Genomic DNA, 45,392 nt, shown 5'->3' with positions numbered 1-45,392 from the left:
AAAGCTAGTGCGAGAGGGGAAACACGCCGTTAAGCCATCCTTGGCGGCTTCGCAGCAGCGTCCCTGCTGCGGAGAGTTTTTGATGGGGCTTCACTCCCTCCTTAATCGGCATAATAGGAAAGTTGGGAGGAGGGAAGAAAACAGGCCGTGTACGCATCCCTGCGGCATCTGTAAAACTCTAGTGTGAGGGAGGAATACACCGATGGCTGCCCAATAGCTTTAACTTTCGCAGTCAGAAATAGTAATGGTAGGTTGTTCACCTTGGTTTGGGTGACGGTAGGTTAACTTACAAACGTCGCTTGCGTTTATTTCGGCATTCGATAGCCGACTGGTGGCGCTTTCTAGGGTAGCGATAACCTCAGGTGCCGAGCCTGTATGTTTGAAATCGTCTTCAGTGAAGTCAGCGACCAATTTTAAGTTGATTTGGGTGGCGTAAGGATAGCCGTGGCGAACGCGAATACCAGAATTTAACGTGGTATCGGCACTGTCTGTGGCACCTTCGATAAGCGCCTTGGCATAAACAACGTTCGCGCTTGACGTTAGTGCAGCTCTTAGCCCCTCAAGAGCACCTTGCTGAGCATCTTTCTGTAAGTTTAAAAACTTCGGTGCGGCAGTTACTGCTAGTATACCTAGCAGTACAATTACAATAATAAGCTCTATTAATGTAAAACCAGTCTGGGCTCTCTTAACAACTGTAGTCATGCGCAAATCAAATTTCTGTTACAACGTCTTAGTATAATACAGCTGAAATGCGCTTCAGTATCAATTACGGTTTATCTGAGTATTAAACGTTACGCGTGTTGAGTGACCATGCCCCCTTTGTCACATGATCCTTGCTGTTAGTCACAGACCACTTTGCAAGCCAAAAAATATACACAAGTATAGACATGTCAGTATTAATTCTGACCAATACATTGATAATGTGTATTGTAAACTGGACGTTAGGGCTAACAGATTTCTGTTGGCCCATTTTTTTGCCCAATTACCTGAAGCTACCTGATAAAAAAGCAGCTTTTTAGAAGTAAGCTCCACCCATCTACAGTTGTTTTACGATGTAGCCCTTCGCTTTAAGCAGTTCAAGAACGTTGCCTTCACCAACAAGGTGACCTGCGCCAACTAATACAAACTCACTGTCGTCGTCGCCAAACATGGCTTCAATTTGTGGTAACCAATTTTGGTTGCGCTTGGTAAATACATCATCAAACGAAGAAGGAGACTCACGTTTAAATGTATCGATAACCAGTGTTTCTATTGTCTCGCTATCGCCCTCGCGCCACGCGGATATTGTGCCCTGCATTATTTCTTTGAATTCGGGCAATGTGGTAAGCGTTTCAGAGATAAAGCGCTCTTCTTCACCAACCCCCATGTTTGCAAGCATGTTAAGCTGAAAGTCGATGGTTTCTAGGTATTCCCTTGGTTTATTGTCGCGCTTCGCTAGCTGTGTGAAATAAGCATCTACCCCTTCACCAGCCATATTTACGCGTTGTGCTTCCATTGTTATCAGCATTGTAGCCACCAAACCAGGCTTGAAGCGCGCAAGCTGCTCTGCGTTAGCCCCAAACATTCCAAGGTATTGGTTAAGCGCATTGAAGGTTTCTTCAGACAACTTGTCTTTTAAATTACTTTCACCGGTGTAGGCCATTGCTTCAATCATTCTTTGTTGGGCAGCAATGTCTGTTGGGTCAGGTAATTCTGCTTCTAATACAATGGTGTCGCTCTTTTCATAGGTGTCGGTAAAAGCAGCGGGTAATGGAAATTCAGAAATGGGGAGAATGTGAATGGTACCGCCAACATACACGGTATCACTGTCTTTCGAGACTTCCCAAACCGATGTAGTAGATGCGTCTTGTGCAGCACTAATGGTACTTACTGCAGATAAACCTACCGCAAGAAAAAAGCGGCGTAACGAAAACGTAGTCATAAAATATTTCCCTATAAATGTTTATTAAAAGTGCCTTGAATTCCATTTGTTACACCCGGCATTTTGAATTGTCTTTTATGCCTAATAACTTGGGTATATTGTGAAAATCATAGCAAACTCACGTTAGTATCACGCCTGATCTAAATACTAGTTTTTCGACATTTCACAAATTTAAAATGTCGGTAAAAGCGTGAAAGCCTTACCAAGTAAGCTGCAAAATAAATTTACTACACAGTGCGGTTTGGTCACAGTAAAAATACTGAAAAATTCACGACTTTAAGTGAAAATAGTGTAGCGTATTAGGCTATTCGACAGTCATTAATTAGTAGGTACAGTATGCGCTTACGCTTTGTATTGTTGTGGTTAAGTTTCATTTCTACCGCCGTTTGGGCGACAGAGGCTGATATGACAGAACGCCAAATTCCAGTTCCACTTGCTGTTAGCGATGAACTAAAACGCGCTATTATTCAGTTTGGTATTCCAACGGTGCAACAAGCGTTAGACGGTACACCAACCGACAAAGAGACGTGGCTAGCGCTAATTCACTCTGTAAACACAGAACAAAAGAAAAAAGTGAAGAAAATGCGTAAGCAGTACAACGTTAATGTTGAAATGATGAACATTAATGGAATAACGGTGCGCAAAATAGTGCCGGCCGCTTTGTCAGATAAGTTTAAGAGTAAGATTTATTTAGATGTGCACGGTGGTGCCTATGTGTTTTTTGCGGGTCTCCCTAGTATTGAAGAGGGCATTTTAATTGCGCATCGTTTAGGTATAGAGGTTATTAGTGTCGATTATCAGATGCCACCTCATGCTCCTTCACCAGCGGCGTTAAACGACGTATTTTCCGTATATACGGCGTTGCTCGAAACACATGGTGCTCACAATATGTTCGTTGGCGGCACGTCCGCAGGTGGCGGTTTAGTACTTGGGCTTATGCAGCGTTTGGTGCATGAAAACATCGCCACGCCAGTGGCCATCTATGCGGGTACGCCTTGGGCCGACCTTACAAAAACGGGAGACAGTTTGTATATCAACGAAGGTGTTGACCGAATACTTATTACTTACGACGGCGTGTTAAAAGCGGCAGCTAACTTGTATGCCAATAAAGTCGCTTTAAATCACTCTTCTGTATCACCCCTTTACGGAAACTTTGAAGGGTTCCCACCTACATTTTTACTTAGCGGTACAAGGGATTTGTTTTTAAGCGATACGGTACGCGTTAACCGCAAACTACGCGAGGTTGGTGTACAAACTCAGTTAGAGGTGTTCGAAGGGCTATCGCATGCGGAATATCTAGTGGCGTATGAAACACCTGAATCTGCATCAGCCTATGCAGAACTCGCCTCTTTTTTCTCAAAATGGTGAAACTGCGTACTCGTTCTCTCCTAGTTAAACTCCACTCAACTCTAGACTTTAGACTTTAGTCTAATGCGTTATTTCAACAAGGCTCAACATGTTTAAATACGCGCCTAGAAAAACTTAAGTTAAGTTTTCATATACCTGAGTTTTTATTCACCTTAGCGACGTTAGTTAAGCACTCGTTGTGATCGGTGTTTAATGCTGGTGTCTATAAGCCTTGCGTAATAATTGAAATTGCCTCCCTCATGCAAATACTAAAAACTGCGCAAGTTATTGAGGTATTGAGCTTTTGCAGGTATGACCTTTACGCGCTATAAACTGGTGTAGTGTTTAAAGAAAATACAAAAATAGGATAACAGTATGCAATCAATTGCCATTGTAATACTGGGCATTGTTGGAATGATGCTTGGTTGGTTTGTGTATTCGAAGTTCATCGCAAACCGTATATTTAAATTAGATGATAGCTTTGCAACACCGGCGCACACTCAACGAGACGGTGTTGATTTTGTCCCTACCAACAAAGTGGTTTTGTGGGGACACCATTTCACGTCAGTTGCCGGTGCTGCGCCTATTGTAGGGCCTGCTATTGCGGTTTATTGGGGGTGGGTCCCTGCCGTACTTTGGGTGATATTTGGTACCATTTTATTTGCAGGCGTTCATGATATGGGCGCCCTGTGGGCTAGTGCTCGACACAAAGGTAAATCGATGGGAGCACTGTCTGAGAACGTCATTGGAAAACGATCGCGCTCGCTGTTTATGATTGTGGTGTTCTTAGTGTTGCTTATGGTCAATGCGGTGTTCGGCGTTGTAATAGCTAACTCGTTTGTATCCCAGCCAAATGCTGTATTCCCTGCTTGGACCGCCATCGCCGTAGCGCTTGTTATCGGCCAATTATTAAAACGTAATTTTAGCCTAATCCCCCTTTGCATTGTGGGTATATTTGTATTGTATGCTTCCGTGTATGCGGGTAGCTATATTCCACTTAGCTTGCCTGAAACCATGTTTGGTTTAGCCGATAAAGCGAACTGGATAATTATACTGTTTGTGTATGCCGCTATTGCTTCACTACTTCCTGTGTGGATGTTGTTGCAGCCTCGCGATTTCATTAACGGAATGCAGCTGTTGGTTGGCTTATTTTTGCTATACGGTGCAGTATTTTTTGCACTGCCCGACATTACAGCGCCTGCCTTTAACACACAAACCGCGGTTGATACGCCTAGCCTGATTCCACTGTTGTTTGTGACCATTGCATGTGGTGCGGTATCTGGTTTCCACGGTATCGTGTCATCGGGCACAAGCTCTAAGCAACTAGATAAAGAAACGGATGCCCGTTTTGTTGGTTACTTAGGCGCCATTGGCGAAGGCTCGCTTGCGCTTATAACTATTGTTGCAGTAAGCGGTGTTGCTTTTGCAGCGTCACCAGAAGAGTGGCATGAAGTGTATAGCCACTTGGGTGCAGGAAGTGTTGGTGCGTTTATTACCGGTGGCGCAAACTTGATTGCACAAGGCTGGGGGCTGCCTGTCGACTTCGCATCTACTATTCTTGCGGTTATGGTAGTGTTGTTCGCAGGTACTACCATGGACTCAGGTGTGCGTTTACAGCGTTACATAATTCAAGAATGGGGCGATATATACTCGCTGAACATGCTAAAAAATGGTGTTGTCGCAACGCTTGTAGCAGTGGGCTGCTGTTTGTTGCTTGCCTTTGGCGCTGGTGGTTCTTCAGGCAGTGGCGGTATGATCATTTGGCCTCTGTTTGGCTCTACAAACCAGATTCTGGCAAGCCTTACCTTACTTGTAATTTCTGTCATGCTCATCAAACTTGGTCGTCCTGCCAGATACACGCTTATTCCTATGGTGTTTGTGCTTGTAATGGCCTTTTTTGCAGGGGTGATCAAGCTAAAAGAATACTACCTAGAAGCGAATTACTTGCTGGTATTTTTAGATGCGGTGGTGTTGATAGTGTCAGTATTGGTGATGCTAGAAGCCATTTCGGTAGTGTCGAAATTAAAGAAAGAGAAAGCAGGTGCTACCGAATAATGAGGCTTTTCATGGTTGACCTCGTTATTTGAAACCCTATATCGAGACAGTCAGCGTTTAGGCCAGTACATCTGTACTGGCCTTTTTTGTATCTTTCGGCTACCACCTCTCGAAGCTAAATTCGCTTCGTTTAAGCTCATATTTTACGCGGATTTTTTCAAAATGAAGTAATTCTGTTAGTATATTCTAGGTATTGAGCTTTATTAGTTCACCGCTTTTATCCATGGGCCGTTTGCCAAAAGGCTAAGCGCCCCTAAACGAGGTTATATGACGGATATCCTTTTACTTGGCCAAAACTTTCTTGCGCTCTTTATTGAGTCTGCGCCATGGTTACTACTAGGTTTGTTAGTAGCGGGCGTTATGCATGAGCTTGTGCCGGTATCGTTTCTTGAAAAGCACATGGGAAACGAGTCTTTTTCGTCAATCAGTAAAGCGGCTATTATTGGCGCTCCATTACCACTGTGCTCATGCGGTGTTATTCCCGCTGCATTGGGTTTACGTCGCAGTGGTGCATCGAAGCCTTCTACCATTTCGTTTTTAGTGTCTACGCCTGAAACTGGGGTAGACAGTGTCTCTGTGTCATACGCATTACTCGGCCCTTTGTTTGCAATAGTAAGACCAATCGCTGCCATTGTAAGCGCGATTTATGCTGGTGCCATGGTAAGGTGGTTCGCTGGTGAAAATAACAGCACACCGAATTCTGAACATGTACATACTAGCTGCTGTAGCAGCACGTCACAGGAAGCAGTAGAGCCCAAAGCAGCAGAGCGAGAGAAGACGAAAGAAGAACACTCTCATAATGCGCACTCATCGTGCTGCGATAAAGAGGCTACTTTGACTCGTGATGATAGTCATCATGCTGAACCTCCCTCGAAAGCACGTCGTGTTGTAAGCTATGCTAGTGGCAAGTTACTAGAAGATATTGTGGTATGGCTATTAATTGGCCTAGCCCTAGCCGCGGCGATAAAAACATGGGTGCCTACCGACTTTTTAACGCAATGGGGCGACGGAATTGTTGCTATGCTGGTTATGGCTGTTATCGGTATTCCTATGTACATTTGCGCCACCGCCTCTACGCCATTAGCCGTGGGGTTTCTGGCGGCTGGTTTGTCGCCAGGTGCAGTATTAGTGTTTCTAATGGCAGGCCCAGCGACGAATGTCTCTACTATGGGAATGATTCGCCAAGAAATGGGCGGAAAAACGTTAGGCTTGTATTTATTTAGCGTAATTACAGCAAGTGTTGGTTTTGGTTACCTGCTTAACTATATAATCGCCCAATTCTCATTAGAAAGTTTAATAAAAACAGAAAGTCATATGCACCAGCACGGCGCTAATGTTCAAATTATTTACGGCGTATGTGCCCTTATTTTAGCTGCGCTTATAGTTCGGCTGGGTGTTGCAAAATGGCGTGAGCGTCGTCATCAGCCGCATTCGCATTCAGCGTGTTGCAGTTAGTAACAATTAATATAACACTTCGCTTGTATCTCGCGGCACGTTACTCATAATAGACCTTCGCCAAAACACAAATCACCTTGCGGTAATGGAAACATTCGCTTGGTTAACATTGCAATTGATTGCTTGGAACACACATGCTTTTACTCATCATTTATGTCTTTATCGCACTGGGCTTTTCGTTTTTGTGCTCTATTGCAGAGGCAGTTATTTTAAGCGTGTCGTCGGCGTACATTTCAGTGTTAGAGAAAGAAAAAAAGCCAAGTGGCGCGCTGCTACGTGCGCAAACCGACAACATCAACACGCCGCTATCGGCTATTTTAACGCTTAACACCATTGCCCACACTATGGGCGCTGCCGGTGCAGGTGCGCAAGCCGCCTCGGTATTTGGTGAAGCATATTTAGGCGTTATTTCGGCTGTACTGACGCTGCTAATCTTGGTTTTTTCTGAAATTATACCTAAAACGCTTGGTGCAACTTATTGGCGCTCGCTGGCGCCAGCAACAGCTTACTTTTTGAAATACCTTTCACTTATTCTTAAGCCTTTTGTGAAAATGTCTGAGCTACTTACACGCGGCTTTAAAGAAGACAGTCCGTTAAGGGGGCTTAGCCGTAGCGAACTACACGCGATGGCAGAGTTGTCGGGGCAGGAAGGTCAATTAGCTAATCATGAAGCGGCATTCTTACAAAGCTTGCTTAGCTTGCACGAACTCAAGGTGAAAGATGCGATAACACACCGCACGGCGCTTTTCTCTGTGGCCGAGTCGATGACCGTAGAAGCCTTTTTCCATAAACATGCCAGCATCGAATTTTCACGTATTCCCGTTTACGAAGATAATGATTCAGAAAACATCACGGGGTTTGTGATGCGCTCTGATTTGCTGGTGGCGCAAGCACGAGGGAATACAGACAAACCGCTTTCCGAATATGCAAAAGACATGATTACGGTACTCAACACCATGCCGCTGTCGGTAACCTTTGAGCACTTTATCAATAAGCATGTACACATGTTGCTGGTTGTTGACGAATACGGCGGTCTAGAAGGCGTATTAACGTTAGAAGATTTGCTAGAGCGCTTACTAGGTGTGGATATTGTTGATGAGAAAGACACAACGGTAAGTATGCGAAGACTTGCTAAAATGATGATGAAGCGAAAAGAGCAAATGATGGTGAAAAATGTACCCGATGCTTCGCTTGAAAATTCGTCTAAAAAGTCTTAGCGTTTGCACATACATTGTTCGCTATTTCGTATCGGGCTAGCTAGAAAAGTGCACCTGTATATTCGCAGAAACGTTCGATACCAGCTTTTCATGAAGGACTGAAAGAATGAAAAACTCACGGATTGAAACATCTCAAATATTTCTTAGTACTAAACGCGCTTCTACCTTGTTTTCGCCATCTCGTGTTGCTATTGCCACTGCAGCGTGCGCCGTGCTGTTAAGCTCGGGGACAATGGCACAGGAGTTAAGCGTGCCGTGCGATGAAACGGAAGAAAAAGCGTTAGCAACGGCCAAAAAAGATGAAGTAAAACGTATTACAGCGTTTACCCCTGCCGTTACCATTGAACGAGTGAATCCGCGTTACCCTAAGATGGCTGCAAGACGCGGAAGAGAAGGCTGGGTACGCGTAAGCTACGTTATAGATGAGCAGGGCAACGTAAAAGACCCGGTTATTGACGATTACTTTGGCAGCAGTGCTTTTAAACGCAGCGCACTTAGTGCGGTAGAACAATGGAAATTTGAACCTGCCATGAAAGATGGCAAACCCACTCAGCAATGCCATCAGCTTGTGCAAATGGACTTTAAAATGGGCGGGCAAACTGGAGCTCGTAGAAAGTTCATTATTGCGTATAAAGAAGCAGACGAAATCTTTCGCTCTGGCGATATTGAAGCTGCTGATCAGGCAGTAAAAGCTCTACATGCTTGGGACTCGCTAAACAGATATGAAAACACTTGGTTGCTGAGTTTAGATGCTCAAATAGCCAATGCATTACAAGATGAAAAGCGCGAAGCAAAAAGTCTAAGCCGCGTATTATCAAGCAACGGCAGCAAACAGCACAACGACATGGTATTCAGTGAAGACTATATCGCAAACGTTTATCAACGCATGATTGTGTTAGATGCACAGCGCGGGCAATATGCCGATGCATTAGCATCGTTCGAGTCGCTTAAGGGCATGGAAGAGCAACAAGCGCGCGTAGATGAAATTATGCCTGTTGTAGCTCAAATTAAAGAGCATATAGCATCTGATCAACACCTTCAGCTAACCGCAGAGCTAAACCAGCGCGGTGCCTGGTTCCATACATTAGTACGCAACAAGTTTGCCTTCAATAATATTCAAGGCGACCTAGATACTGTAGAAGTGCGCTGCGAAACCCATCGCGAGAAATTTACCGTAGCCGAAGACCACATATGGTCAATCCCAGAAAGTTGGGGACAGTGTCGAGTGCTGGTAAAAGGCGACGATGCCGCCACCTTCGATCTGATTGAGGTTGCTGAAAGCTAATGTAAGGCAAATTCAACTTTCTAAAAAGTCGCTGTAAGCGCTAGCTGGAAAAGGTGTTCGGTAAAACGTTCGTTGTTTTGAAAAAAGCGAAGGTTTTGCTGGGTACCTGAGTTTACTTGCCATTCACCGGTTATCGAGAAGTTGTCGTTTATTTTACGCCCTGCGCTTAAGGTGAAAGCGCGCCCTCTGCTGCCATTTGGGTCATACATAAAGTCATCGTTATCGTTCACTTGATACCAGTCTGCACGAGCAGCGATGGTATAAGGTGCCATGTCATAGGCAGCGGCTATATATGCACTGTTAAAGTCGTTATCAACGATGTTTTCACCCATAAGAGTGTCGCCAACTAACAACTGCGAAAACACGGTTAATTCAGTGTTGTATTTGTAGCGAAGGGTGACCGAGTGAAAGCGGGTGTGCCACGCATAAATACGGTCCGGATCTAAAATATTAGGGTCTGCGTTATTGTCGTAGTAGTAGTATTTCAACTCGGCACTGCGCTTGTAGGCTAGATGAGCACCAACGTAGTAACCAAAGCGACCGTCTATCTCTCTGAATGGGTCGGTCCATGCTGGGGCGTTTAGGCCTTCTTCGCTTACAATACCCGGCGTTGGTAAAAAGTTTACTCTGTCGTCGTAAAGTGATTGTCTATCATGCAGCGCAAAACCACGCCACGAAAGTAGGGTGCCCGTACTATCGTTGCCCTTAAATAGGCTGCCCAATATTTTCCACGACCAATTACTTCTTACTTGCCGTCCATTTTGACGCAAGCTTACTTCCACACCACCGGTTCGTAGTTCTTCTCCAATCCAACTGTTAATGGCTGAATTCGTTAAGAAGTGAGGAGAGAGCCACCCCATATCGGTGTTTTCAGCAGAAATAGCAGGATAGAACGCACCAATTTTTACTTCAGGTTTAATGGTTGAAGCGGTAAGCGGCCTATATTTTAGATAGGCTTGGGAAAAACCAAAACGCTTTTTACCATCACTGTAGCCGTTTATGACGGCAGCTGCAGACCAGCTATCAGACAGTCGCTGCTCGGTAGAAAGCACCGCTTGAGAGAGGTGAAAGCCATCGCCGTCGAAACGCTGATGACTGCGCCCCATCTGCTGAAAACTGTCACTGTTTTCTTGGGCAGTAAATGAAGTGCGAATTAGCACTTCAGTATTTGCATAGGCGTTGTAAGAAGCCGCGGTCAGTACCGTTGCCAGCAGCAGGTTAGCTATTTGATATGTGCGTTTCAGCTTAGCCTTATTCATCAATAGTCGCCAAAACCTGAATCAAAACCATCGTCACTTGTTATGACTGCATTTATCTGCCACGACACGGCGGTATTGTCGTTAACGGTTATTGTCTTGTCTGGGAAAACGTCATCACCGTTTGCCTCTGGGTGCCAGAACCGCAACTTGTAGTCGCCTTTTGGCAGTTTTAATGAGGCAGTGCCACTTTCTTCGGTTTTCACGAAGAAAGGAGAGTCTGACACTATGATGTAGCCCAACATCCAATCGTGAATGTTACAGCCAATATCCACGATTCCTGGCGCATCAAACGTAAGAGGCTCGGCGGTAAATTCTTTATATAGTTTAAGTTCGAACTGCTTTGTGGGAGAAAACGAATATACGTGGTGAAACAGGTTATCTGCATTTGGAAAGGTTATATCAGTTCCCGTATTCACTACTAAAACATGTGGCACGAATTGCTTGTCAATTTGGTTCATTACAGCCGGCGGCTGGTGAGGAAGCATGTTGGCTTCAACATCGAATAACGGCTCGAAAATAAATACGCCATTGCTGACTAAATTAGCGTTGCTGTCGGTTAGCGCAATATCAAATTTGTAGGTAGGTGCACTATCGTTTGCCAATAGCCCAGAAGAGAAAAACAATGAAGCAGCAATTAAAAAGGTTTTCATAGTACCAACACAGTTAACGTCTTAAACGCGAACTTTGTTCCTTTACATGATAGGCGTTACGTTTAAGACTACCTTAGATTACTAATAAAGACCTTATCATTCGCGCAATAATTTCATTGCAAAACAATACTAGGTTTAGTTTACCGGCACCAATAATTGCTGTAGACGGGAAGCTATTGTATTGCCTATACGTTGGTAAATTTTCTAATAAGGTTATGATACACGTGATGCAGTTTATCAAGCTGCTCTCGTGATGCTGTGTCACTGCTCAGTAAAGATTGAATAACTTGGTCTAATTGATAGAGCGTTTCACGAATTTGCTGGTCACCAACCATGCTTTGCATCCATGTAATAGCAGCAATACGCTCGCCTTTGGTAACAGGCGTCACCTTATGTAGGCTTGATGATGGATACAATATGGCACTACCAGCATCACATTTTATGCATTGCTCACCAAAGCCTGTTTGTATTACCAATTCACCGCCTTCGTATTCTTCTTTTTCGGATAGGAAGACAGTCATGGACATGTCGCTACGAAGAACATCGGGTGTATTTGGAATACGCATGATTGCCGCATCAACGTGATAGCCATAGGTCTGTGACTGACTGTACCGGTTAAAACAGGGTGGGAAAATACGTTGGGGTAACGCGGCAGAAACGACCTGCGGATGTGCCCCTAGTTTACTTAATAACGCGTTAGCGAGCTGCTGAACGCGTTTATCATTGGCATCTGCTTGACCGTTATTCTTGACACTAGCAGCCATACCCATCGCAGTTTCTTTACCATCACTAAACGGTACGTCGGCAAGGTGACGACGAAACTCTGCAACTTCATGTGGTGTTAGCAAATCAGGAATAACGATCATTTTTCAGCACTTCTCTTTTGTGTTTATGAGCAATTAAAATTCGTAGCTAAGCGTACCAGTGATGTTGCGACCATCACCAATATACATAAATGAGCCAGAACGATATGCTGCAGTCCAGTATTCTTTATCAAACAGGTTACCTACGTTTACGCGGAAGGTGAGGGCGTCTGAGTAATAATAGTTAGCAAATAAATTCACAACGTCATAATCTGGAACGACTATAGAGTATTCATTTGTATCGGTATTAAAACCTGCTGCCGTGTCGGGTTGTCCGCCAAACATTTCAGATTGATAACTATAATCACCACCGAAGGCAAACTTTTCGTTAGGCTGATAACGCATTTGAATGTAAAAACTTTCATCTGCAAAGTTACTCAATGCCAACCCTAAATTACTGTCGTTATATGACTTTAAGACTTCTGAATCCATAAAGGCTGCTGAAGCCTGAATACTAAATTTGTCCGTTATATCGCCACTTAGACCAAACTCAATACCTTCAACGCGGTTTTCACCTGTGTTCAACGTGCCAAGGGTTGAATATGAATCGCCAACACTTTCATGAACATCGCTTTTAGTGATTCGGAAAATGGCTGCATTGGCTACAAGTTTCTCGTTAAACAACGACCACTTTGTTCCAATTTCAATATTTTCTACCTGCTCTGGGTCAGCCTGTGCTGCTTGTTCTGGTGTTCCACACAAACCGCCATAACCACAGTTGGCACCTAAGTCTGACTCACCGCCATTAATATTAGTGGCTGTGCTGTATGATGCATAAAGGTTGCCGTGTTCTGATAACGAGTAAACAAGACCCAAATGGCCGTTGTACAGGTCGTCTTCAAAGGCAAAAAGCTGCTCTCCACCACGCCCCGATGTTGCATTGGTATAGTCATAGCTATCTGCGCGTAGACCAAAGAACATATCAAGCTTTTCAGTAAGCGCGAATGTGTCCATTACGTACCAAGAGTACGTTTCGATATCATATTGTGCATCGACGTTACCGCGCGTAAACGTTCTTCCCATCAACGCTCCTATGTTGTCTACTGCATTACCCTCAGCATCTAAAATACAGTAGCTTGAAGAAACACCGCGTCGTCCTCCAACAAGACAATTTGTTGGGTTGTTGTTCTCAACACTAAATACGCCGTTGTCTACAGACTCATCTGTATATTCAAAACCGAATACTAGACGGTGGTCTAACCCTAAAAATGCTGTATCCCAAAACAGGTTAAACTGCGATGTAACGTACTCTACATCTTGCCAACCTTGATGCGTGCTAAGTGATAGTGTGTAAGCACCAGGTGCAATTGGGTCTGTGGCATCTCGGTTTGTTCCACGCATGCCTGTAGTAATATATTCGTTTTCGGTTTTTCCTACGCGCGTGGCGTTATAAAAACGAAGGTTATCACTGATGTCATACTCGGTACGAAGCGTAAATGTGATCACTTCTGAGTTAAGGAAATCCTCATCTTGTGCGTACACAGGAATATCTTTAAGTGGATATCCTGCGTCTCTGTCGTAGTAGCTGCCCAAATCAGGTTTATCTTCAGCATTAAGGTAATAGATATCACCAGTAAATGATAAACGGTCAGTTGGCTGGTTTACGTATGATAATTGAACACCTTCGCGGTCTCGCTCAATGCCTTCACGGCCAGGTTTGTCTTCTGAAGAATAAAGGCCGTTTAAACGAACTGCACTTGTTTCAGTAAGGGTTTTATTTAAGTCAACAGTAAAGCGATTGTGTTCGTCGGTACCTATTGCTGCGTCAACGCGTCCAAAATTATAGGCTGTAGATGCCTTCTTCGTAATTGAGTTAACCGCACCGCCTGAAGATCCTCGCCCAGCAAAAGTTGAGCTTGGCCCTTTGGTTATTTCCACACGCTCGGTTGCAAAACTTTCACGTGTTGTCATTCCAGGATCTCGTAGTCCATCCACAAACACGTCGCTGCGTGCTTCATGACCACGAATAATGTATCGATCACCAAAAGCATTACCATTCTCGCCCGTTCCAAGGGTAACGCCTGCTTGTGCTTGCAGAATATCTTCAAGATCAGTTCTGCCACTTTCTTGAATTTGATCTTGAGTAAGAACAGTAATGGTTTGTGGTGTATCAACAAGGTCGGCTAAACGTCTTGGGTCGCCGGATTTGTCGTAGCGATAAATTGACTGCTGAACGCCATGAATACGAATAAGTTCAATAGCGTCATCAGAAGGCGCAGCGCACTCAGCTGATGTCTTATCATTGCAAACGTCGGTGTTATCTTGCGCTAAAACCGCGGTGTGACCAAAAGCAAGCGCAGCAGCAATAGTGTGTGCGCCCATACTTAACTTTTTGTTGTTCATTGTTTTTCCCCAGTGTGTGAGGGCGGGGAGTGTATAGAAAAAAGAAAGTTGTGTAAATATAAATGATAACAATTATCATTTATACTGTTTATTTGGATAAGCCTCCGAGAGTTGTGATTATATTTTTATGCAAGTGGAACAGACGCTGTAACAATCACGCCTGTTTTATCTTCGCGATCGTTAAGGCTTAGCGAACCTTTGTGAAACATCATAATGATATTGGCTATGTAAAGCCCCAAACCTAGGTGTGGTGACTGTGCTGCATTTTGAACGTCGTTCTCTTTTCTCACTGAGACCATCGACTGTAAAAGTTGTTCTTTCATGCCTTGCGGTAAAAGCGGGCCAGGATTACTGACACTGAGTATTGCTCGTTTATCCCTCTTTGAGAGCGTAACGTTAATTTCATCTTCTTCGCTGCTGAAATCGACGGCGTTTGAAATAATCTTATCGAAAAACTGTGCAATTAATTCTGGCGAGCCATCTATCATCAGTTGCTCTTCGCTAGTAGTTAGTACCCACTTGCGGTTTGTATACGTGTGCTTGTAACCTTCAATGCAACCCGTAATCACCTTCACAACATTAAAGGTTTCTAAATCTTCTTGTGCAATAGCCTGCTCTAATCGGGTTGCTTCACTCATGCTATTGAGTATGGTGCTAAGCCTATTTACGCCCGATTGCGCACGCGTGACGAAGACATCTTGCTGCTGCTTTTCGCTGACGTGTCCAAGCATATCTAATGATGATTTCACGACCGCAATGGGCGTGCGCAGTTCGTGTGATAAACGCGAAGCCATGTTTTCAAGGTACGAGTTGTATTGTTGAAGACGAGAGAGGACATCAGAAAATGAGCGCGATAAATCGCCTATCTCATCTCGTTGGTTTGATACAGGCAAGGTGCCCACTATTTTCCCGTTATCGTCGATAACCGCTTCGGTGCTGTCGCGAAGCTGCCTGATTCTGCTTGAGATACGACTAGCGAAAAGTAAAAGTCCAAGGGTACCAAGCAACATAACCGCTAATATGACATGAAATAGTTGCTCTAGCGCCCGGTTACGAAGGGTACGAATACCGTTTGTGGTTTGCTCTATTACCACGGCTCCCATTACGTTTCCGTCAATAAAAATGGGATATGCAGCCGACAGAATAATGGCTTTGTTGTCGGGCGACAGACGCCAAAGCGAGTCGGGCTGACCATTTAATGCGGTGCCTAAGTCTTGGCCGACCAAGGCGTAGGCATCGTCAAGCTCGTCGATGAAATCTGCAGGTGGGCGAGTAAGAATTTGATAATAAACCGGCAGTAGCCACTCGTTTTCCACCCATTGCCAGGCCGCGCTTCGCTCGGTTTGTGGCGCCGTTACTTCAATACCTGTTGCCGACTGTATATCACCAGCGCGGGCCAGCACCCGCTTATGTTTATCAACCACCCATACGCGCGAGTCTGCGTATTTAAGCCCTGCAAGAATGCGCTCAATTTCAGGTGATGGGGTGATTACCGTCCCCAGCTTTTCTAAATCTTTGGTGTTCGCGGTACCAAGAGCGTATTGTTTGTCACGTGTTTCTGCGTTATCTACATCAACAAGAGTAAAAGCTAAACCTCCGGTGGTCATAGAAAGCGGAAAGCGCAGTTCAATGTTATAGCCGTTTGCGGTCTCTTGCCAACGCCCTTGAATAGATAGCGCGTTTTCAACAGCGCGTGTGGTATCTGTACTACTAGCCAGTTTATAGGCGTTTACCCAGCCACTTTCATAAGGAGCAACCACATAGCGAGCCAACGTACCCTCTGGGGTTTCCATTCCTATAAGTAAGTGATCGCCACTCTCTACACTTAAGCTATTTGGTTGGCGCCACAGTAAAGCGTCGTCAGACACCTCAAACATGGCATAAAGGAACTGGCCGTAGCGTCCAACCATGTGCTTGAACGACAAGCTTACGGGCTCGCCCTGATTACCGCTGTAATACTCAATAACTTCAGCGCTTCCATATTCGCTTACCAGCTCATTTACTTGCTGCCAGTCGTTAAGCTCGCCGTCTAATCGAATTGGGTAGTGAATGGGCGGCGCATACAGGTCGGTACCCGGGCGTACATCTTGCAAATAGGCAGATTGACTGTCGAATAGCGCAGGTCGCTCGTGAAGTGCTGTAGCCACGGCTCGAGCGGTGCCAATCATGGTTTGCTCTTGCCCATTTCGAAGGTACTGTTCAAGCTCCCATACATAGTTGTAGCCTAGGTAAGGAATGGTGAACAAAAACAGCGATAGTACAACAAGCTGTAGGCGTATAGAGAAACGAAGTCGCATAGCTAATACGTGATTTCTATGTTACGGCTGCCAGCGATAACCCATACCGTATACGGTATCGATATGCTCAAAATTGGCATCTAACTGCACAAATTTTTTGCGCATGCGTTTAATGTGCGACGTGATAGTGGTGTCATCTACCACCATTCTAGATTCATCCATTAACTGCTGCCGGCTTTTAACATGCCCAGGGCGTTTAATAAGTGCGTGCAGCATCCAAAATTCGGTCACGGTAAGCAGTACAGGCTGATTTTGCCAACGTACGGTCATTCTTGAAACGTCCACTTTTAAATCGCCCACTTTTAATTCGTCTTTTTGCTCAGTAGGTGCGGCCAACAGGTCTGTTCTTCTGAACAAAGCGGCGATACGAGCAAGCAGGTGAGCCATGCTGATATCTTTTGTTAAATAGTCGTCGGCCCCCATTCGTAAACCACTTATGGTATCAACATCGTTGTCGCGAGCCGTAAAAAATATAATAGGTAGCGTTTGTGACAAACTGCGCAACTGCTGGCAAAGCATAAACCCACCTTCAATTTCATCTTTTAAGCCAATATCAATAATGGCAAGGTCGGGCAGAGTGTGGGTAAACGCTTCTGCCGCAGAGGGTCTATCATCGTATGCATTCACGCTGTAGCCCTGTGCCTGAAGGGCCATAATGTAGTTCTCGCGAATGGCTGCATCATCTTCAACTAAGGCGATGGTTTTTGGCATGCTGTGGTTCCGTCGTTCTTCAAACAGGGTGTGACAATGTGCACACTATACCTTTGAAAAGCCACCTTTGCTTAAGTTCGACATAAAATCCTCAAGAGTGCCTCATTTGCGCCATATTTCTCCAAAACCATCACAACATTTCCTCAAAGTATCGCACTTTCTGCCACTTATCGGCGGTTAAATAGCGTCATACCAAATGACTTACAGCAACACAATTTATCAACAAACTACCCTTTGCGTTGTGCGTCCCCCCAACGGCGCACAACGCTTTTTTTAAGAGGATTTATTTATGACACTACATTACTCCCTGCATCGCACTTTTAATGCTTTCACATACACCGCTATAACAGGATTAATGGCGCTTTCACTGAACGTGTCTGCCAGTACATCAAATCAGTACAACACACACCAAGTGCAACAAAACGAAGAGTCGAAAGCTGCTGCTATTGGTCTTAGCAGTGGTGTTGTAGTGGGCGCCATTGTGGCCGGCCCTGTCGGTGCAGCGATAGCCGGTATTGTTGGTGCACTGTTGGGAGAAAATACAGCTCAAGAAAATGCGCTACAAAATAACCGTGAAGCATTAAGTAAAGCGAACGATGAAAATACTGCTTTACTTGCTGCTAACCAGAGTATGCAAGAGCAGCTTATGATAACGAAAGTGGCCTACAGCGAAGAACTAGTGCAAGCACCTGCGCCAACACTTAAAAGCAGTATTCAGTTTAAATCTGGCTCTGTGGTGGTAGAGCCTGCGTATCAAGAGCAGTTATCACTTATCGCTAGTGCGCTTAAGGGTAATGAAAAACTGAGCATTCGTTTAACCGGTCAAGCCGATCAGCGCGGTGATACCCAGTTTAACGAAGCGCTTTCAATGCAGCGTGCACTAAGTGTTAAGAAAGAATTAACCCAGCGTGGTGTATCGGAAACGCAAATAATGACGGTAGCTGTCGGCGAGTCGCAAAGTAAACAAACCGAACATGAAGGTATTTTCTTTGATAGAAAAGTAGAAATGGAAATTGCCGAGCGAGCGCCGGTACTTATGAGTAACAGCGCGAACTATTGATTGTTACGGTATTGACCGAGCTTAATTAAGCTCGGTTTCATTACTTAACGTGTTTACCGCCAGTCCATCCACCTTGAGCAAGTACGTCGTCACCTAGTGCCTTGGGTGACGACTCAATTTCGGTGGCCATTGAGTCGTTCCAGCGATTTAAAAAGCCATACAAACTTACCGCACCAAGAATTTCTACAATTTCCTCTTCTTTCCAATGCGTACGCATTGCTTCCATAAGTGGGGCATCAACAGCATTAGGGACACTGCCTGCTGCTAGGGCAAAATCTAGCGCCACGCGTTCAGCCTGTGTGTAGAGTGGACTTGTTTGATATTCCCACACCGCAGCTACTTTTTCGTCGCTAATACCGTGAATACCTGCAGCAATAAGCGAATGCGCTTCGCAATACTGACAGCCCGCAGCGCGGCTGGCAAAGTGGGCAATTAGTCGTTTGAAACCGCCATCTACAACACTGCCTTCACCCATTACCCCTTTAGTTAGCGCGGCAAAGCCTTTTACCATCTCTGGTTTGCGCTGCATGGTAAGTAAACTGTTGGGAATAAAACCCAATATATCGATAAAAACGGCAAAGTCGTCGGCCAACTCTGGCGTTGTCTCAGGTGGCAATGGTGGCAGCAAAGGCGCGGGAGAAGTATTCTTGTTGTAAGACATTATAAATGGCCCTGTATTTATTATTATCCATTACATTTCAATATAAGCTACATTAGCGGTAAAACTTGAAATGTGTACTTTTTATACCCACCTACTGTGGTGTATTTAATCGTTAAAAACAATGACTAAATCGCGTTGATGTTCTAACTGCCAAGCGTTTTACGTTAAACTGTACGCTCGCGTTAAATCTTTACCATGCGCGCTTGCATGAAAAACTGCGATTGTCTCTTTCCAAAGTATGTCACTGCGACATTCAAAATACAGGCTACACATGAAAGCTTTAGATATTAAAGGGTTAACGAAAACCTACAAGGGTGGCGTACAAGCATTAAAAGGCGTTGACCTTTCAGTTGAACAAGGTGATTTTTTTGCTTTGTTGGGCCCAAATGGTGCAGGTAAATCAACCACTATCGGCATTATTAGCTCGTTGGTGAATCAAACCGATGGTCAGGTATCTGTATTTGGCTATGACCTTACAACCCAAAAAGAACAGGCTAAAGCCTGTATTGGGTTAGTGCCGCAAGAATTTAATTTCAACCAGTTTGAAACGGTTTTACAAATTGTTCTAAACCAGGCTGGTTACTATGGTGTTCCGCGCAACGTAGCCAAAGAACGTGCTAAAAAATACCTTGCCCAATTAGACCTGTGGGAAAAGCGAGATGCACGAGCGCGCGAACTGTCTGGCGGTATGAAACGCAGACTTATGATTGCACGTGCGCTTATGCACGAACCTAAACTACTTATACTAGACGAGCCAACCGCTGGTGTTGATATAGAAATTCGCCGCTCAATGTGGGGTTTCCTTGAAGAAATTAACCGTGCAGGTATTACTATTATTCTTACTACCCACTACCTTGAAGAAGCTGAAATGCTGTGTCGCAATATCGCCATCATCAATAAAGGCACTATTGTAGAAAATACGAGTATGAAAGCGCTGTTGTCTAAGCTTAGCTTAGAAACCTTTGTGCTAGATATATCTGTACCTGAGTCGGCAGCAGCACCATCGCTTAGCGGGTTTGAAAGCAGGCTTATCGATGATCACACATTAGAAGTGGATGTTGAAAAAACAGAAGGCCTAAACCCCGTTTTCTCGCAGTTAAGTGAACAGGGTATTCAAGTGATGAGTATGCGTAATAAATCTAACCGCTTGGAAGAATTGTTTGTGCGCCTTGTAGAGTCGGCAAAGCAAGCTGGTTAGCAGTTTTGCTAAAACTTCTGCTGCAACGCAACGAATACGGTATTAAACAGTGAAAACAGAAACCACAGTAATGAATACAGAACAAAATACCAGCTGGTTAAAGCAAAACTATGTGGCGCTTACCACTATCTGGATCAAAGAGTGCACGCGCTTTTTGCGTATTTGGGTACAAACCTTGGTGCCGCCTGCTATTACAATGAGCCTTTACTTCGTTATTTTCGGCAGCCTTATTGGTAACCGCATTGGCCAAATGGGCGGCTTTACCTACATGGAGTTCATTGTACCTGGGCTTATTATGATGTCGGTTATTACCAACTCATACGCCAACGTGTCGTCGTCTTTCTTTAGTGCCAAGTTTCAACGCAATATTGAAGAGCTGTTAGTCTCGCCAGTTCCCACCTCGGTAATTATTCTTGGCTATGTGGGCGGTGGTGTAGCGCGCGCCATTCTTATTGGCATTATTGTAACAATGGTGTCGCTGTTTTTTGTTGATGTTCAAATTCACAATATTGGCATTATTGCTTTAACTCTTTTACTTACTTCAACGCTATTTGCTACCGCAGGTTTGATTAACGCAGTGTTTGCTAAAACCTTCGACGATATCAGCGTAGTACCCACCTTTGTACTTACTCCCCTAACGTATTTAGGCGGTGTGTTTTATTCGCTTTCGCTGTTACCAGAGTTCTGGCAATGGGTGAGTAAAGCCAATCCAGTGGTATATATGGTTAACGGGTTCCGCTATGGGTTTTTAGGGGTATCAGACGTAAACGTAACCCTATCGCTAGGGCTACTAGTGGGATTCAATGCTCTGCTGTTTGGTGTGGCGTATTACCTTCTCAAAACAGGTAAGGGCATACGCAGTTAATGGCGTCAGGAAACTCTAGAGAAATAACCACCACGCAACAAGGCATTCACGATAAGCTTGAAGAGCTGGTGGTGAAATACCAAAAAAGCGAAAACAAACGTCCTATTAGCGACCACACACAGGCTGCGTTTGATGAGGTTAGTGCATGGCTAGACGGTTTTAAAGGCGATGTTATTTTAGATTCGTGCTGTGGTGTGGGCGAGAGTACGGCGAATATCGCCAATGCCTACCCTGAAGCACGGGTTATTGGTATCGATAAGTCTGCTCTTCGCGTAGACAAACATACGCACTACAGTACACAGAGCCAGAATTACCGTGTTATTCGTGCAGATGTGAATGACTTTTGGCGTTTGGTAAGGGCGGCCAATTGGAATGTGCTAAAACACTTTTTGCTTTACCCCAATCCGTACCCGAAAAAAACACAGGTACAAAAGCGTTGGCATGCCAGCGCGGCGATGGTCGATTTAATGGCAATAACGCCAAATATTGAAGTGCGAAGTAATTGGCTTATCTATGTCATGGAGTTTGCTCAGGCAGCAAAACATTATGGTTTAGTAAGCGATTTAGCAGAAGTCACTGGCGAGAAGCACATGACGCCTTTCGAACGAAAGTATCGCGAAAGCGGTCAGCCGTGCTGGCAATTAGTGTGCAGCAGCGACGAAGACTAAGTTCGAGCAGATTAAGTTCGAGAAGACTAAGCGGAAAAAAGCTAAGTGGGCGAAGGCTGAGCGAAAAAAGATTAAGCGTTAGTGTGGTTGCTGAGCCCGCTTTACACTTGCTACAGGCGGGCTAAAAACATATCCCTGAGCATAGCGTATTGGCAAACGTCTAACGCGCTCTAGCTGAGCTTCATCTTCAATGTGTTCAGCAATTACGTTCACGCCATGTCGTTCACAAAGGTTCAGCACATAGTCTACGTATTCGCGTACTGCGTCTTGGTCGTCGTAATGGCGAATTAAGCCGCCAGCTAACTTAATTCCTCGAACAGGAATGTTCATTAGTGCGCGGATATTCCCTGGACACGAACCTACATTATCAATAAAAACCCCCAATCCAGCGTGCATGCTTTTGTCGATAAAGCTCGCTAATTGCTGAGGGTTTGAAAGTGCCGTAGATGCACTTACTTCTGTACTGACTCGTTCAGGGTTAGGGTAGCTGGCTAAGTGCGTAATTAACGTATTTGTCAGCTGTTCGTTTTGCAGATCGTTAGATGTAATGTTGAAGTTCCACGGTATATTAAGGTCGTGAAAGTAGTGCGCACATTGCACAAACATACTTGCGGCTAAGGCACTAATATGATGTTCACGCTCAATAAGATACAGAAACTCACTGGGCAGAAACGTTTTGTCGCCTTGCGTGATTAATCGCGCAAGGCACTCATAGCGCCAAACGCCGCTGCTATCTAAATCAATGATAGGCTGAAAGTACGGCACGATGTCGTTCACCGAGAATTCTTCGCTTATTTCTCTAATTGGCATAAACTGACATCCTTACTTGTGCGTATTTATTCATAATTAAAATATAGCAGTATTGCAATGCAATGCCTTAGTTTTAGTGAACATAACAAATATGTTTCACGAATCAGCCTAAATGCTAAGGCGTACCACTTGGCGAAAATTGCAATCTAAGGTAAAGTGCGGCACCCTGAAAGTGACGTGATAAACTTTCAGGTTTGACAACGAATGGACCATGTCAGTGCGTATGCGTATACCCCAACGTTGAGCCATGCGGGTAACAATAGCAGCGCGTTAGGGAAAATAGGTGTCAGGCCGGTGTCCTACAAAACCGCCTGTTAATTCCGTCAGCGCGGAATATGTGTTTGTATTTATTGTGAGGTGTGTTGAGTGGGTGAAGCGCAAGTTAGTTTAGAGCACTTGTTTAGGGTCTTTACCAAGCCTGAACACAAAGACTCGAAGCTGGCTCAAATTGAGCAGCATTTATCTGACAACATTTTAGACTTTTTGTCGCAGCATGTTGTTACGAAAAAGACATCGCTTGAAGAAATTGAAAAAGATTTCTCAGACTCGAAAGTGCCTGAGTCGCCTGAGTTCGTTTCAACGCACGCAGAAAGCTTATTGGATAAGCTGGTAGCCCATTCTGTAAATACTTACTCGCCTACGTTTATAGGTCATATGACCTCGGCCCTGCCATATTTTCATCTTCCGCTGTCAAAGCTGATGGTGGGGCTTAACCAAAACCTCGTAAAAATTGAAACGTCGAAGGCCTTTACGCCGTTGGAACGTCAGGTCATCGGTATGATGCACAACTTGGTCTACGATCAGTCTGAGGCGTTTTATAACAAACATCTGCACAGTGCGGCACATTCATTAGGTGCATTTTGTTCTGGTGGTACTATTGCCAATATCACTGCGCTTTGGGTAGCTCGCAATAAAATGCTTGGTCCTCAAAAAGGTTTTTCTGGTGTGTCAAAAGCAGGTCTGGCTGCGGCATATCGCCATTACGACATCAACAACCTTGGCGTAATGTGCTCTAAACGCGGGCACTACTCGTTGTCTAAAGCAGTAGACGTTTTGGGTATTGGCAGAGAGCAGTTAATTACACTGCCAGCTCCACACCAAACGCTAGACCCTGCAAAGGCGCTTCGCGCAGGTAAGCGTTACCAGGAAGAAGGTAACAAGTTGCTAGCTATTGTTGGTGTAGGTGGAACTACTGAAACCGGTCACGTAGACCCATTAGATGAGCTTGCCGATGTGGCCAAAGAGCTTGGCTGTTGGTTCCATGTAGACGCAGCATGGGGCGGCGCAACGTTATTCTCATCACGCTATCGCTCTCGTTTGAAAGGCATTGAACGTGCTGACTCTGTTACTATCGATGCCCACAAGCAAATGTACGTACCTATGGGTGCCGGTATGGCCCTATTTAAAGACCCGCAAAACGCCAATGCGGTAAGGCATCACGCGCAATATATTTTACGTGCCGGCTCTAAAGACTTAGGTGCAACTACCCTTGAAGGTTCGCGAAACGGCATGGCCATGATGGTGTACTCAGCGCTGCATATCTTTGGTCGTAAAGGCTACGAGCTGCTAATTGATAGAAGTATTGATAAAGCCAGTGACTTCGCCAATATGATTGATAAGGCACAAGACTTCGAGTTAACCACATCGCCCACATTGTCGTTGTTAACCTATCGTGTATGTCCGCAAGAAGTGCAGCAAAAACTGAAGCACGTAAACGCGAAAATGCGCAATGTCATTAATCAAAAAATTGATGCACTTGTTGTAGCGGTACAAAAGCAACAGCGTGAAGCGGGTAAGTCGTTTGTGTCGCGTACACGATTAGAAGCGCCAGATTATCCTTCGCAATGCATAACAGTGTTTCGTGTAGTACTGGCGAACCCGCTTACTAGCCATAACGACCTTGCAGCGATTTTGGCTGAGCAACATTTAATAGCCAAAGAAACGCAGGCGTGGAAAGAGCTTATTGATTTTGTGTCTGATGAGGCTCTGCCGGCTTCAGCCTAATATGTTTCGCTTTTGCGAAGTGCATGACGCCAGCATGCTTAACCAAGAGGCGTTAAGCAGGCAGTCTTAAGCAACTAGTTACAAGCCGCTAGCGTTTAACAATCCCATAATCGAAAAAGCCCGAACGGTATTACCATTCGGGCTTTTTGCATTTAAGTCACCACAGTTTGAGTACTGTGACCTAACGTATTAAACGTGAACCTGTATGTTGTCGATAAGCCGTGTTTTACCCATAAATAACGCCACAACGATAACAAGGTGAGTATCAGTAGCTGAGGCCGGCATAAACGTACTTGCGTTCACAACTTTTACGTAGTCGTTTCTAAACCCTTTTTCTTCTAAATTTGCCACAGTAGAAGCTTCAAGCTCGTCGAAATTCTTATTACCCTTCTCGATTGCCACTTTCATGCGCTGCATCGCTTGGTAAATTTCACTGGCTGTTGCCTTTTCTTCCTTTGACAAATAGCCGTTGCGCGAACTCATGGCTAAACCTGATGCTTCGCGCTCTGTAGGTATACCATGGATGGTAACGGCCATAGAAAGATCTCGTGCCATGGTACGAATAACGGCAAGTTGCTGAAAGTCTTTTTCTCCGAAGAAGGCGTCGTCAGGCTGCACCATGTTGAACAGTTTACTTACTACCGTTGCTACACCGCGAAAGTGGCCTGGACGGCTAGCGCCGCACAGTACGTCAGAAATGCCTGGCACTTCTACAAAGGTTTGTGCATCAAGCCCAGCAGGGTACATATCAGCAACGCTAGGAAGAAATACCGCATCTGTACCCTCTGCTATAAGTTTCGCTTTGTCTTGTTCTATTGTACGAGGGTAAGCATCTAAATCTTCGTTTTTGCCAAACTGCATAGGGTTAACGAAGATACTTACGATTACTTTATCGTTGTGCGCTTTAGCGCGCTTAACTAACTTAAGGTGGCCATCATGCAAATTGCCCATGGTAGGCACAAAACCAACGCTAAGGCCGCTGCGTTTCCAATCACCAATGAGCTCGCGTAATGCTGCAGTGCTATCGATAACCTTCATATCTGTATTAACCTTTCTATCTAATCCAAGCTTAGTAATGTTTTGCCGTGCTTTTCGAAACTTATTTATTCGAAACCCATCTATTCGAAGCTGTGTTCAGCAGAAGGGAACGCGCCGCTTTCTACTTCTTCAATATACTTGGCAACGGCTTTACGCATATCGCCTATTTCAACCAAGTAGTTCTTTGAGAACTTCGGCATGTAGTTTGCGCTTATCCCAAACATATCATGCATCACTAGTATTTGACCGTCGGTGTCTTTGCCTGCGCCAATACCAATTACTGGAATGGTCAGGGCCTCACTCACTGCTTTTCCTAGTGATGAAGGCACACATTCAAGCACAAGTAGTTGAATACCCGCTTGCTCCAGCGCCTTAGCTTCTTCAATTAGCTTTTCCGCTTGGCTTGCTTCACGGCCTTGAACCTTAAAGCCACCAAATACGTGCACAGACTGCGGAGTTAAACCTAAGTGGCCACATACAGGCACACCGCGTAAGTTTAATCCTTCAATGGTTTCACATAGCCAGCTACCGCCTTCCATTTTTACCATGCTTGCACCCGCTGCCATAAGCTTGGCGGCGTTGGTATAGGTTTGCTCTGGTGTGGCGTAACTCATAAACGGCATATCTGCCAGCACAAATGCGCGTTGAGTGCCTTTGCGAACGCTTCTAGTGTGATAAGCAATGTCATCAATTGTTACAGGTAACGTGTCGTCTTCGCCCTGTAAAACCATACCTAACGAGTCACCAATCAGCAGTGCGTCTATGCCTTGCTCGTCGAACATTTTTGCAAAGCTGGCATCGTAAGCTGTTAACGAGGTAATTTTTTCACCTGCTTGCTTCTTCTTGAGCAAGCCTGAAACCGTAACTTTCTTCATGACATGATCCAGATAATGTTAGGAAATCGGTACTAAATATCGAAATTGTGTGGCGAACTATACGGATTTTGCTGCTAATTGGAAGTGCGAAGGCGACGAAGGCCATCCAGTGTGCAGCTAGCAACCCAACTAGATAGTGGCTTGCCGTCATGCATTACCATGTTTGGGGCAATTTCAAAAAGCGGTACTAAAACAAACTCACGGCCAGACATTCCATAATGAGGGATCGTTAAATCTGCGGTGTCGATATTTTCGCTGCCGTACAACAAAATATCGAGGTCTAACGTACGTGGGCCCCAGCGTTCACCTTTGCGTTCACGGCCTTCTTCCAATTCGATTCGCTGTAACTGCTTAAGTAAGCCGTGAGGTTTTAATGCGGTTTCTATCAGTACTACAGCATTGATGTAATCGGGCTGATCTTGAGGGCCCATAGGCTTACTAGAATACAGTGAAGAGGTTTTAAGAACGCGTGTGTCTTCTAACTTTCCTATAGCATCAAAAGCACGCTTTGCTTTTTCTTCACTTTCACCAAGATTACTGCCAACACCAATATAAACGTGCTCTTTATGCATCTGAGTCTTTCCTAGCTGGGCGACGCTTACGTTTCTTTGGTGCTCCTTTACCGCCTTCGCTACGTCTTAATGCGTTTAACATGCCTTTTTGTTTGCTATTCTCGGCATGCTGAAAATGTGTCCACCACTGTGCAAGTTCAAGTAAATCGCCACCTTCTGTTTGGCCTCGTGCCAGTAAGAAGTCATAACCTGCTCTGAACTTGGGGTGTGTAAGTAACTGGAATGCTCTACGACCAAAACGCTTGGGTAATCGTTGCTGTAAAATCCAAATGTCGCGTACCACGGTGGAAAAACGCTTGGGTATCATAATGCGCTGTGTTTGGCGGGCAATAACGTCGCCTGCTGCAATATTAAATGCGTCATGTGCGTTCAAGCCAGACTCAGTTTGAAGGCGCTGAGAGTGCTCTTCTACCGGATACCACAACAGCGCTGCGTATAAGAAGGCCGGAGTAACACGTTGGTTACTGTTAATTCGTTCATCAGTATTCACCAACACGCGGCGAATGAACTGCATTTCTTTGCTATTTTCGTCTTTTAAAAATGGCGTTAGTTGTGGGAATAATGGATCTAACAGGCCATATTCGCGCAGCATTAAAAACGTGTCCTCGCCTTTACCTGACAAAAAGAGTTTTAGTGTTTCTTCGAAAAGTCGGGCAGGTGGAATATTTTGCAGTAAGTTAGCCAAAGCCTTGATAGGCGCTGCCGTATTCTTTTCGATATGCATCGACAGTTTTACTGCGAACCGTACGGCGCGTAGCATACGCACAGGGTCTTCACGATAGCGGGTGTCAGGATCGCCAATTAGCGCAACTTCACGCTTTTCTATGGCTGATAACCCATTGGCAAAATCTTTAACGGTAAAGTCTGCAACGCTGTAGTACATGGCGTTAAAGGTAAAGTCGCGGCGCTGGGCATCTTCTTCAATAGAGCCAAACACGTTGTCGCGAACTAGCTGGCCATGAGCATCACGTTTTGCTGTCACTTTGTGTTTTGGTGTGCCTTCGTTTTCGTCAGACTCTTGGTGGTGCCCGCGGAACGTGGCAACTTCAATAATCTCTCTACCGAAAACAATATGAGCAAGGCGGAATCGGCGGCCAATAAGGCGACAATTCTTAAACAAACCTTTAATTTGCTCTGGGGTAGCGTTAGTGACTACATCAAAGTCTTTAGGTTCGTGTCCCATCAAAATATCGCGTACACAGCCTCCAACCAAATACGATTCGAAGCCAGCTCCGTTAAGGCGGTACATCACTTTTAACGCATTAGCACTTACGTCTTCACGTGAAATGCCATGTTCACCTCGAGTCATAACTCTTGGCTTCAGTGCGTTATCAGACGAACTCTCTTTTGAAAAAGCGCGTTTAACAGATTTAAAAACACGATGAATGATGATGGTATCTCCGCAAGCTATAAAGGTTCGCTATAATAAGTGGATTCATGTTGTGGAACAATAATTTCGGGCGTTTTCACTACTTTTTTCCTATCCCAAATGGCAATAGCGTGTGCCAGTAACGCCGAAATATCATTAAATGACGATGCGGCGGGGAAGTCAAAACCTAAAAACTGCATTACCCGCACAAGGTTTTCTTTCGGTGTAGTATTGTTTACAGGCGCAGCGCGGTTTTGTTTGCTCAACTTTCTTCCGGGTGATACTGCGGCCACAGGTATGTGCCCATAGGTAGGAATCTCATATCCTAGTGTTTGGTAAACGGCTTTTTGCAGCGGCGTCACATCTAACAGGTCACACCCTCGAATAACGTGGTTTACGCCTTGAAACACGTCGTCCAAAATAACCACTAAATTATAAGAAAACAGGCCGTCTCTGCGCTTTATTACCACATCTTCTGCGCTTGAATTAGCAGTTGTGGCTTCTTGATGCGGGCTATCACACGGTGCTTCGGATTCAATGGGCGTAACATTCCCCATAATGACATCTTCAAATGCTTGTAGTGGTCTAGTCATTGTTAATCGAATAGCAAACTGGTCTTGGTTGTTGCTATCTAGAGCCAGCCCTAAATGTCGACAATGCCCATTATAAACGCCGCCCATGGCTTTGATTTGCTTTCTCGTACACGTGCAGTAGTAGGCTAAGCCCTGCTGAAGTAGACGGTCTACCACCTCTTGATAACGCTGATGCTGCTGACTTTGATAGATGACGTCTCCGTCCCAAAACAGCCCATGTTTTTCCAGCGTGCATAAAATATCTTTATCCACACCTGATATGCATCGTGGTTCGTCTATATCTTCCATGCGAAGCAGCCACGTTCCGTGGTTGCTTTTGGCGTCTAGGTAACTTGCAACCGCAGTAACCAGTGAGCCGAAGTGAAGTTGTCCAGAAGGAGAGGGAGCAAAGCGCCCTACGTATTTTTTATGCATAATAACAAAAAGCCCCATCGTTTCGGATGAGGCTTTCTAATCAACTTTACTTGGTTAACGCATTAACCTTGTAGTTGTTTCTCTTTAATTTCAGCCATTGTCTTACAGTCAATACATAAGTCTGCTGTAGGACGCGCCTCTAGGCGACGAATACCAATTTCGATTCCGCAAGAATCGCAAAAACCAAAATCGTCTTCTTCAATGCGTTTAAGCGTTTTTTCAATTTTCTTTATTAGCTTACGCTCACGGTCACGCGTACGTAACTCTAGGCTGAACTCTTCTTCTTGTGCAGCACGGTCTACAGGATCTGGGAAGTTTGCAGCTTCATCCTTCATGTGCGTTACCGTACGGTCAACTTCTTCACGAAGTTGGTTGCGCCAAGCTTTAAGCAATAGACGGAAGTGCTCCATTTGGGGCTCGCCCATATACTCTTCGTCTGGCTTTGGCTCGTATGGCTGAAGACCAGCCAGGGCTAATAGTCCTAGGGATTTTGTTTCTTTTCCTGTTGGCATGTGCCACATCTCCTACACTACGACATCCGTCTTGTCCTGAATCAACCGTTATCTATAACAGACTCTAGAACAACAGGCAATCTATCGTGTCTATGTAATTATTGTGCTGGTATCGCTTCACCGTGCCATGTGGCCGCGACTTTCCAGCAAACGCATTAGTGCGTTATACCACTAAAACAAGGCGCAAATATGGCGCCAAACTGAAAAAATTCAACCTATTTTTTACAAAATAACTGGTAGTGATTGATTTAGAATGATTTTTTGTTCATCTATTGAGCAGGCCGCAGCGATAACTTCCACGCCAGCATCTTGCGCAGTCTTTACGCATTCGGCATAGGTTGGATCAATATGTTCAGCAACACTCACAGTGGCGATGGCTGTGTGTTGCACACAAAAAAGCAATGTGGTTTTAATGCCACTTTTCGCCAGTCTTGCCAATTCTAAGCAGTGCTTTGCGCCGCGCTCGGTAACGGCATCAGGAAAATAACCTCTATTGTTGTCGGCCAATGTGACCGATTTTACTTCCATAAATTGTGTGTGGCTGTTGTTATAAAGCGCGAAATCGAAACGACTGTTTGCACCTGGAGGTGTTACTTCAGCTTTCCAACTATCGATGGAAGAAAATTGTGTTAGTACCTTGTTATTTAGAGCTTCCGCCACCAATTTATTAGCATTGTGCGTGTTTATGCCGATGAAGTGACCGTCAAAGGTTTCTGCAAGTTCCCACGTATGTTTGAGCTTGCGTTTAGGGTTGTTTGATTCGCTTAAGTACACCGTGAAACCGGGCTCAGCACAGCCTGTCATGGCTCCAGTGTTAGGGCAGTGTGCGGTTACCACTGAGCCATCAGCAAGTTCAACATCGGCCAAAAAGCGCTTGTACCTTTTTACAAGCGTGCCGCGTATTAACGCAGGTGCAAAGTTCATAGTTTCCCCTGAGCTTAAATAACCAAAACGCGCAGATTAACAGACATTCGGGTGAGTCAGTAGTGATTACCCGCATACAGCAACAACTGATAAGGATTAAAACGCAATGGCAGAATTTACCGTTAGCCTCTCGACAAGCAGCGCACAGGCAGCATGGGGAGAGAATGCAAAACTTTCTTTCAATGAAACCGGTGCGGTAATTCACCTACCCGACGACAGTCAAAACGCGCGTTTAATTCAGCAAGCGGCGCGTAAACTTGATGGTTTGAACTTACCTGGCGTTACCCTTGTTGGCGATTGGCAAAAAGAACAACAGTGGGCATTTGCACTTAGCTTCACTAAAGCACGTAACCCAGCTTCAATTGAATGGGCAGACAACGGTGACAAAGCGGCGTTAGAGCAAGAGTACGCGGCATTATTGTTTACCCGTCAGTTGGTGAACGAAACGCCAGAAGACCTAAGCCCAGAAACATTGGCACAGCGCGCTGCAGAATGGCTTAAATCTCTGGGCGGTGACAACGTAACCTACAGCATGACTGTTGGCGAGGCGCTGAAAGAAGAAGGGTGGATTGGCATTTATAATGTAGGTCGAGGCAGTGAACGTTCGCCTGCTATGTTGGTACTAGATTACAACCCAACCGGTAATGAAGATGCGCAGGTTGATGCCGTATTGGTGGGTAAAGGCATTACATTTGACAGTGGTGGTTACAGTATCAAGTCAAGCGAAGGTATGCTTGATATGAAGTGTGACATGGGTGGTGCTGCTACAGTGACAGGTGCACTGGGTTTAGCGATAACACAAGGCATTCAAAAGCGCATTCAACTTATTTTATGCTGTGCAGAAAACCTTATCAGTGGGCACGCTTATAAGCTTGGCGATGTTTTAACCTATAAAAACGGTGTTACCGTTGAAGTCGTTAATACCGATGCTGAAGGCAGACTAGTACTGGCCGATGGCTTAATGCTTGCAACAGATACTGGCGCACCACTTATTATTGATGCTGCAACGCTAACTGGTGCTGCCGTAGTTGCTTTAGGGTCGGATTACCACGGTGTGTTCTCTCTTGATGACAATGCAAGAGAACAGATGTTAGCTGCTGCAAAGGCGGAAAATGAGCGTTTTTGGCCACTTCCATTAGAATCATTCCATGCTGATCGTTGTCCATCTGCGTTTGCCGATACAGCAAACAGCCGTCCAATGAAAGGTGGCGGCGGTGGCGGTGCATCAAATGCTGCAGGTTTCTTATCGCGCTTTGTAAAGCATGAAGGTTGGGTGCACTTAGATTTAGCCGCGGCCTATCATGGCGGCGCAACGGCTGAAATGCCTGTTGGCGCTACCGCGAAAGGCATTCGCTCAATTGCGCGCATGTTGAAAGACTTTAAAGCGTAAACATCAACAGCACGTTTTGTTGAATAAACAAAAAAGGCACTACTATTTATAGACAGTGCCTTTTTAGATTGTGTAACTGCGGGGGAATTAGATGCCGCCGAGACGCTCTGCTAGTTGCTTATAGCGTTCTACGTCAGCTTTATCAAAAAGCGGATTACCGTCTGCATCTTTATCTTTCGACACCAAAAGGCTCTCCCTCTCCAAGCGCTCTACGCGAACATCTTGTACATCTAAGAAAGCAGCTACTTCTTTTACTGTCATTAAACTCATTGTTAATTATCCACTTGTCAATATTGATTGTTATTATTCTACTGTTCATGTCACGAACGTTTTCGATGATAACACCATTACATCAAAAGGGTTGGTGTTAAGACATTAGCCAAAAGTTGTAGGTGTTTGTTTTTCTCTTGCCTTTAAAATAAAAGGCTTAATTGAAAAAACGAGTTAATTCGTGACCCAGTAGAACGTAAATTCATGTCAACACGCTCTATATTAGTTAAGCGCAAATTTTCTATTTTTCGAATATTTTTTCTGCTTCGTTAAATATAGGTGTTTTTAACCGAAGCCGCTTGGTTTACCATGGCGCGCATCAGCACACCGTACCCACATTCTTTGGAGAAATTACGATATGGATACTTGGTCAGCCGCCATAATGCTTTTTTTGATCATGGATCCGCTTGGAAATCTTCCTGTTTTTATGTCGGTGCTAAAGTCTATTGAGCCGAAGCGCAGACAGATAATTCTCATTCGCGAATTATTGTTTGCACTGGGCATACTGTTCTTGTTTTTGTTTAGTGGTCAATCGGTGCTTAACTTCCTAAACGTTGAGCAAGAAACCGTGAGTATCGCGGGCGGGATTATTCTATTTCTAATTGCATTGAAAATGATTTTCCCGTCTTCAGGTAACCCAAGTGGCCTTGCTGTTGGTGAAGAACCTTTTTTAGTGCCGCTTGCCATCCCAATGATTGCAGGCCCTTCTACACTAGCAGCACTCATTCTGCTGGCAAATCAGGCGCCAGATAGAATGACAGACTGGTCGATTGCTTTGGCGGCGTCGTGGTCGATCAGTGCTGTAATTTTGATGTTCTCAAATGTTTTTCATAAAATTCTAGGAGAACGAGGATTAGTTGCCATGGAGCGCCTTATGGGAATGATCCTTGTGATGATTGCCATTCAGATGCTACTTGATGGCGTTACGAAATATTTCATGCATGCCACCGGAGCTCTATAAATGGCGAAGCAAAAACTGAATACATTTGGTCGTGTAAGAGCCTTGGAAGGCTGGAAAGCCATTGCTTTTGGCGCGGCGTTGCTTGAACGCATGTTGCCCAACTACACCTTATTTTGCGATGTAACTGAAACGGGCGATGCACCTGCACTGCGCAATTGTTTAAACCTTGTTTGGGAAACGTTGAAGTCACCTAAAAGCAAATTCAACGTAGGCGTTCAGCTTGAAAAAGTGGAAGTAGCAACACCAGATACCAGTGAGTTTGATAACTATGGTGTTTACCCTGCCATTGATGCTGCTATTGGTTTAGCCGCACTTTTAAATTTAGTAGCCGGCGATGACCCTCAAGGCGCAGTAGTGGTTAGCAAATTGTCTCAAGGTAGTGTGGAAGCATATTTACTGGCCGCAGAGGAAGCCTCTGACGAAACGGTAAAAGAACATCCGCTAATGGCTTTTGAAGTAGAAGTACAAAACGAATTGCTAGACTACATAGAGCAAGCGAAGTATCCAGCCAAAGCATGTGAAGAAATGAAGCAGCTTGCGCTTGAAGCGGGTATTTCAAACATTGGTCTTGAGCTTTAAGGCTTGAGACAGCCTTGAGCTTTAAAACAGCCCTGAGCGCCGCTTCTAGGCCTCTATCTCAATTAACATATACACAAGTGCGCTTGTCCGCTTTTCTTTTGTAATACGCCAGTTTGCCGGAAGGGGTGGCGTTTCAAGCGTGCTCTCGTGTTCTAAATAGATGACACTGTCCTTGTCAACGCACTGCGCTAGCGCTTTTAACGTTGGTGCTACCAAGCCTTTGCCAAAAGGTGGGTCGACAAAAACAATATCAAACTTACTGTTAGCAAAGCTTTCAATGGCGCGTAAAGCGTCAGTATTATGCACAACTGCAGTCGCAGTATCGTTTATTTTTAGGGTTCTAAGGTTTTCTTTCAGCTGAGCACTGGCTTGCTTGTCTAATTCAACGAAGTCGCAATGTGAAGCATAGCGAGAAAGCGCTTCAAGTCCCAACCCACCAGAACCCGCGAAGACATCTAAACAACGTGCGTCGCTTAGATAGGGCATTAGCCAATTAAATAATGTTTCTTTGTTTCTATCAGTAGTGGGGCGTAAACCTTCGGCATTTAGCACGGGTAACTTTCTACCGCGCCATTGGCCACCAATAATTCTTATCTGGCCAACGCTATTTCCACGTTGAGAATTGGCTTTTTTAACCCCATTTCGGTTTTTTGCAGAAGATGGTGCCCGAGATGGGCGAGAAACTCGCTTCATAGTAGCTGACAATGGTATCATGCGTTCATACATTAGGCGGCAAGTGTAGCCGAATTTGCTCAGAATTTATAAGGATTTGTCCTAACAATGTCGAAACTTTTTGGCTGGTTCAACAAGAACAAAAAAGCGGAAAAACAAAAAGCACAAGAAGCAGAAGCACTAGCAGCAGAAAACGCTGCTGCTGGGGCTGCCGCAAAAGCACAGGCTGAGGCAGAAGCGAAAGCCCAAGCAGAGGCAGAAGCGAAAGCACAAGCAGAGGCGGAAGCAAAAGCGCAAGCTGAGGCAGAAGCTAAAGCTCAGGCTGAGGCGGAAGCGAAGGCTCAGGCTGAGGCGGAAGCGAAGGCTCAGGCTGAGGCGGAAGCGAAAGCCCAGGCTGAGGCGGAAGCGAAAGCCCAGGCTGAGGCAGAAGCAAAAGCTCAGGCTGAGGCAGAAGCAAAAGCGCAAGCTGAGGCAGAAGCGAAAGCCCAGGCTGAGGCAGAAGCGAGAGCTCAAGCTGAGGCAGAAGCGAAAGCCCAAGCTGAAAAGCCTAAAGAGAAAAAGTCGCTTTTCTCTCGCTTAAAAGAGAGCCTTTCACGCACTAAAGAAAATTTAGGCAGCGGTATTGTTAGCCTTTTCAAAGGTAAGGCTATAGACGATGAGCTTTACGAAGATCTTGAGACTCAGCTTCTTGTTGCCGATGTGGGTATGGACACTACACAGAAAATCATCAACCACCTAACCGACAGCGCATCGCGTAAAGATTTAAAAGATGCCGAAGCACTTCTAGATATTATGAAGCAGCAAATGTCAGGAATGCTGTCTGAAGTAAACCAACCACTGCCAGAGGTTATGCAGGCTCATGATGCGTCTGAAGGGCCTTTTGTTATTTTAATGGTAGGTGTTAACGGTGTAGGTAAAACTACCACTATTGGTAAGCTTGCAAAACAATTCCAGCAGCAAGGCAAAAAGGTGATGTTAGCAGCAGGTGATACATTCCGTGCTGCCGCTGTTGAACAGTTGCAAGTATGGGGTGAGCGCAACGATATTCCTGTTATTGCACAGCACACCGGTGCCGACAGTGCATCAGTACTTTATGATGCATTAGAAGCTGCTAAGTCGCGCGGCACTGACGTACTCATTGCTGATACGGCTGGTCGTTTACAGAACAAAAATAATCTGATGGAAGAGCTTAAGAAAGTAGTAAGGGTTATGAAAAAACTAAACCCTAATGCACCTCACGAGGTTATGCTTACGCTCGACGCCGGTACAGGACAAAACGCAGTTAGTCAGGCTAAGTTGTTTAATGAAGCTGTTGGATTAACAGGATTAACGCTAACCAAGCTCGATGGTACGGCGAAAGGTGGTGTTATCTTCTCTATTGCCGATCAGTTCAAAATTCCTATAAGGTATATAGGTGTGGGTGAAGGCATTGACGATTTGCGTCAGTTTGATGGCCAAGAATTTATTGATGCCTTGTTTAGCGAAATGGATGCTCCAGAGAGTTAATACATAGCGGCGTTAGGAAATGCAGTAGGGAATAATAATGATAAAGTTTGAGCAGGTAAGCAAAACCTACCCCGGCGGTCAAAGAGCGCTTAGCAAAGTTAACTTTCACATTGCGCCAGGAGAAATGGCTTTTTTAACTGGCCACTCTGGCGCAGGTAAAAGCACACTGCTTAAACTTATCAGCATTATGGAGCGCCCCACTGTCGGTCGCGTTTTAATAAATGGGCACGACTTAAACAACATAAGTCGGCGAGACATCGCCTATATTCGTCGTGATATAGGCATGATTTTCCAAAGCCATCAGTTGTTAATGGACAAAACCGTATTCGACAACGTGGCTTTGCCGCTTGTTATTGAAGGCTACACTCACAAAGAAATTCGAAAACGCGTAGAAGCCGCCCTAGAAATGGTGGGGTTGCGTGATAAAGTTCGCAATTTACCAATGACGCTATCGGGCGGTGAGCAGCAGCGCGTTGGTATCGCCCGCGCGGTGGTTAACAAGCCGCCCCTTTTACTTGCCGACGAGCCAACGGGTAATCTCGACCCCAAGTTGTCTATGGAAATTATTCGCTTGTTTGAAGATTTTAACCAAGCGGGCGTATCCGTTCTCATTGCCACGCACGACCTTGGCCTTATTGCGCGTATGCGCTATCGCACCCTTACACTGAAAAGCGGTCAAATGATTACTGATGGTTTAACTGACGGTGCGGATGCAAATAGCCTTGAAGGAGAATGGTCATGAGCATTCTTTTTAAAGGAAGGGCACAGGGCGCGTCATCATCGAAAGTGAGCGTGACACAAGCATTTTTCATGTTTTTTGTCAGTCATATCCGACAAGCCTTGTCGAGTTTAGGTGAACTTTGGCGACAGCCGTTAGCATCAATGATGACCATTGGCGTGTTAGGTTTAAGTATTACATTGCCGAGCACGCTCTATATCATGGTGAAGAACACCGAAAAAATTACCGCTGGGTGGGATCAAGCGTCTGAAATATCCTTGTTTTTAAAACCAAACGTAACGACTACAAGTTCGCAGCAATTGGTTGCACGGTTAAACACGTGGCCAGAGATTGAAAGTGTGGTTTATATTCCGGCTGATGACGCCTTAAAGGAGTTTCAGCATTTATCTGGCTTGGGTGACGCTATTGCGTATTTAGAAAAGAACCCGTTGCCTGATGTGGTATTGATAACACCAGCAGAAAAGCATGGGTCGCCCACTGCCGCTAAAGCACTGCTTGATAAATTGCGACAACAGCGTGAGGTTGACATTGGTAAGCTTGATATTGAGTGGCTAGAGCGCTTGTATGCGGTTATCGATATTGCGCGAGATTTAGTAACACTTATCGGTCTGCTGTTATTCATCGCAGTGGTGCTTATTATTGGGAACACTATTCGCCTAAACATCTTAAATAAGTACGATGAAATTGTAGTGATGAAATTAGTGGGTGCTACAGACGCCTTTATCCATCGTCCGTTTCTATATACGGGGTTTTGGTACGGATTACTGGGCGGACTAATGGCGTGGTTTGCCGTCATCATTATTTTGTGGTGGATGGACAGCAGTATTACTGCCTTTGCTTCGATGTATCAAAAAGATTTCAACATAACCGGTCTTACAGGTAGTGCGCTACTCACCATGCTAGGGTTATCAATTGCGTTAGGGTTGTTAGGGTCGCTAATATCAGTGCAGCGTCACGTTCGAGACATCGAGCCGAAGTAGCACCGACCTGCGATTAACCTAATCAGATCTGAACTTAAAAGCCAAAAAAGATTCAATGCACTGCCCGTGCGCTTATGTTTATTTTCTCCATAAACGCATGGCTCTGGTAGGAAGTAAGTTACGCTTTGGCAATCGCTCTTGGATAGTGAGAGGAAATCGCGCTTCTTACGCCGTTACCCCAAACAATAGCTTGGTTGTAAAGAACGTGAAGTTGCTTTTGGTCGATGTTTAATAACTTTGCCTGCTTGATAACGTTCATCCATAGCGCACCTTCAAATGCCCTTACCAACGTCATGTAACTGTTCATTTCAAGATTCTTACCTAACAAAGCTTCGTTTACTTCGTCTGATAACGGTAGTTGTTTTACAATGTCAGTCATAGACTGATCTAACAACGCTTCGAGCAGCGAGAATAGACCTACCAAAAACGAAATTGGCGGGTTGTTCTTAACGCCCCTGCGCTCTGCAAGTAAGTCGAAAAACTTCGCTCTAACCAAAGACATATGAATAACTTCAAGTGGCTTTTCATCGCCTAGATTAGTCAGGCTTAGCAGTGCAATAAACTTCTTGATTTCCACTTCACCCATGTAATTAAGCGCGTGTTTTAGCGAAGTAATTTTATAGCGCTTGTTGATGGTTGGGTTGTTGATAAATTTAAGAAGTAAAAAACTGAGCGTGGCGTCACGCTCTATTATCTGGCTAATACGGTTAATATCAAAGTCGCTGTTTGAGCTTTCGCCCATCAAATCAACAACGTTCATTTTAGAAGCAGGTAGCTGCCTTAAAATACGTGCTTCTGGCTGTGAGAAGAAATAGCCCTGGAAGAAGTCGAAACCAAGGTCAACACAGGTTGAAAAGTGTTCCTGTGAATCTACCTGCTCGGCTACCATTTTTACGTCGGCGCCGTGATACCGTGAAATTTGCTTTTCAATGGTTTCGAAACGGGTTTTGGTTACATCTACTTTTACAATGTCGATAAGCGGAAAAATATCGTGCTGCGAGCCCACCATCATAGGGTCGCTTATGGCAAGCCTAAAGCCGAGCTGCTTTATGTGCTCGCATGCTTGAAACAGTGCGGAGGTGTTTTCGGTTGGATCGGCTAACTCAACCACAACAGAAGAAGGGTTAAGTGTAGTTGGGAACCGCGAAATAAGGGTGTCGGATGAAAATGTTATAAATGACGTTTTTTCACCACAGATATCATCGAGGCCTAAAGGATGAAATTGCTCGCTAATATACTTCGATTTCTCGGCACTGTGTTCTGGGTAAGCACCACTTTTGCCATCTCTAAACAGCAGCTCGTAGGCAAAGACATCTTTGCTTTTATCCAAAATAGGTTGGCGAGCTATAAAGGCGAACATATTCATTCCTGATCCAACATGGTTGAGAAGGTGCTTTGAAAAACTGTTACAACTAACATCCTGTTGCCATTGAACAGTATATCGGCAGGCTTGCCGATAACAAAAGCCCTAAGTTTCTTATTCTTGCATGCACCGTTTAAAGTGCGTGTTCACTTTTCATATTTTAGTCTATGACAAAGAAACACACACTCACAACCATTTAGCGCCTTTATTTGGGATAATTTTTCGTTGGCGAGTGACTACTTTTCAGGCAGAGCCGATTTGTGGATATGTTTTGCCCACTTTATTGCTTCGTTGTAGTAACTATGTAGTTGGCTTTGCTTCAAATCATATTTGGCAGCAAATTTGTGTATGCCTGCCCACTTTGCGCGCTCAAAGTATTGCGAAAGCAATAAGCAATTTCTTAGCGTACCAGGCTGGCCGCAAAGTGCATCTTTAACATCATCGCTAATCGGCACTTTATCTACCAAATCATCTATACGCTGTTCCATCATGGCATCTAACAACGATAGCAGCCCCGTTAGGAAACCTTTTAAAGGGTCGTCTTTTTCATGGATATTCATATAAACCAGTTCACAAAACTTTGCGCGTACCAGTGCCATTTGCATTAGCTCAGTGGGTTGGCCATCGCTTAAGTTCGCGAGCGCGAGCAAAGAGATGAACTTTTTCACCTCCACTTCACCCATGAAATTAAGTGCGTGTTTTAACGAATTAATTTTATTGCGTTTGTTAACTAGCGGATTATTGATAAAACGAAGCAATAGATAAGTAAGAGAGGGATCGCGCTCGATAATTTTGTTCACTTCGTCGAAATCTAGCTTAGCTTGACTGCTTAAAGCCATAAGCTCTAGCATGGTTAAGCTACTAGGCCCGAGTTTTCTGTGACGCACTATTTCTGGTTTTGCTAGGAAATATCCTTGGAAGTAGTCGAAGCCCATCTCTTTGAACTTATTGAACTCTTCATAGGTTTCAATTTTCTCGGCAACGAGTTTTATTCTATTTGCTTTAAACCTTTCGACTAGCGCGGGAATTTTATCGTGTGCTATCTCTGTAATATCTATTTTTACTACACTAGTGAAAGGAATAAAGGCTTCCCACTTACCTTTCATATCGTAGTCATCAAGGGCAATAGGATAGCCTAATCCGCGAATATGTTTGCATGCAGCTACCAGTGCATCGTCTACTTCAACGGTTTCCACTACTTCAATCACTACCTTGCTGGCATCTAGTGAGGTAGGAAAACGAAACATTAGGGTGTCGCGATGAAAGTTTATAAACGCCTTCTTATCACCAGTAATTTCTTCAATACCTAAACTTAAGTGAGTAGACGTTAGAATTTTTGAGGTTGCTTCATCAGGGTTCACATCGGGAAAGCAGTTATCTTCGCCAACTCGAAAAAGCAATTCGTATGCGTAAACATTTCGGTCTACGTCGAATATGGGTTGTCTTGCGACGTATGCAAACATCACGTTCCTCTTAACTGCATGATAAACATTGGCTTTACATCGACTATTTTAGTTTTCGTTATTGTCTAGCAAATGACTGCAGTGTTTGTAGTGCAAAAATCGATTGTATCAATCTATTATTTTCAGTTTCTTCATTGAAAAGCAAGATATATGATTACGCTTATTAACGGAACGTTAACTTTTTGCGGCTTTTCATTTAGCGACTAAATCGGTAGGTGTCATAAGTACGGGATAAGCGAACAACCATTGTGCTGTCATTAAAGTAGAATAATCGTGTCGTATTGTTGAAAAGGGCATAGCAGAGCGTTTGCAATGCCGAAATGCACGATGTGTGTTGAAGTTAATCTTTTTTCGAATACCGAACTTTTTTTTTGATTTTTGGTCTTGATATTGTAGAAATAGTCACTATACCTACATATCGGTATGACTTCATATCACAATTAGGTCTCGCGCGGCTTCTAGTACTTTGGTAACATGAAGCGGCAATACATGAGGTGAACAATGAGTAACAATTTGCAAACCATGGCCCTGTCAGTGCCACACAGCGGTAGCATCGAAGGCTACATTCAAGCTGTAAGCAGCATTGATATGCTTAGCGCAGAGGAAGAGCGCGAGTTGGCAGTGCGCCTTCGCGAAGACGAAGACTTACAAGCCGCTCGTAAGCTGGTAATGTCGCATCTTCGTTTTGTTGTGCACATTGCGAAGTCTTATTCAGGCTACGGCTTACCACAAGCAGACTTAATTCAAGAAGGTAATATTGGTCTGATGAAAGCAGTGAAGCGTTTCGACCCAACAGTGGGTGTGCGCTTGGTATCTTTTGCTGTTCATTGGATTAAAGCCGAGATTCACGAGTTTGTGCTCAAAAACTGGCGCATCGTTAAAGTTGCGACTACCAAAGCGCAACGCAAACTTTTCTTTAACCTTCGTAAAGCGAAAAAGCGCTTAGGTTGGTTTACTCACGATGAAGTACAAACAGTAGCAAGTGAGCTAGGTGTAAGTACGAAAGAAGTGCTTCAAATGGAAGCGCGCATGAGTAGCCAAGACCAAGCTTTCGATCTAACTGCTGACGAAGATGAAACTGGCGGCAATTTTGCACCTGTTCAATATCTAGAAGACAAGTCTTCAGATGTTGAGACTGACGTTATCAACAGCGACTGGGACGCAGCAGCAAGCAAGCGCTTGTACTCTGCAATTAAAACGTTGGATGATCGCAGTCAAGACATCATTGAAACGCGTTGGTTAGCAGATAACAAAATCACTCTGCAAGACTTAGCTGATAAATATCAAGTATCTGCTGAGCGCGTGCGTCAAATAGAAAAGAACGCAATGAAGAAATTACAGGCAGCAATGATCGCGTAGCGTTTATTGATTTGTTTTGAATATAAAAAAAGCGCCTATATGGCGCTTTTTTTATGGAGCACGGATATGCTAACGCTCGAAATTATTCGTCTTCGCCTTTTTTCACAGGCAACACCCAAAATACACCTTCAAATTCAGCCACAGGGTTTTCACCATCTAAAATAGCCACGGTAAGTTCAAAGCGGGCCTTTTTATTATTTTCTAATGGTTTGAACTTGCCAGATAAGGTTTCGATATTACATATTGCCCTTGGCTTCATCGTTATTGGCTTGTGATAATGTATGTTGCCATCTCCAAGCACTATGTCACCGTCCAGGCCGCGTTCTTTAAGCTGAAGATAAATCATTCCCCAACCCGTTAATGTGGCGAGTGAGAAGATACTACCGGCAAACATTGTGCCGTGAATATTGATGTTTTTATTCAATGACGCCCGGGTTTCAAGCGTTCTGCCTGTGTACTGATAAAGCTTGATTCCCATATGTTCAGTTATGGGAATGGTCTCAGACCAGGTTTCTTGTAACGACTTACACCACTTTGGATGTAAAACCAGCGTATTGTTTTCGGTAAATTTCTTCACCATTTGCTGACGCTTTAACATGCCAAGCTCGTTAGGCGCCTCTCGTTCAACGACAAAACCACAAGCACTAAAAAAGTCGATTGAGATTTCACGACTATTGGTAACTGCACGAACGGCACCCAGATCTTTAGCGACATTTTCAAGTGCAGCCATGATCATTTGGCCCAGACCTTTACGTTGATGTTCGTTGTGAACAGCAATATGACGAATCTGTGCCTCTTCGGCTGTGTTCAAGTGCACTCGCCCGCAAGCAACAATATCGCCGTTGCGGTTAGTTATTATACGGTGCTCGGCAACTTGCTCGTATTCGTCTTTCTCTGAGCCGGGAGGAAAGTTCCACGGTTGCCTTAAATGTTCCCACCTAAAGAGATAGTAGGCGTCGAACTCGGCATCGCTTTTTGGCGTTACAACCTTGTACACAATAAACCGACCTTTTTTGAAAGAGTGAACGTCATATTTAAACGTAACCGTGATTAGCGTACAAGCTTAAATATGTAAGTGAATTTAGCGGGCAGAATCTTTTTACACGTTGAATTGAAATGTTACTGGTCCATCGTTAATTAGCCCAACTTTCATATCTGCACCAAATTGACCTGTAGCAACGGGTATATCTTTGCTTTTAAGTGCGTCTATAAATTTAAGATAGATAGTCTTTCCATGTTCGGGTGTTGCACCACGAGAAAAACCTGGGCGATTACCTTTTTGGGTATCTGCAACCAGCGTAAATTGAGATACAACCAATATTTCGCCGCCGACCTGTTCAACGTTAAGGTTCATTTTTCCGTCACTGTCATTAAACATGCGGTAACGGCATAGTTTGTTGGCGAGCTTTTCTATTTCAGCATCACCGTCTTCTTTTTCAACGCCTAGCAACACAAGCATACCGTGACCAATTTCTCCAATTACTTCATTATCTACGGTGACGTTGGCTTCAAGTACACGTTGAATCAATCCTATCACTTAAATTAACTCCTGAAGGTAGCGTGACATATCTTTCGTAGCCCTGCACAATGCATAAGCAATATTTGGCTCTGAAGTGCTATGACCGGCGTCGGGTATAATTTGCAGCTGGCTATTTGGCCAAGCCTTATGAAGCCTTTCTGCTGCTTCAGTCTTGCAAATCATGTCATAGCGACCGTGCACAATGGTACCGGGAATACTCTGTATTTTCTCGATATTGTTAAGAATATAGTTTTCTTCTAAAAAGCAGGCGTTTGAAAGAAAGTGGCATTCTAGCGTAGCAAGGCAAGTGATTAAGCCCATGGGATAATGAGATGTACTGTCTCCCACTCCGGGTGGCAGTGAAACGCGAGACAACCTTTCTTCCCATTGATACCATCGCTTAAGCGCGGCGTGACGAAGTACTTCGTTATTTGAATGAATCATACTGCTGTAAAAATCACATACTGCAGCTGTATCAATAGGACTGGGGATGCCTTTGGTGAACTTTCTATAGTATTCGGGAAATAGCTGAGAAGCTGCGCCTTGCGGCGACAAAAACCAATCCCTGTCTTCTTGTCGTGCTAAAAACACACCTCTAAGAATTAGCCCAGTGACTCTGTTGCTGTGTTTAATAGCGTAAAGCAATGCAAGGGTTGAACCCCATGAGCCGCCGAACAAAAGTACTTTGTCTATTGCTAGATATGAGCGGAGCTTTTCAATGTCTTCTACATTCGACCATGTATCATTCTGCTTAGTATCTGCATGTGGTGTCGAACGCCCGCACCCTCTTTGTTCATAGCCTATGATGCGATATTTGTTGCTATCAAAAAAGCACTTGTAGTTGGGCGGAAGACCAGCGCCTGGGCCGCCGTGAATGAATATGACGGGAATGCCGTCTGGATTACCACTTTGCTCGAAGTACAGCGAATGCCCACTTCCCACGTCAATAAATCCATTTTTATAGTAGGTTACGTCTGGGTAAAGTCGTTTCATTTTATTTCTGCGCGTTGTGCGAGTGCCTGTTTTGGTTTACTTTACTGTTATAAGGACTTACGCGTACGTAACTTATTGTGCTTTATACAGTGTGTATTTTGTAACTCATTACACGTGTGCTTTTATTCAGCATCTTATATTGTAGCAAAGCCATTACGTTGTACTAGCTAATCACATAATGATCACAAATGCGAGGATGTTTATTTATGGCAGGTCAAGGTTCAGGCGGCAACGTAATTGCTGCAATTTGTAATTTCTTTATTCCTGGTTTAGGGCATTTAGTTCAAGGACGCATTTTAGGTGCGTTATTTTTCTTTGTAACTGTTGGTGTTTGTTATGCGCTAGCAGCAACAGTGGTACTTGCTATCGTATTTTGGCCTTTAGGTGCATTATTGCACCTTATTAGCATTATCAGCGCCGCCCGTTTTAGAGCAGGAGTTGTGGCATGAAACTCGTAGCCTCAGCATTTGTTGCCATGTTAATGCTCACTGGCTGCCAGTCTGCTTATTATGCAGCATGGGAAAAAGTAGGCATTGAGAAACGTGATATCTTGGTAGACCGAGTAGAGAACGCCAAAGAATCGCAAGAAGAGGCACAAGAGCAGTTTAGTTCAGCGCTTGAAGCATTTGGTG

General features: G+C 44.6%; 43 protein-coding genes (1 of these 43 only partly in view). 19 read left to right on the top strand and 24 right to left on the bottom strand.

The annotated features are described in order from the left end of the window. Positions 1–219 precede the first annotated feature (219 nt). Both ACGHAV_RS15580 and ACGHAV_RS15575 read right to left on the bottom strand, forming a co-directional pair. On the bottom strand, positions 220–702 hold the full coding sequence (locus ACGHAV_RS15580; protein WP_390382663.1) for a type II secretion system protein: 483 nt from the start codon (positions 700–702) through the stop codon (positions 220–222). Positions 703–1,036: 334 nt separating this feature from the next. After that, positions 1,037–1,921, bottom strand: coding sequence for a TraB/GumN family protein (locus ACGHAV_RS15575; protein ID WP_390382660.1), 885 nt, complete (start codon positions 1,919–1,921; stop codon positions 1,037–1,039). Positions 1,922–2,257: 336 nt separating this feature from the next. Here ACGHAV_RS15575 and ACGHAV_RS15570 point away from each other — a divergent pair, with 336 nt between their 5' ends. The 5 genes from ACGHAV_RS15570 (at position 2,258) to ACGHAV_RS15550 (ending at position 9,280) form a co-directional block, all read left to right on the top strand. Next, positions 2,258–3,289: an alpha/beta hydrolase fold domain-containing protein gene (locus tag ACGHAV_RS15570; RefSeq protein WP_390382657.1), complete on the top strand. Its 1,032-nt coding sequence runs from the start codon at positions 2,258–2,260 to the stop codon at positions 3,287–3,289. 354 nt (positions 3,290–3,643) lie between these two features. Next, positions 3,644–5,323 (top strand): carbon starvation protein A, encoded by a 1,680-nt coding sequence (locus ACGHAV_RS15565; RefSeq protein WP_390382654.1) that lies wholly within the window; start codon positions 3,644–3,646, stop codon positions 5,321–5,323. A gap of 267 nt (positions 5,324–5,590) precedes the next feature. Beyond that, positions 5,591–6,778, top strand: a complete 1,188-nt coding sequence (locus tag ACGHAV_RS15560) for an SO_0444 family Cu/Zn efflux transporter (RefSeq protein WP_390382651.1) — start codon at positions 5,591–5,593, stop codon at positions 6,776–6,778. A 134-nt stretch (positions 6,779–6,912) separates the two neighbouring features. Next, entirely contained in the window at positions 6,913–7,995 is a 1,083-nt protein-coding gene (locus ACGHAV_RS15555; RefSeq protein WP_390382648.1) for a CNNM domain-containing protein, read from the top strand. Between the two features lie 106 nt (positions 7,996–8,101). Next, positions 8,102–9,280, top strand: coding sequence for an energy transducer TonB (locus ACGHAV_RS15550; RefSeq protein ID WP_390382645.1), 1,179 nt, complete (start codon positions 8,102–8,104; stop codon positions 9,278–9,280). Positions 9,281–9,300: 20 nt separating this feature from the next. Here the strand turns inward: ACGHAV_RS15550 and ACGHAV_RS15545 are convergent, their stop codons facing one another. The 6 genes from ACGHAV_RS15545 to pdsR all read right to left on the bottom strand — a co-directional run bounded on the left by ACGHAV_RS15545 (position 9,301) and on the right by pdsR (position 17,403). Continuing rightward, positions 9,301–10,539 carry a hypothetical protein gene (locus ACGHAV_RS15545; protein ID WP_390382642.1) on the bottom strand — a complete coding sequence of 413 codons (1,239 nt, stop codon included), beginning with the start codon at positions 10,537–10,539 and terminating at the stop codon, positions 9,301–9,303. Beyond that, positions 10,539–11,189 carry a methylamine utilization protein gene (locus tag ACGHAV_RS15540; protein WP_390382639.1) on the bottom strand — a complete coding sequence of 217 codons (651 nt, stop codon included), beginning with the start codon at positions 11,187–11,189 and terminating at the stop codon, positions 10,539–10,541. Before ACGHAV_RS15540 ends, ACGHAV_RS15545 begins: the two co-directional genes overlap by 1 nt. A gap of 185 nt (positions 11,190–11,374) precedes the next feature. Beyond that, positions 11,375–12,055: a Fe2+-dependent dioxygenase gene (locus ACGHAV_RS15535; protein WP_390382637.1), complete on the bottom strand. Its 681-nt coding sequence runs from the start codon at positions 12,053–12,055 to the stop codon at positions 11,375–11,377. Positions 12,056–12,088: 33 nt separating this feature from the next. Further along, positions 12,089–14,395 (bottom strand): TonB-dependent receptor, encoded by a 2,307-nt coding sequence (locus ACGHAV_RS15530; RefSeq protein ID WP_390382634.1) that lies wholly within the window; start codon positions 14,393–14,395, stop codon positions 12,089–12,091. Positions 14,396–14,520: 125 nt separating this feature from the next. Continuing rightward, entirely contained in the window at positions 14,521–16,692 is a 2,172-nt protein-coding gene (gene pdsS / locus ACGHAV_RS15525; RefSeq protein ID WP_390382632.1) for a proteobacterial dedicated sortase system histidine kinase, read from the bottom strand. A gap of 21 nt (positions 16,693–16,713) precedes the next feature. Next, positions 16,714–17,403 carry a proteobacterial dedicated sortase system response regulator gene (gene pdsR, locus ACGHAV_RS15520; protein ID WP_390382629.1) on the bottom strand — a complete coding sequence of 230 codons (690 nt, stop codon included), beginning with the start codon at positions 17,401–17,403 and terminating at the stop codon, positions 16,714–16,716. Between the two features lie 289 nt (positions 17,404–17,692). On the opposite strand from pdsR, the gene pdsO reads away from it, so the two are divergent. Next, positions 17,693–18,463 (top strand): sortase-associated OmpA-like protein PdsO, encoded by a 771-nt coding sequence (pdsO, locus tag ACGHAV_RS15515; RefSeq protein ID WP_390382626.1) that lies wholly within the window; start codon positions 17,693–17,695, stop codon positions 18,461–18,463. A gap of 40 nt (positions 18,464–18,503) precedes the next feature. On the opposite strand, the gene ACGHAV_RS15510 is transcribed toward pdsO, so the two are convergent. Continuing rightward, positions 18,504–19,124, bottom strand: a complete 621-nt coding sequence (locus tag ACGHAV_RS15510; RefSeq protein ID WP_390382623.1) for a carboxymuconolactone decarboxylase family protein — start codon at positions 19,122–19,124, stop codon at positions 18,504–18,506. 271 nt (positions 19,125–19,395) lie between these two features. Here ACGHAV_RS15510 and ACGHAV_RS15505 point away from each other — a divergent pair, with 271 nt between their 5' ends. From ACGHAV_RS15505 to ACGHAV_RS15495, 3 genes are read left to right on the top strand one after another with little or no spacing between them, the layout of a single operon-like run. Next, positions 19,396–20,322: an ABC transporter ATP-binding protein gene (locus ACGHAV_RS15505; RefSeq protein ID WP_390382620.1), complete on the top strand. Its 927-nt coding sequence runs from the start codon at positions 19,396–19,398 to the stop codon at positions 20,320–20,322. Positions 20,323–20,371: 49 nt separating this feature from the next. Then, complete coding sequence (locus ACGHAV_RS15500; protein WP_390382617.1) at positions 20,372–21,187, top strand: ABC transporter permease; 816 nt, start codon at positions 20,372–20,374, stop codon at positions 21,185–21,187. Continuing rightward, the gene (locus tag ACGHAV_RS15495) at positions 21,187–21,855 is read left to right on the top strand and encodes a tRNA (guanine(46)-N(7))-methyltransferase TrmB (protein ID WP_390382614.1); all 669 of its coding nucleotides are present in this window, start codon (positions 21,187–21,189) and stop codon (positions 21,853–21,855) included. Before ACGHAV_RS15500 ends, ACGHAV_RS15495 begins: the two co-directional genes overlap by 1 nt. A gap of 78 nt (positions 21,856–21,933) precedes the next feature. Here the strand turns inward: ACGHAV_RS15495 and ACGHAV_RS15490 are convergent, their stop codons facing one another. After that, positions 21,934–22,665 (bottom strand): EAL domain-containing protein, encoded by a 732-nt coding sequence (locus tag ACGHAV_RS15490; RefSeq protein ID WP_390382611.1) that lies wholly within the window; start codon positions 22,663–22,665, stop codon positions 21,934–21,936. 366 nt (positions 22,666–23,031) lie between these two features. On the opposite strand from ACGHAV_RS15490, the gene panP reads away from it, so the two are divergent. Further along, a complete protein-coding gene (gene panP / locus ACGHAV_RS15485; RefSeq protein WP_390382608.1) occupies positions 23,032–24,669 on the top strand; it encodes a pyridoxal-dependent aspartate 1-decarboxylase PanP in 1,638 nt (545 codons plus the stop codon). A gap of 189 nt (positions 24,670–24,858) precedes the next feature. Here panP and panC read toward each other — a convergent pair whose 3' ends face one another. From panC to sfsA, 7 genes are all read right to left on the bottom strand, one after another. Then, the gene (gene panC / locus ACGHAV_RS15480) at positions 24,859–25,707 is read right to left on the bottom strand and encodes a pantoate--beta-alanine ligase (RefSeq protein ID WP_390382605.1); all 849 of its coding nucleotides are present in this window, start codon (positions 25,705–25,707) and stop codon (positions 24,859–24,861) included. 80 nt (positions 25,708–25,787) lie between these two features. Further along, on the bottom strand, positions 25,788–26,582 hold the full coding sequence (gene panB / locus ACGHAV_RS15475) for a 3-methyl-2-oxobutanoate hydroxymethyltransferase (RefSeq protein WP_390382602.1): 795 nt from the start codon (positions 26,580–26,582) through the stop codon (positions 25,788–25,790). 74 nt (positions 26,583–26,656) lie between these two features. Beyond that, complete coding sequence (folK, locus tag ACGHAV_RS15470) at positions 26,657–27,154, bottom strand: 2-amino-4-hydroxy-6-hydroxymethyldihydropteridine diphosphokinase (protein WP_390382599.1); 498 nt, start codon at positions 27,152–27,154, stop codon at positions 26,657–26,659. Next, positions 27,147–28,463, bottom strand: a complete 1,317-nt coding sequence (gene pcnB, locus ACGHAV_RS15465; RefSeq protein WP_390382596.1) for a polynucleotide adenylyltransferase PcnB — start codon at positions 28,461–28,463, stop codon at positions 27,147–27,149. The genes folK and pcnB overlap by 8 nt, the downstream gene beginning before the upstream one ends. Positions 28,464–28,561: 98 nt before the next feature. Beyond that, a complete protein-coding gene (gene gluQRS / locus ACGHAV_RS15460) occupies positions 28,562–29,530 on the bottom strand; it encodes a tRNA glutamyl-Q(34) synthetase GluQRS (protein ID WP_390382593.1) in 969 nt (322 codons plus the stop codon). Between the two features lie 62 nt (positions 29,531–29,592). Then, a complete protein-coding gene (gene dksA, locus ACGHAV_RS15455) occupies positions 29,593–30,042 on the bottom strand; it encodes an RNA polymerase-binding protein DksA (RefSeq protein WP_334015799.1) in 450 nt (149 codons plus the stop codon). Between the two features lie 222 nt (positions 30,043–30,264). Continuing rightward, positions 30,265–30,966 (bottom strand): DNA/RNA nuclease SfsA, encoded by a 702-nt coding sequence (sfsA, locus tag ACGHAV_RS15450; protein WP_390382590.1) that lies wholly within the window; start codon positions 30,964–30,966, stop codon positions 30,265–30,267. A 106-nt stretch (positions 30,967–31,072) separates the two neighbouring features. Here sfsA and pepB point away from each other — a divergent pair, with 106 nt between their 5' ends. Then, complete coding sequence (pepB, locus tag ACGHAV_RS15445) at positions 31,073–32,356, top strand: aminopeptidase PepB (RefSeq protein ID WP_390382587.1); 1,284 nt, start codon at positions 31,073–31,075, stop codon at positions 32,354–32,356. A gap of 87 nt (positions 32,357–32,443) precedes the next feature. Here pepB and ACGHAV_RS15440 read toward each other — a convergent pair whose 3' ends face one another. Further along, positions 32,444–32,626, bottom strand: a complete 183-nt coding sequence (locus ACGHAV_RS15440) for a helix-turn-helix domain-containing protein (protein ID WP_334015795.1) — start codon at positions 32,624–32,626, stop codon at positions 32,444–32,446. A gap of 358 nt (positions 32,627–32,984) precedes the next feature. Between ACGHAV_RS15440 and ACGHAV_RS15435 the strand changes: the two genes are divergently transcribed. Together ACGHAV_RS15435 and ACGHAV_RS15430 are read left to right on the top strand one after the other, a co-directional pair. Further along, a complete protein-coding gene (locus ACGHAV_RS15435; RefSeq protein ID WP_334015794.1) occupies positions 32,985–33,587 on the top strand; it encodes a YhgN family NAAT transporter in 603 nt (200 codons plus the stop codon). Next, entirely contained in the window at positions 33,588–34,166 is a 579-nt protein-coding gene (locus tag ACGHAV_RS15430; protein WP_390382584.1) for a YjaG family protein, read from the top strand. A gap of 45 nt (positions 34,167–34,211) precedes the next feature. Here the strand turns inward: ACGHAV_RS15430 and rsmD are convergent, their stop codons facing one another. Further along, complete coding sequence (gene rsmD / locus ACGHAV_RS15425; protein ID WP_390382581.1) at positions 34,212–34,880, bottom strand: 16S rRNA (guanine(966)-N(2))-methyltransferase RsmD; 669 nt, start codon at positions 34,878–34,880, stop codon at positions 34,212–34,214. Positions 34,881–34,946: 66 nt separating this feature from the next. Here rsmD and ftsY point away from each other — a divergent pair, with 66 nt between their 5' ends. From ftsY to ftsX, 3 genes are read left to right on the top strand one after another with little or no spacing between them, the layout of a single operon-like run. Next, positions 34,947–36,344: a signal recognition particle-docking protein FtsY gene (gene ftsY, locus ACGHAV_RS15420; protein WP_390382578.1), complete on the top strand. Its 1,398-nt coding sequence runs from the start codon at positions 34,947–34,949 to the stop codon at positions 36,342–36,344. 37 nt (positions 36,345–36,381) lie between these two features. Beyond that, the gene (gene ftsE / locus ACGHAV_RS15415; RefSeq protein WP_390382575.1) at positions 36,382–37,086 is read left to right on the top strand and encodes a cell division ATP-binding protein FtsE; all 705 of its coding nucleotides are present in this window, start codon (positions 36,382–36,384) and stop codon (positions 37,084–37,086) included. Continuing rightward, positions 37,083–38,063 (top strand): permease-like cell division protein FtsX, encoded by a 981-nt coding sequence (gene ftsX, locus ACGHAV_RS15410; RefSeq protein WP_390382572.1) that lies wholly within the window; start codon positions 37,083–37,085, stop codon positions 38,061–38,063. Before ftsE ends, ftsX begins: the two co-directional genes overlap by 4 nt. 118 nt (positions 38,064–38,181) lie before the next feature. Here the strand turns inward: ftsX and ACGHAV_RS15405 are convergent, their stop codons facing one another. Together ACGHAV_RS15405 and ACGHAV_RS15400 are read right to left on the bottom strand one after the other, a co-directional pair. Continuing rightward, entirely contained in the window at positions 38,182–39,423 is a 1,242-nt protein-coding gene (locus ACGHAV_RS15405; RefSeq protein WP_390382569.1) for an EAL and HDOD domain-containing protein, read from the bottom strand. Positions 39,424–39,662: 239 nt separating this feature from the next. Beyond that, entirely contained in the window at positions 39,663–40,889 is a 1,227-nt protein-coding gene (locus tag ACGHAV_RS15400) for an EAL and HDOD domain-containing protein (protein WP_390382566.1), read from the bottom strand. A 501-nt stretch (positions 40,890–41,390) separates the two neighbouring features. On the opposite strand from ACGHAV_RS15400, the gene rpoH reads away from it, so the two are divergent. Continuing rightward, positions 41,391–42,248 carry an RNA polymerase sigma factor RpoH gene (rpoH, locus tag ACGHAV_RS15395; protein WP_390382564.1) on the top strand — a complete coding sequence of 286 codons (858 nt, stop codon included), beginning with the start codon at positions 41,391–41,393 and terminating at the stop codon, positions 42,246–42,248. An 82-nt stretch (positions 42,249–42,330) separates the two neighbouring features. On the opposite strand, the gene ACGHAV_RS15390 is transcribed toward rpoH, so the two are convergent. From ACGHAV_RS15390 to pip, 3 genes are all read right to left on the bottom strand, one after another. Beyond that, positions 42,331–43,245, bottom strand: coding sequence for a bifunctional GNAT family N-acetyltransferase/hotdog fold thioesterase (locus ACGHAV_RS15390; protein WP_334015785.1), 915 nt, complete (start codon positions 43,243–43,245; stop codon positions 42,331–42,333). 102 nt (positions 43,246–43,347) lie between these two features. Further along, positions 43,348–43,785 (bottom strand): D-aminoacyl-tRNA deacylase, encoded by a 438-nt coding sequence (gene dtd / locus ACGHAV_RS15385; RefSeq protein WP_390382560.1) that lies wholly within the window; start codon positions 43,783–43,785, stop codon positions 43,348–43,350. Beyond that, positions 43,786–44,760: a prolyl aminopeptidase gene (gene pip, locus ACGHAV_RS15380; RefSeq protein ID WP_390382557.1), complete on the bottom strand. Its 975-nt coding sequence runs from the start codon at positions 44,758–44,760 to the stop codon at positions 43,786–43,788. A 206-nt stretch (positions 44,761–44,966) separates the two neighbouring features. Between pip and ACGHAV_RS15375 the strand changes: the two genes are divergently transcribed. Together ACGHAV_RS15375 and ACGHAV_RS15370 are read left to right on the top strand one after the other, a co-directional pair. Next, positions 44,967–45,209, top strand: a complete 243-nt coding sequence (locus ACGHAV_RS15375) for a hypothetical protein (protein ID WP_390382554.1) — start codon at positions 44,967–44,969, stop codon at positions 45,207–45,209. After that, positions 45,206–45,392: the beginning of a DUF2959 domain-containing protein gene (locus ACGHAV_RS15370; protein WP_390382551.1), read on the top strand. 452 nt of this gene lie beyond the right edge of the window; the window shows 187 of its 639 coding nt (coding positions 1–187); its start codon is at positions 45,206–45,208; its stop codon lies off the right edge, out of view. Before ACGHAV_RS15375 ends, ACGHAV_RS15370 begins: the two co-directional genes overlap by 4 nt.

The organism is Alteromonas sp. MTD1, assembly GCF_042848195.1.
Classification (GTDB): domain Bacteria; phylum Pseudomonadota; class Gammaproteobacteria; order Enterobacterales; family Alteromonadaceae; genus Alteromonas.
Note: the sequence above shows the minus strand (reverse complement) of the source record. Positions and strands in the feature narration are given on the sequence as shown.

Coding starts and splice junctions, on each gene's coding strand:
- ACGHAV_RS15510 (WP_390382623.1), bottom strand. CDS start 19,124: ATGTCTTACAACAAGAATACTTCTCCCGCGCCTTTGCTGCCACCATTG.
- ACGHAV_RS15490 (WP_390382611.1), bottom strand. CDS start 22,665: ATGCCAATTAGAGAAATAAGCGAAGAATTCTCGGTGAACGACATCGTG.
- ACGHAV_RS15565 (WP_390382654.1), top strand. CDS start 3,644: ATGCAATCAATTGCCATTGTAATACTGGGCATTGTTGGAATGATGCTT.
- pcnB (WP_390382596.1), bottom strand. CDS start 28,463: ATGACTCGAGGTGAACATGGCATTTCACGTGAAGACGTAAGTGCTAAT.
- rpoH (WP_390382564.1), top strand. CDS start 41,391: ATGAGTAACAATTTGCAAACCATGGCCCTGTCAGTGCCACACAGCGGT.
- ACGHAV_RS15560 (WP_390382651.1), top strand. CDS start 5,591: ATGACGGATATCCTTTTACTTGGCCAAAACTTTCTTGCGCTCTTTATT.
- ftsY (WP_390382578.1), top strand. CDS start 34,947: ATGTCGAAACTTTTTGGCTGGTTCAACAAGAACAAAAAAGCGGAAAAA.
- ACGHAV_RS15530 (WP_390382634.1), bottom strand. CDS start 14,395: ATGAACAACAAAAAGTTAAGTATGGGCGCACACACTATTGCTGCTGCG.
- ACGHAV_RS15440 (WP_334015795.1), bottom strand. CDS start 32,626: ATGAGTTTAATGACAGTAAAAGAAGTAGCTGCTTTCTTAGATGTACAA.
- panB (WP_390382602.1), bottom strand. CDS start 26,582: ATGAAGAAAGTTACGGTTTCAGGCTTGCTCAAGAAGAAGCAAGCAGGT.
- ACGHAV_RS15405 (WP_390382569.1), bottom strand. CDS start 39,423: ATGTTCGCCTTTATAGCTCGCCAACCTATTTTGGATAAAAGCAAAGAT.
- pdsR (WP_390382629.1), bottom strand. CDS start 17,403: ATGCCAAAAACCATCGCCTTAGTTGAAGATGATGCAGCCATTCGCGAG.
- folK (WP_390382599.1), bottom strand. CDS start 27,154: ATGCATAAAGAGCACGTTTATATTGGTGTTGGCAGTAATCTTGGTGAA.
- ACGHAV_RS15575 (WP_390382660.1), bottom strand. CDS start 1,921: ATGACTACGTTTTCGTTACGCCGCTTTTTTCTTGCGGTAGGTTTATCT.
- sfsA (WP_390382590.1), bottom strand. CDS start 30,966: ATGAACTTTGCACCTGCGTTAATACGCGGCACGCTTGTAAAAAGGTAC.
- ACGHAV_RS15570 (WP_390382657.1), top strand. CDS start 2,258: ATGCGCTTACGCTTTGTATTGTTGTGGTTAAGTTTCATTTCTACCGCC.
- ACGHAV_RS15550 (WP_390382645.1), top strand. CDS start 8,102: ATGAAAAACTCACGGATTGAAACATCTCAAATATTTCTTAGTACTAAA.
- ACGHAV_RS15430 (WP_390382584.1), top strand. CDS start 33,588: ATGGCGAAGCAAAAACTGAATACATTTGGTCGTGTAAGAGCCTTGGAA.
- ACGHAV_RS15555 (WP_390382648.1), top strand. CDS start 6,913: ATGCTTTTACTCATCATTTATGTCTTTATCGCACTGGGCTTTTCGTTT.
- ftsE (WP_390382575.1), top strand. CDS start 36,382: ATGATAAAGTTTGAGCAGGTAAGCAAAACCTACCCCGGCGGTCAAAGA.
- pip (WP_390382557.1), bottom strand. CDS start 44,760: ATGAAACGACTTTACCCAGACGTAACCTACTATAAAAATGGATTTATT.
- ACGHAV_RS15540 (WP_390382639.1), bottom strand. CDS start 11,189: ATGAAAACCTTTTTAATTGCTGCTTCATTGTTTTTCTCTTCTGGGCTA.
- panC (WP_390382605.1), bottom strand. CDS start 25,707: ATGAAGGTTATCGATAGCACTGCAGCATTACGCGAGCTCATTGGTGAT.
- dksA (WP_334015799.1), bottom strand. CDS start 30,042: ATGCCAACAGGAAAAGAAACAAAATCCCTAGGACTATTAGCCCTGGCT.
- ACGHAV_RS15435 (WP_334015794.1), top strand. CDS start 32,985: ATGGATACTTGGTCAGCCGCCATAATGCTTTTTTTGATCATGGATCCG.
- gluQRS (WP_390382593.1), bottom strand. CDS start 29,530: ATGCATAAAAAATACGTAGGGCGCTTTGCTCCCTCTCCTTCTGGACAA.
- ACGHAV_RS15580 (WP_390382663.1), bottom strand. CDS start 702: ATGACTACAGTTGTTAAGAGAGCCCAGACTGGTTTTACATTAATAGAG.
- ACGHAV_RS15495 (WP_390382614.1), top strand. CDS start 21,187: ATGGCGTCAGGAAACTCTAGAGAAATAACCACCACGCAACAAGGCATT.
- pdsO (WP_390382626.1), top strand. CDS start 17,693: ATGACACTACATTACTCCCTGCATCGCACTTTTAATGCTTTCACATAC.
- ACGHAV_RS15375 (WP_390382554.1), top strand. CDS start 44,967: ATGGCAGGTCAAGGTTCAGGCGGCAACGTAATTGCTGCAATTTGTAAT.
- ACGHAV_RS15400 (WP_390382566.1), bottom strand. CDS start 40,889: ATGTTTGCATACGTCGCAAGACAACCCATATTCGACGTAGACCGAAAT.
- ACGHAV_RS15505 (WP_390382620.1), top strand. CDS start 19,396: ATGAAAGCTTTAGATATTAAAGGGTTAACGAAAACCTACAAGGGTGGC.
- rsmD (WP_390382581.1), bottom strand. CDS start 34,880: ATGATACCATTGTCAGCTACTATGAAGCGAGTTTCTCGCCCATCTCGG.
- ACGHAV_RS15545 (WP_390382642.1), bottom strand. CDS start 10,539: ATGAATAAGGCTAAGCTGAAACGCACATATCAAATAGCTAACCTGCTG.
- ACGHAV_RS15535 (WP_390382637.1), bottom strand. CDS start 12,055: ATGATCGTTATTCCTGATTTGCTAACACCACATGAAGTTGCAGAGTTT.
- pdsS (WP_390382632.1), bottom strand. CDS start 16,692: ATGCGACTTCGTTTCTCTATACGCCTACAGCTTGTTGTACTATCGCTG.
- ftsX (WP_390382572.1), top strand. CDS start 37,083: ATGAGCATTCTTTTTAAAGGAAGGGCACAGGGCGCGTCATCATCGAAA.
- pepB (WP_390382587.1), top strand. CDS start 31,073: ATGGCAGAATTTACCGTTAGCCTCTCGACAAGCAGCGCACAGGCAGCA.